The following is a 56,372-nucleotide window of genomic DNA, read 5'->3' as shown; positions in this document are numbered from 1 at the left end:
GGGCGCTGCTCGCTGCGCGACGAGGAGGACGGGTACGGACGGTACACCGACCGTGGATACCGACTGGATGGTATGCCACGATGGCGGTGCGCCGCATCGGCGCCCCGTCTCCGGGGCGGCCGTGCCGGCGGCACGCCCGACCACGACGAGGAGGCCACGATGGCAGTCGACCCCGCCGGCTCCGACCTCGCACGCTTCGTGCGGGAGGACCCCGACGGACCGGTGGTGATGCTCAACCTGCTGCGGTTCACCCCGCACGGCCGGGCCTCCTACGCGGAGTACACGCGCAAGGCGCGGCCCTTCCTGGAGCGGTACGGAGCCGAACTGCTCTACGCCGGCGACGGCGCGGCGCCCCTGGTGGCCGAGGCAGGCCAGGACTGGGACGCGGTGCTGCTGGTGCGCTACCCGAGCCGGGAGGCGTTCGGCCGGATGGTCGCCGACCCGGAGTACCAGGAGATCACCGGACTGCGGTCCGGAGCTTTGGCCGAGGCGGTGCTGCAGCCGACCGTGCCCTGGACCTCGCGCGGCGGCGCCTGAGCGGGGCGCTGCGGCAGGGCGCGTCCGGCAGCCGCGGTGCGGCCCGGCGCGGGCCGTCGTCACGCAGGCCGGCGAAGCCACCGTCGCCACCAGCCGGATCACCGCCGACGGCGGAGCTGCTGCACGCCTTCGACCCGCCACCCGCCCGACGGCGCCACTTGGACGCCCGGCGATGAGCCCGGCGAGCTGGTGCAGCTCGAAGGGCCGGCGGTCGACCGGCGCACCGGCACCCTCTTCGCCTCATACCGACCGGAGCCCAGGTCCGGGTGCGCTCCCCTCCGCGGGCGGAGGGGAGCGCACTGCTGTGTCGGGCGCGGGGCGGCCCGCGGAGCCGCTCGGTGCGAGATGGGCTGCGGAACATCCGGAAGTATATCGAAACTATCGGCTTCTTTGAGTGGTCGGATTGTCCGGCCAGTGCGGGTGTCCAGGAAGAACATGGTCGCAGTGCTGCACCGGGTCAACGCATGTCGCCCCGAAAACTCCGAAAGTATTCCGGAAATTATTGACAGCTCGTGCGACCACACGAACACTGGCCGTACTGGCAGACCCGCCGGGCCGCGCGCCCGGCCCCTCCGCCAGACCGCACGAGGAGGAAACCCGAACATGAACACATCCCCCACAAAGCGGCGCACCCCCAGCCGCGTCCGCACAAGATCGCTCGTCGGCCGCGTCTCGGCGGCAGCGGTAGCGGTGGTCACGGCCACGATGATGCTGCCCGCTCCGGCAAGCGCGGCCGTCACCACCAACCAGACCGGCACCCACGACGGCTACTTCTACTCGTTCTGGACCGACAGCCAGGGCACGGTCTCCATGGAGCTGGGGTCCGGCGGCAACTACAGCACGCAGTGGAGCAATACCGGCAACTTCGTCGCAGGGAAGGGCTGGAGCACCGGCGGCCGCAGGACCGTGCAGTACTCGGGCAGCTTCAACCCGTCCGGCAACTCCTACCTGACGCTCTACGGCTGGACGAGGAACCCGCTCGTCGAGTACTACGTCGTGGACAACTGGGGCAGCTACCGGCCCGAAGGCGAGTACCAGGGCACGGTGACCAGCGACGGCGGCACCTACGACATCTACCGCACGATGCGCTACGACAAGCCCTCCATCGAGGGCACCGCCACGTTCCCGCAGTACTGGAGCGTCCGCCAGCAGAGGCGGACCGGCGGGACCATCACCGCGGGCAACCACTTCGACGCGTGGGCAAGCCACGGCATGAACCTCGGCAACCACGACTACATGATCATGGCGACCGAGGGCTTCCAGAGCAGCGGCAACTCCAACATCACGCTCGGCACCTCCGGCGGCGGAGGCGGCGGTGGCGGTGGTGGCGGCGGAGGAGGTGGCGGCGGTGGCGGATGCACCGCCTCGCTCTCCGCCGGCGAGCAGTGGGACGACCGCTACAACCTCAACGTCTCGGTCAGCGGTGCCAGCAGCTGGGAAGTGCGGGTCAACGTGCCGTCCCCGGCGAAGGTACTGGCGACCTGGAACGTGAACGCCGACTACCCCGACGCCCAGACCCTGGTCGCCTCGTCCAACGGCAACGGGAACAACTGGGGCATGACGATCGACCACAACGGCAACTGGACCTGGCCGTCGGTCTCCTGCAGCGCGAACTGACCTGACGACAGGCAGCACGCCTCAACCCGTGGCGCGGCGGCACCGGCCGCCGCGCCACGCCCGCCGGTTCAGGGCACGAGCAGGGTCTTGCCGACGCTGGTCCGGGACGCGATCGCGGCATGGGCCTCGCGGGCCTCGTCCAGGCGGAAGGTCTGACCGACGGTCGGCCTGAACCGGCCGGCCGCGGCCTCCGCCAGCGCCTCCTCGGCCCGCCGCCTCCTGCCGTCCCCGTCGAGGGAGGGCAGGTCGAACAGGCCGGTGACGCGCACCCCCTTCTCCCGCGCCTCCGCCGCATCGGTCTCGGCGAAGTCGCCGCCGGAGGCGCCGTAGGCGAGCAGGTGGCCGCCGCGCGCCGTGATGCCGAAGGCCTCCCGTCCAAGGCGGCCGCCCGCTCCGTCCAGGACGACATCGGGCCCCTTCCCCGACGTGGCCTCGCGGACCCGCCGGGTCCAGTCGGGCTCGGAGTAGTCGACCACGGCCTCCGCGCCCAGCTCGCGGGCCAGCGCGAGCTTGCGCGGGCCCCGGGCGGCTCCGATGACGCGGGCGCCCGCGCGGGCCGCCATCTGCACCAGCAGGCTGCCGGCGCCCCCGGCCGCCGCGTTCACCAGGACCCGGTCGCCGGCGGTGAAGCGGGCGGCCTCGGCGAGCTGCAGCGCCGTGGGGCCGTCGTGCAGCAGCGCCAGCGCGGCCTGGCCGTCCAGTCCGCCGGGCAGGCGGACGAGGTAGCGGGCCGGTGCGGCGACCAGCTCCGCGTAGCCGTCGGTCGGGGTCAGCGGCACGTGGGTCCCGGGATCGCGCTGCCCCGTCTCGGCGAGCACCTCGGCGCCCACGAGCCCGGGGTCCGCACCCTCTCCGACGGAGACGACCCGGCCCACCACCCCGCTGCCGGGGACGTAGGGCGGCCGCATCCGGAAGTACTCCCGCCCCCATCCCGAACGGAGCTGGGCGTCGAGGAACATGACGTCCGACGCCGCCACCGCGACGAGCACCTCGCCCGGACCGGCCTGCGGATCCGGCCGGTGCGCCGGACGCAGAACCTCGGGGCCGCCGAACCGCTCCGCCTCTGCAACACGCATGATCTGGTCGCCTTCCCGCTGCTGGTGACTGAACGACGCGCACCAGTCTTGTTCCTCAACCAAAGTTGAGGTCAACCGCGGGCCTCCCGCGCCCCGCGGTCACGCGCCCCGGTAAAGCCCGGCGGCCACAGCCCGGCGGGGTGCGGGAGGGGCTCTGTGGGGCGGGGTGGGTGCGACTCGGCGTTGGACGAGGCGCTGACCTGGCCGACGGTCCTCGGCGGTGTCGGCGTCGTAGTCTGCGTGGGCGTCGCCGTGCGCCGGCTCGGTACAGGCGCGGCCAGGAGGAAGCCCACGAGAGAGAAGGGGTCCCCGTGTTCACCGGACTCAGTGCTTTCCCGCTCACGCCGACCACCGACGCCGGGATCGACGAAGCGGCCTACGAGCGCATGGTCGGCCGGATCGCCGCCTCCGGCGCCGACTCGGTCGGCGCCCTCGGATCCACCGGCGGCTACGCCTACCTCGGCCGGCGGGAGCGTGCCCGCGCCGCCCGGTTGGCGGTGCGCAGCGCTGGCACCGTGCCGGTGATGGTCGGTATCGGTGCCCTGCGCACACGCGACGTGCTGGAGAACGCCGAGGACGCGCAGCAGGCCGGGGCCTCTGCTGTGCTGCTGGCGCCCATGACCTATCAGCCCCTCACCGATGACGAGGTGTTCGGGCTGTACGAGGACGTCGCCGCACACCTCTCGGTGCCCCTCGTCGTCTACGACAACCCGGTCACCACACACGTATCCTTCAGCGACGAGCTGCACGGCCGGATCGCGCACCTCCCGGGCGTCGCCTCGGTCAAGATCCCGCCGGTGCCCGCCGACCCGGGCGAGGCGCGCGCCCGCGTCGCCGGGCTGCGGGCGGCCGTACCCGCCGACGTGACGATCGGCGTCAGCGGGGACGGGGCGGGCGCGGACGGCCTGCTGGCCGGCTGCGACGCCTGGTACAGCGCCGTCGCCGGCGTCCTGCCCGAGGCCTGCCTCGCCGTCGCGCGGGCGGCCGCCGCGGGGGAGGCCGAGCGGGCCCGCGCCCTGTCGGCGGAACTGGATCCGCTGTGGGAGCTGTTCGTCCGCTACGGCAGCTACCGGGTGATATCAGCGATCGCCGTGGAGCTCGCTCTTGCCTGTGAGCCGAACCTGCCCCGCCCGGTCCGCCCGCTCGACGCAGCCGGCCGCCGCGCGGTCGCCGCGGCGCTCGACACGATAGGCCGGACCTCCTGACCGCCCGCTGCGCCCCCGAACCGCAGGACGCGGCAGCCGGGCCACGCCGCACCGCGGGGCCCGAAAGGCCGGCCGTGTCATTCGGGAGCGGCCCGGCGGCCGAAGCGGTCGCGGTCGGCCGCCGGGCCGAGGCCGGTCCTGCGCCGCATCAGGGTCCGCAGGCCGGCCGCCGTTCCCGGGCCGCTCGCGGCCGCCACCGCCTCCACGCGCACCTCCCCGCGCTCGACGAGGAAGCCCCGTCCTGGCACCAGGCGCCTCGATCGTTCTCGTCGAGGCCGGCGGCACGGTCAGCACCGGCGGCCGCTACGAGAAGAGCCCCGAGGCGTCGACTCCGCGCGCCGTCGCGAACCGGGCCGATGTCCGCACGAGCGGTCCGGGCCGCTCGTGCGGCGGCGCGGTGCGTCCGGCGCGAGCCTGGGTGCAGCGCGGCCACCCTCGGCCCTCCCCAGCGTGCCGCCGCGCGCCTACCGTGGCTTGCATGGACACGGACAACCCAATGGGACGGTTCCTGCGAGCGCGCCGCGGACTCGTGCGGCCGGAGGACGCCGGAATCCCGGCTGGGCCCCGGCGCCGGGTGGCGGGCCTGCGCCGGGAGGAGGTCGCGATGCTCGCGGGTGTGAGCACCGACTACTACGTGCGCCTGGAACAGGGCCGGGAGCGGCACCCCTCCGCGCAGGTCGTCGACGCCCTCGCCCGGACCTTGGACCTGGGCGAGGACGAGACCTCCCACCTGCACCGGCTGGCGCTCCCGCTGCCGGGCCGGCGCCGCCGCGCCGCACGGCGGGAGCAGGTGAGCGCGAACCTGGCCCGGATGATGGCGGCCTGGCCGCAGACCCCGGCCCTCGTGCTCGGCCGCCGCCTCACCGTGCTGGCGCACAACGCGCTGGGCGGCGCCCTGTTCGACGGCCACGCCTACAGCAGGGACCTGGTCCGGCTGGTGTTCCTCGATCCGGACGCCCGTGAGTTCTACCCGGACTGGGAACAGGTCGCCGCCAACACGGTCGGCGGCCTGCGCGCGGCCGTCGGGACGGACCGCGACGACCCGGAGCTGGTCGAGACCGTGGGGGAGCTGTCACTGCACAGCGCGGAGTTCCGCCGGCTGTGGGCCCGCCACGACATCCGGCAGAAGAGCCATGACACCAAGCGGTTCCGGCACCCCCTCGTCGGTGAGCTGACGCTGGGCTACGAGGCGCTGAGCGTCAACAGCGCCCCCGGCCAGCAGCTCGTGGTCTACCACGCCGAGCCGGGGAGTCCGTCCGCGCAGGCGCTGTCCCTGCTGGGCAGCCTGACCGCCGGCACCGGGAGCCCCGCCGGCGAGCGCGACCGCGTCCGCGAGTAGAGCCGCCTACCGCTCCACCCGCTCCACCGCACTGCCCGGCCGCACGGCGCCGCAGGCCGTACGGCCGGTCGACAGCGCTCTGCGGCCGAGAAGTCCTCCGCCCCCGGGCCCCGGGCGCGAACGGGCGCGGGCCCTCACCCGCGCCGCCCGTGCGCGTCGGCGCATGCGAGGTACCGCGGGATCGGCGGCGGCCGCCGGGTGCTCGCCGTCCTTCCACGTCGACATCGCCGCGGCGGCCGTCCGCGAGGGCTGCACGACGACGTCGCACAACGTTCCGCCGCGCGATGAACCTCGACGATGCGGCGACCGCCGCGTTCGCGCTGCCCCGGGGGCGGCAGCACGACCGCGTCCTCCCAGGAGGCGCGGGAGGACCTGCACCGCGCCCGGCGCCGCCCCGCCCGGCCCGGGGGCGCTGTGCAGCGGTCGTGACCAGCGCGGGAGAATGGTGGGCACCGACGACGGCCGCGGGTCAGCCGCCCCGCCGGTCCGGGTCCCGTGCGACGGTGCAAGGAGTTCCGATGAGCGCAGACGTCCCCACTGAACAGACGCATGCCTGCTGCGCCCCCGCTCGGGGCGAGGAGCGGGCCGCCGAGGGGCCGGTGCCCGTCGCCGAGGCGGCGGCCGCCGCTCCACCGCACGGCGGGTGGCGGGAGCCGGCGGGCGGAACGTTCCTCATGGGTACCGCCGACGGCCCTTACCCCGAGGACGGCGAAGGGCCGGTCCGGGAGGTGGCGCTCAGCCCGTTCGAGATCGCCGCCACAGCGGTCACCAACGCCGAGTTCGCGGCGTTCGTCGAGGGCACGGGCTATGCGACCGACGCCGAACGGTACGGCTGGTCGTTCGTCTTCGCGGGCTTCCTGCCGCGCCGTTTCCCGCCGACCCGAGGCGCCGCCGGCGCGCCGTGGTGGCGCCAGGTGCACAGCGCCGACTGGCGCCACCCGGAGGGCCCCGGCTCCGGGCTGCGCGGACGCCGGGACCACCCGGTCGTGCACGTCTCGCACGACGACGCGCTCGCCTATTGCCGGTGGGCCGGCACCCGGCTGCCGACCGAGGCGGAGTGGGAGTACGCGGCGCGGGGCGGCCTCTCCGGCCGGCCCTACCCGTGGGGCGACGAGCGCGAGCCGGGCGGCGAGCACCGGATGAACGTCTGGCAGGGGGAGTTCCCCGAGCGCAACACCGCCGCCGACGGCTATACCGGCACCTGCCCGGTGGACGCCTTCCCGCCCAACGGCTACGGGCTGTACAACACGACGGGCAACGTGTGGGAGTGGTGCGCGGACTGGTTCAACCCGCGCTACCACCGCAAGGGCCCGTGGACCGACCCCACGGGACCCCGCTACGGGCAGTCCCGGGTGCTCAAGGGCGGCTCGCACATGTGCCACGAGTCCTACTGCTTCCGCTACCGGACGTCGGCGCGGATGGGCAACTCCCCGGACAGCTCCAGCGGCAACACCGGGTTCCGCGTGGCGCGCTGACGCAGGCCCGGCAGCGGGCCGGTCACCGGGCGCACGGTGGCGGCCCCCGCTCCGGTGCGGGCCGCGCCCGCACCGGACCGGAGGCCTTGGGCTCCCATCGCCCGGGCGCGTGCGCGCCCGGGCGGCGGAGGCGTCAGCCGCCGTCGGCGGCGCGGCCGCGGCGGCGCCGGACGTAGATGCGGTCGCCCTTGGGCCCGGTCCACTCCATGCGCACGACACCGGGCACGGCGGCGTCGCCGATGCGCGCGGGATCGGACCAGTAGCCGGCGGCGGGGTTGCGGAAGAACGTCGCCCACAGCTTGCCGCGGTGGTCCTCGAACATGTTGTTGTGGCCGATCCCCACCCCGGCGGTCCACCTCCGGGAGTAGGGCCCCTCGAAGTTGTCGGAGACCGCCATCACCGTGTCGTACTGGAACTGCTCGCGGCCGTCACCGCGCGGGTCGTAGGCGTAGCGCGTGCCGCCGTCGGCCCCGGTCGACCTCCGGCTCCAGACGCTCTGCAGGAGGTAGTACCTGCCGCCGTGCTTGTGCACGTAGGCGCCCTCGATGTAGGGCTCGGGGGAGTAGGGCCGCTGCTGGAACGCCGGGAGGCCGGTCGCCGGGACGATGTCCTCCATGTCGTCCCGGAACCTGGCGTAGAGGTCGTTGTGCAGCACCAGCCACGCGTCGTCGCCCTCGGTGTAGATGCCGCCGTCGATGTGGTGGTAGGCCCCGGGCTCGATGAACCCCGGCCCGCCGATGAACGACTCGCCCAGGGGCTTCTCCAGGCTCCCCTCGATGAGCCGGTAGGGGCCTTCGACCCCGCCCTCGCTGACGAGTACGAAGGAGCCGACCTTCCGGGAGTGGTCGCCCATGCAGGCCGCGATGTACCAGGTGCCCCGGAAGTGGTGCACCTCCGGGGCCCAGGCCTGGCCGCGCTTGCCGAACCGCTCGTCGTACCAGTACTCCTGCCACGGCGCGACGACGGTGCGCCCGGCCCGGTTCTCGTCCACGAACTCCGGCGACCACACCTTGCCCTTCTCGGCGCCGGGCCTGATCCCTGTGGTGTCGGCCAGCCTCCACGGCCCGTGCAGCGACGGCGCCACCCACACGAAGATGCCGTCGTTGTAGGGAGCGGCCTTGTCGAGCCCGGGCACCCGCGAGGTGCCGGTGGCGACGTACATCGGGCGGTTGCCCACCACGAAGCAGTTCACGTAGGTGTCGCGCATCCAGACCCGGCCGAGCTCCTCGTCGCGGGGGCGCAGCTCCAGCGGCAGGAGGAAGGAGTTGTCCTCGCGCGGCCACAGGTCCTTGCGGATGTCGGCGAGGCCGTAGGGCTCGAGCTCGGGCCAGTTCGCCGGGTACCGGCCCTTCGCGGTGGAGCCCGGAGCCGCGTGGGCGGCGGTCGCGGGCAGCGCCGCCGCGGCGCCCAGGCCGGCGGCCGCCGCCAGCACGGAACGGCGGTCGATGTGCAACCTGTTCTCGGAGTCGGTCATCGGTCACGTCCTCCTTCGGCCCGCGCAGCGCCGGTGCCCTTCCGGGGCAGCGGTTCCGGCGCGCGGGGCCATCTGCTGTGCGCCGCCCGTGACCGGGCGACGCGGGGGGAAACAACGGGGTGTGCCTGCAGCGGAACGGCGTGGCCACGGGCGCGCGCCCGGGCGGGCGGACGGTCGGGCCCCTCCGGCCGGGAGCTAGGGGGTGGTGCCGGCGGGTTCGAACGCGCTGAGGCTGGGGTCGTAGTCGGCTTCGCCGATGTCGTACATCGACGTCATCCAGTGGTAGAAGTTGTCGCCCCGGTCGCGGAGCAGGTCGTACAGCCGCCGCATGAGGCGGCGCCGCGTCCGGGACATCTCCGGGTGCGTGTACCTGTTGCTCAGCTCGTGGGGGTCGTCGTGCAGGTCGTAGAGCTCGTTGACGGACTCGGGGTTGACGATGAGCTTGTAGCGGTCGTCGCGGATCATCCGCTGCGGGTAGGGGAAGTGGTGGCCGTGGAACTCGGCGAGCAGCTCGTCGGGCCAGTCGGGGCGCTCGCCGCGGACGAGCGGGAGCAGACTGCGGCTGTCCACCGCCGCCGACGTGTCGCACCCGGCGAGCTGCAGGACCGTGGCGGTGCAGTCGGTGAGGGTGACGAACTCGTCGCGCACCTGGGGCGGGGCTCCGGGCACGCGCACGATTCCGGGGATCCGGTAGATGTCCTCGTACATCGCGGGGCCCTTGTCGTGCAGTCGGTGGGCGCCGGTGAACTCGCCGTGGTCGGCGGTGAAGAACACCGACGTGTCCTCCGACAGTCCGAGCTCGTCCATCCGGTCGAGGATGCGGCCGATCTGGCCGTCGATGAGCGTGACGTAGCCCCAGTAGACGGCGATCAGCTTGCGGGTGACCTCGATCGGCATGGTGTCGAAGGTCCAGTGGGCGCTGTAGTTGCGCTGGACGCCGGGCTTGCCGTCGAAGGTCTCGGCGATCGAGGGCGGCAGCTCGACCAGGCCGGGGTCGTAGAGGTCGTAGTACTCGTCGGGCAGCAGATAGGGCAGGTGCGGCCCGAAGAAGTGGGTGGCCAGGAAGAACGGCCTGCCGTCGGCGGCGTACTTGTCGAGCTGCTCGATGGCGCGCGTGGCGAGGTAGTGCTCGAAGGTCGCCTCGACCGGCTGCTGCAGGCGGGCGGCCAGCAGGTTTCCGGGGTTGCCGTTGGGCGTGGTGCCGCGTACCGGGTCGGTGATCCGGTACGGCGGCAGACCGCGCTCCTGCAGGTAGGCCAGGTAGTCGGGGTGGTCGACCGGGTTGTGCCAGCCCTGCATGTCGGGGCCGTCGAACCCGTAGGAGGCCGCGTTGCGGTGGGTGCCGCCGTGGAACTTGCCGATCAGGCCGAGCTGGTAGTCCTGCTCGCGCAGTGCCTCGGGGAAGGTGAAGACGTCCTCGTTCAAGTCCTCCAGGTAGCCCACGTTGCGTTCGTAGTTGGCCAGCAGGCGGTGCCGGAACGGCGCTTGTCCGGTGAGCAGGCTGGCCCGCGCGGGCGTGCAGATGGCGGTGGGGGTGTAGCACCGGTCGAACCGGGTGCCGGTGGACGCCAGCCTGTCGATGTTGGGCGTGGCCACGTGCGGGTTCCCGTAGCAGCCCAGGGTGTCGACGCGGTGCTGGTCGGTCATGAGGAAGAGCAGGTTCACTTCTGGTACGCCTTCGTGTAGAGATCGCCGGTGTAGTAGTCCTCCGGGGCCGGGACGGACTGGAGCTGGCCGGTGTCCACGAAGAACTCGCTCAGTCCGTTGAGCCACTGGTCGGTGGTGCCGTCCTCGGTCGCCTTCACGAGGTCGGCGGTCGGCATGGTCTCGACGTTGGCCGCGTCCCGCTCGACGTCCTTCTCGGAGATCTCGAGCATCTCGGCGGTCTGGGCGATGGTCTCGTCGGGGTGCTCGGCCCGCCAGTCGTTGGCCTTCTGGAGCACGCCGATCACCTTGGTGGTGGTCTCCTCGTCGACGCCGTTGCCGCCGACGAAGGCGGTGGGGAAGGACTTGTCGCCCATGTCGCGGGTGCTGGCGACCTCGTTCAGCTCCGGCACCTTCTCCTTGATCGTGTCGATGAGCGGGTACCAGATCCCCGCGCCGTCGATCTGGCCGGAGGCGAAGGCGGAGACCACGGTGGAGGGCTCCATGGGCACCTTCTGGACGTCGCCGGGGGACATTCCGGCGTCTTCGAGCGCGAGGTTGAGCGCCATCTCGCCGGAGGTCCCCTCGGGCACGCCGACCTTCTTGCCCTTCAGCCCCTCGATCGAGGAGATGCCCGGCTGCGCGATGACGCGGTCGGCGTAGGCGAGGGTGTTGATGGCCACGACCTTGCACTTGCCGGATGCGGGCAGCCACATCGCGCCGGGGCCGATGTAGCCGAAGTCGAGGTCGCCGGCGCCCAGGGCCTGGATCTGCACGGGCCCGTTGGTGAAGGACTTGACGTCGACGTTCAGGTCGGCGTCCTCCCACAGGCCCTGGTTCTCGGCGATGGCCAGGAGGCTGGCGCCGTTGTAGTCGCTGATGTAGCCGAACTTGACGTCCGTGGCGCCTCCTTGGCCGGTGTCGGAGCCGCACGCCGTCATCGACAGTGAGGATACGGACACGGCGAGTATCGCGGCGAGGGTAGGGCGGGAAAAGCGCATGGGGGGTCGGTCCTTCCGTGGGATGGCGATGGGTTCTGTACGGGGTGGGCGGGCCGGGCGGTCCGGGGGAGCGGCCCCGGTCGCGGCGGGTGCGGCCCGGTCGGAGGGGACCGGCACCGCGCGCCGGCGCAGCGGGTCAGGGCGCGGGCGCGGGGGCCTCCTGGTGGTAGACGGAGTGCCACACCTCGTTGCGGATCCGGCTGAAGTCGGCGGAGAGCCGCACCTCCTCCGTCCGCGGGTAGGGGAGGTCCACGTCGATGATCCGGTGGATGCGGCCCGGCCGGGCCGCCATCACGATCACGCGCCGGGCGAGGTAGACGGCCTCGTCCACGTCGTGGGTGATGAACATGACGGTGCGCTGCTCCTTGGTCCAGGTCTCCAAGAGCTGGTCCTGCAGCTGGACCCGGGTGAGCGCGTCCAGGGCGCCGAAGGGCTCGTCCATGAGCAGCACCTGCGGGCTCACGGCGTAGGCGCGGGCGATGGCGCAGCGCTGCTTCATGCCGCCCGACAGCGTTTTGGGCAGGGCGTCGGCGAACTCCGTGAGCCCCACGAGGTCGATCGCCCGCTGCGCCCGGCGGGCGCGCTCGTCGGCGGAGATGCCGGCGATGCGCAGGCCGAACTCGACGTTGCGGCGCACGGTGAGCCAGGGGAACAGGGCGTACTGCTGGAAGATCACGCCGCGGTCCGGTCCGGGGCCCTCCACGCGCAGGCCGTCGACGAGCACCTCGCCCGAAGTCGGCTCGTCCAGCCCCGCCGCCAGGTTGAGCAGTGTGCTCTTGCCGCAGCCGGACGGGCCGACGACGGTGACGAACTCCCGGTCGGCGATCTCCAGGGACACGCCGTCGAGCGCGGTGAAGACGGAGTCCTTCATCGGGTAGGACTTCGCGGTGTCGCGGAATTCGATCTTGTTCTCGGGCTTGTCGGTCATCGGCGCTCCTGCCAGCCGGTGAGGCGCTTCTCGGCGAGCAGCAGCAGCCGGTCCATGGCCATACCGAGAACGCCGATGGCGATGAGGCCCACGAAGATGGTGGGCAGGTCGTAGTAGAGCTGGGCCTGCTGCATCCGGTAGCCGAGCCCCGCCTGGGCGGCGATCAGCTCGGCGGCGACCAGGGTGGCCCAGGAGGCGCCCAGCCCGGTCCGCATGCCGACCAGGATGAACGGGGCCGAAGCCGGGATGATGACCTTCACGAAGATGGTCCGGTCCGGCGCGCCCAGCACGCGTGCCGCATTGATCAGCGTGCGGTCGACGTTGACCACACCCTGCAGGGTCGACACCACGCTGAACAGGAAGGCAGCGAGGAAGATCACGAAGATCTTGGGCACCTCGCCGATCCCCAGGAGCACGATCGCCAGCGGGATCAGGGCCAGCGGCGGGACCATGCGGAAGAACTGGACGTAGGGCTCCAGCAGCCCCCGCGCCGTGGGGTACCAGCCCATGAGGAACCCGATCGGCACGGCGAGCGCGGTGCCGAGCGCGAAGCCGATGAACACCCGCCGCAGGCTCGCGGCGAGGTCGCCGGCGAGGGTCCCGTCGACGGCCATCTCGAACGCGCGCGAGGCGACCGTGAGCGGTCCGGGCAGGTCGGCGATCCCGAACAGGGACACCAGGCCCCAGACCGCCAGGCCGATCACGAGCGAGGCGAGGTTGAGGACGAGCGAGCGCCTCGGACGCCGTCCGGTGCTGCGCGGCCGGGGGCGCGCCGGCGCCTCCTTCTGCGGTGGGGTGATCACGGCCATGGATGCTCCGGCCGGGTCGGGGGGTTGCTCATGAGTCCTCCTCGGACTTCGCGTTCATGGGGTAGCGGGAAAGCACGGGCGATTCGTGGAGCACCAGGGCGATGGCCCCCAGGGCGCCGCCGGTCTCGCCGAGCGTCGCCGGGCGCAGGTCCACCCACTGCCGCGAGAGCGGCATGACGCGCGCCCGCAGCGCCTCCTCCAGGGGCTCCAGCAGTGCCGGCCCGGTCGCGGCCAGTTCGCCCCCGATCACGACGAGGCCGGGGCCGACCGCGTTGCACAGCCCGGCGAGCACGTCGCCGACCCGGGCGCCCACGTCGGCGAGCAGGTCACGGGCGGTCGCGTCGCCCTCGCGCAGCGCCGAGGCCAGCGCCGGGACGTCCTCGGCCGTGCCGCCGGCGGCGCGGTAGGCGTCCAGCACCGCGCCGGCGGAGGCCACGGTCTCCAGGCAGCCGGTGCCGCCGCACTCGCAGGGCTTCCCGTCCTCGACGACCTTGATGTGGCCGAACTCGCCGGACAGGCCCTGCGGTCCGCGGTGCAGCGAGCCGCCGAAGACCAGCCCGCCGCCGACGCCGTAGGAGAGCCGGAGGTAGACCATCTCCCGGCTCCCGGCCGCCGCGCCCCACGTGGCCTCGGCCAGGGCGGCGAGCCGCGTGTTGTTGTCGGTGACGACCGGAACCTCGAAGCGCTCGTGCAGCAGGTCGGGGAGGCCGTCCACACCGCGGGCGGGCGTGGCCTCGTCGCCCGGGTTGAAGACGGGGCCGACGACGCCGACGCCGACGGCGGTGAGCGAACCCAGGTCCAGGCTTCCGTCGCCCAGGGAGTGGACCAGCCGCCCGGCGAGGTCCACCCGCTCGGGCCAGGTCAGCTCGGCCGCGTGCGCGGCGCTCGCCGTGCCGATGACGTCGTGCGCGACGTTGACGGCGGCCACGTGGACGGCGCGGCGGGCGAAGTCGATGCCGATCACCTGGCCGGCGCCGGGGTTGAGGGTCAGCTTCTCCACGGGGCGCCCGCGCTTGCGCTCGGCGGGCTCGGGCAGGGAGGCGACCACGGCGCCGTTGGCGACGAGCTCGGCGACGATCTCGTAGAGGGTCGTCCTGGACAGCCCGCTGAGGCTGCCGAGACTGCTCCGGCTCAGGGGGCCGTGCTTGCTCAGCAGTTCGAGGACGAGCTCTTTGTGGCCACGTCTGAGTCGCGTCAGCGGGCCGGCCTGGGACGACATGCCGACAGCATGCGACCGGGGTGTGATTTTCGTCAAGACCCCGAAAAAAATAGGTGCGACAGGGTCGCCGGAGCGTGCGGGCCGCCTCACCGCAGGTGAGGGCGGGGAGGGCGGATTCGCGCTGCCGCCGGGCGGCACGACAAGACCCCCACGGCCCGGGGGTCGCGGGGGTCGCCGTCTCGCGGGGCGGTGGGCTACAGCTCCGCGGACTTCACCGCGTGCAGGAACGCCGCCCACTCGGCCGAGGGCATCTCCAGGCGGCCGGCGTCGCGGCGCTTGCTGTCACGCACAGCGGCGCCGTGCTCGGACGTGGCGGCGACCTCTACGCAATTGCCCCCCTTTTGGTTGCTGTAGCTACTCTTCTTCCACGTTCCTTCAACGACACTCACGTCCGGCCTCCTTGATCAGTTGCAGCGATTCGGCTTCCGGCAGCGCTGCACCGCGCAGGTCTCCGAAGTGCCGCACGTAGTTGCGCCTTACGTCCGCATTCTCCACGGGGCCGCCCGCTTCCCGTGTCTCCATGTAGAGCACTTCGGTCCCGTCTGGCATGGCGAGGAGGGTGAACTCTTCTGAGAGCCCGGGGTGACACTCGGCTCGTAGAGGGATGACTTGGATGATTGCGCGCGAGCCGTGCGATACCTCGACAAGCCGTTCAATCTGGCGGCCCATGGTCTCATGTCCGCCCGTGCGGCGACGGAGCACGGCCTCATCGAGGATGTAGACGAGTAGCGGCGGGGCATCGGATCTAAGGACGTCCTGCCGTGCAACGCGAGTATCGGTGCGTTCCTCTATCTCCCCTTCTGTCGCCACCCGGTCTCCGTCCCGCAAGATCCGGTGTGCATACTCCTTAGTTTGAAGCAGGCCAGGCACAACCATCGGACTGTAGGCCCTGATCTCTACAGCGGCGCGTTCCAGTTGATCGATGGCCGAGAACTCGGAGGGGATACCGCTGGACCTACTCGACGTCTCCCAAAGTCGGACCAGTGATCCGCTCGTCTCCAACGCGTTGTCGAGTTTGATCACATAGTCGTCTCTTGGTTGTCGTGTTCCGCGCTCGAAAGCACTGATCAAGGCGTGCGAGACCTGTATCCGCGCACCAAGATCACCTTGTGACAGGCCCGCTTGGACTCGCAGGCGGCGTAGCTCATTGCCAAACCGCACCCACTGCGGACGCACCTTGTCGACCATGTACAACAGTCTTCTACGCATCCATGAACGCGTTCAACCGGTATGGCAAAGCTTCTCCACATCAGTTAAACGGTGCACCAGTGTCGTTGAACGCCTATCCCCGGTCGCAGTGATTCAGCAAGGTTGGAATGCCACTGGCAAATAGACGGCCCTGCCGGTGCTTAGCGGGCACCGGGCAGGGCCTTGATCCCCGACCTGAGGAACGCAGGTGGAGACCCATGGCCAACCTTAGCGGCCCCATTCGGCACTACACGCCCGATACGCACCCACCGGCGCACGGTCCCTTTCCGGACCACGCCACCCCGGAGCCGATATGGCGCCGGAGCGGGCACCGCCGCAGGCGGCAGGCGATACGCCCCTACCTCCGGCACCCGCCCGAGCCGGAACACCCTGGGATCGGCCCCGGAGCGGAGCGCCGCGAGCGCACCGCACCCTCCGACGACATGGCCGAACTCGGCGTCCTGGCCCGCCTCCTCGTCGCCCGGCGCCCCGACCTGGCTCACCCCGTCCTCCCGGCCCGCGCTTGCGCCGAGGACCGTCCGGTCGCGCCCCGTGTCCCGCGCCCGCGCGCACCGGTCGACGCGAACGCGAACCGGGCCGCCGCCGTGCTGGAGGCCGACTTCGCCGACTGGGACATTACGGCCGAGGGCGGGGCCTGGTCGCGCGCCACCGCCGCGAGGGCCACGACGCCCGCCGCGAGAAGTGGGGCATGATCCCACCACCGTGCACGCCGACACCGCGGCGCAGATGCGCTACCGGCTGGAGACCCAGCGCACCTGCGATCGGGCGAGGCCGCTCCGTGAGCGCGCCCTACCGCTACAGGGGCGGCGGGCATGGCGAGATCGAGTCCCCGGGCACTGTCGCCGCTGACTACGCCGACGAGTGGGACATCCGCTGCTTCCTCTGGTGCGGCGGCGAATGGTGGACGGCCGAGCGGCACCGGCAGGTTCCCCAGGCCCCCGAGGACCCGCCCGACGCCGGTGCCGACCGCCTGTGCACCCGCTTCGCAGGCTGGTCCAGCCACGCCCGGATCCGCCTGTGGGTGGAAGCCCAGGCCGAGGCCCTGAAGACGAGCGACGACACCCTGAACACGACCTGACACCCTCGCCCGCGCTCCGTACCGGAAGGCTGTGAGCCCTTCTTGCACGATCGAGCGGGCTGCCCGGCTCCGCGCGGCCGGCGGCTGCTTTTTACGGCGCGCATACACCCCCTGTTCCGAGGGCAGCAGAACCCCTAAGGAAGCAATGCCGTACAGCGCAGCGCCGGGTTGCAGGCGGATTCTGACACTGGCTCCGCCCGAGAGGCCGACGCGCCAGGCGGTGGACGGTTGCGGTCGGCGCGTGGTCTCAAACCACGGGTGCGTGCCGAGGCTTCCAACAATGCACGGGAGTCTTCCCCAGGTTCGCCCGCGCTTCGCGTGGGCGAACCGCCGCTGTCCATTTGCGACAACTACAAGATCAACAGTGATGTGCCGCGTGTAGCCGCGTGGCCGCCCGCCGGCCCGCCGGGTTCCGAGACGCCTTCCGCGCCATCCCCCGAAGGCTGCACCGGTCACCCCTGCGGCTTGGTGCGCCGTCCCGGCTCCGGCAGCTCCCCTGTCTCCACCACGTCCTCCGCAAGGTCCCGCAGCTGACGTTGAGCCGTCCTTGTGCATCAGGGAGATCCCCGCGAACTCCGCACCGCCGATCTCGCGCCGAGCGCTGGCCGTGATGCCTCGCAGCGTCTCCTCCATCGAGGGAAGCTCAACCAGTTGCCCGGCCAGCCGGACAAGGGGCTGGGCAATATTCAGCGCGTCGCCGTCCACAGGGCGGTCCCCTCCTCCGAACACCGCCCGGAGTTCTTCGGTGCCCAAGGTCGGCTCGTTGGTGCCATTACCCACCACCGCGTAGGTAATCCCGTTTGCACCGTGTTCGGTTACGCGACCGCTGCAGGGCCGGGCGGGCGGATCCGCCTGCGCTGCAACAGTCGTGCTTCCCCGGCGGCCGCGCCCCCGCTGAAGCCGAACGGCGGAGCGGCTTGCCGGGCTGAGCGCGGCGCCGCGACGAGCGGCATGTCGGCCCGCGGGGACGCCGTCCGCGAGGGCCGGGTCGGCGGAGTCGGAGGCGGGTCAGCGCCAGCCGAGTTCGGGGGCGACGTAGCGCAGCAGGCTGTCGAGCACGTGGGCGTTGTAGTCCACGCCCAGCTGATTGGGCACGGTGAGCAGGAGCGTGTCCGCGGCGGCGACGGCCTCGTCGCGGGCCAGGTCCTCGACGAGTTTGTCCGGCTCGGCCGCGTAGGTCTTGCCGAACCGCGCGAGGCCGTCGTCGAGGTGGCCGACCTGGTCGGTGCTCCCGGCCTGCCGGCCGAAGAGCTGGTGGTCGAGCTCGCTCACCAGCGGGAAGACGCTGCGGCTCACCGAGACGCGGGGCTCGTGGGCATGGCCCGCCTTCTGCCACGCCTCCTTGAAGAGGCGGATCTGCTCGGCCTGCAGCTGGTGGAACGGCACACCGGTGTCCTCGGTGAGCAGCGTCGAGCTCATCAGGTGCATCCCCTGCCGGCCGGCCCATTCGGCGGTGGCGCGGGTGCCGGCGCCCCACCAGATCCGCTCGCGCAGGCCCGGGGAGTGCGGCTCGATCCGCAGCAGTCCCGGCGGGTTGGGAAACATCGGCCGCGGGTTCGGCTCGGCGAACCCCTCGCCCCTGAGGACGTCGAGCAGCTTCGCGGTGTGCTCCCGGGCCATGTCGGCGTCGGAGACGCCTTCGGCCGGGCGGTGCCCGAAGTACTCGTAGCCCTTGACGACCTGCTCGGGGGAGCCGCGGCTGATCCCGAGCTGGAGCCGCCCCCCGGCGATCAGGTCCGCGGCGCCGGCGTCCTCGGCCATGTACAGCGGGTTCTCGTAGCGCATGTCGATCACGCCGGTGCCGATCTCGATCCGCTCGGTCCGCGCCCCGATCGCCGCCAAAAGGGGGAAGGGCGACGCCAGTTGCCGGGCGAAGTGGTGCACCCGGAAGTACGCCCCGTCGGCGCCGACCTCCTCGGCGGCGACGGCCAGGTCGATCGACTGCAGCAGTGCGTCGGAGGCCGACTGCACGCGGGAGTGCGGCGAGGGTGTCCAGTGCCCGAAAGACAGGAATCCGATGTTCTTCACAGTTTGGCCAACACCGCGCGCACGCTGGTATTCCGACGGCGAGGCGGGAGAGGGTGCCGACCGGGATGCCGGTGGCTCCGACCGGCGTTCAGCATGTGCGTCCGCTGCGGCACCGCAGCTCCCGCAGACGCGGGCAGACGGCGCTGGGCACGGCGTCGAAGGCGTCGCTCATCCCGTACCGACCCGCGGATTTTGCGGTTCTCGCAAAGGACTTTGCCCTCATGTCCCCGGCGGAGCAGTTTGGGGTTCGGGAGGTGGTCACGGTGAGTCGAGACAACCGACGTAGGACGTCGCCGACCCGGCGGCCGACGTCCGCGCGGCGGCCGCCTCCGGCGCCGCCGCGGGCGCGATCAAGTCCGGTCCCACCGCCGAGGAGACCGACCGCGCGGTGGCGGTCGACGACGCCCCCTTCTCATCGGAGCCGGAGGCCCGCCTGTGCGAGCACCTCTGGGCGACCGGCGCCACGGCATCCGACCGCAGCAGACCAACGAGAGGCGAGGACGATGGAAGCACAGTCCTGGGACGAGAAGTACGCCGGCCGCGAGCAGATGTTCAGCGGTGCCCCCAATGCGGTGCTCGTCGCCGAAGCGGCCGACCTGGCGCCGGGGCAGGCGCTCGACGTGGGCTGCGGCGAGGGCGCCGACGCCCTCTGGCTGGCCCGGCGCGGATGGCTGGTGACGGCGATCGACGTCTCCGGGGTCGCCCTGCAGCGCGCCGCCGCCGCGGGTGCCGACGTCGCCGACCGCGTGGCGTGGCGGCGCGGCGACCTGACCACCATGCCGCCACCCGTCGGCGCGTTCGACCTGGTGTCCGTCCAGTACGTCCCGCTCCCGCGCAGTCCGGACCACGCCGCGCTGCGCGGCCTGCTGGCGGCCGTCGCCCCCGGCGGCACGCTGCTCGTCGGCAGCCACGACCTCGCCGACCTGCCGGAGCGCCTCGAGCACGGGGCCGCACCGGGCGGCTACTACCAGCCCGCCGACATCGCCCGGCTCCTCGGCTCCGACTGGAGCGTCCTGGTCGACGAGGCCCGTCCGCGGAACGTGCCCGCGCCCGCGGGCACACACCACACCCGCGACACCGTCCTCCGAGCACAGCGCCTGCCGTGACGAGCTCGCGTCCGAGCACCGGCGGCCGCCACGCCGGGGGAGGCGGGACTCGTCCGCTCCTCCCGGTGGAAACCGCCGAAGCCGCGCGCGTCCTGCCAGAGGGTGTCAGGGACAGGGAGTAGAACGAGCAGGGGAGGGAGCGGGCGGCCGGAACGAGGGGGCGCGGACACGGTGGGCGAAATGGGCGAGACGGACGGCACGGACGAGACGGGGCGGGCGGGCGGAGCCGGCGGGGCGCCGCTGAAGGGCAGGGTGGCCCTCGTAGCGGGGGCCACACGCGGGGCGGGCCGCGCCATCGCGGTGGAACTGGGCCGCGCGGGCGCGGCCGTCTACGCGACCGGTCGCACCACCCGGACCGCCCGATCGGAGATGGACCGGCCCGAGACGATCGAGGAGACCGCCGAGCTGGTCCAGGCCGCGGGCGGCACCGCCACCGCGATCGCGGCCGATCACCTCGACCCCGACCAGGTGCGTGCGGTGACCGAGCGTATCGACGCCGAGCAGGGCCGGCTGGACATCCTGGTCAACGACGTCTGGGGCGGTGACGTCTACACCGTCTTCGACAAGCGGCTGTGGGAGCTGTCCCTGGAGCAGGGCCTGCGCCAGCTGCGGCTGGGCGTCGACACCCACATCATCACCAGCCACTTCGCGCTGCCCCTGCTCAACCGCGAGCCCGGAGGCCTGGTCGTGGAGATGACCGACGGCACCGCCGAGGCCAACGCCGAGTACCGCTCCTCCGTCGGCTGCTTCTACGACCTGGCGAAGGTGTCGGTGCAGCGCCTGGCGCTGGCCCAGGCCGAGGAGATGCGGGCCGCCGGCGGCACCGCCGTCGCGGTGACCCCCGGGTGGCTGCGTTCGGAGATGATGCTGGACGCCTTCGGCGTCACCGAGGCGAACTGGCGCGACGCGGTCCGGCACCAGCCGCACTTCTGCATCTCCGAGAGCCCCGCCTACACCGGGCGCGCGGTCGCGGCCCTGGCCGCCGACCCCGACCGGGCCCGCTGGGCGGGCCGGACGGTCTCCAGCGGCGGGATGGCCCGGGTCTACGGATTCACCGACACCGACGGATCCCGCCCCGACGCCTGGCGCTACCTCGCCGAGGTCCAATGGGCGGGCCGGCCCGCCGACTGCACCGGCTACCGCTGAGCCTCCCGGCCCCGCCGCGGCGCCCCCGTGCTGCTCCCGGGGCACGACGGGCCTGCCGCGCGGTCGCGTGCGCAGCCGCCGCCCGCCGGGCGGTGGAGTCCGAACGCAGGCGAGAGGATCGGGAAGGCCGGTGCCGAAGCGCCGCCCGCCGGGCGGCGCCGCGGGTCGAGCCCGCCGAGCCGGGCGATCGGCCCCCCGGCGCGTCGCGGCTGAGGGCGCCTGCGACACGACTGCGACGCGGCGCGGACGGCCCGCCGACACCGGCACAGCACACTCGGCGCCATGACACCAGTTCCACCTGCCGCGGCCGCCGGGCCCGCCCCGGGGCCCTCCATCGGACCGACCGCCGAACCGGGCACCGGGGGAAAGGCCCACCTGCACGCGTTGGACGGGCTGCGCGGTGCGGCGATCCTCGGAGTGCTGCTGTTCCACACCGGGCACCTGTCCGGCGGCTTCCTCGGGGTGGACCTGTTCTTCGCCCTGTCCGGCTACCTCATCACCGACCTGCTGCTGCGGGAGGTCGCAGCGACCGGCACCGTGTCCCTGGCGGCCTTCTGGGGCAGGCGGATCCGCCGGCTGATGCCCGCGCTGGTGACCATGCTCGCCGCCGTCACCGTCCTGGTCTGGGCGGCGGGACCGCCCGACATGGTGCGGACGACGCTCGCCGACGGCCCGTGGGTTCAGCTCAACCTGGTCAACTGGCACCTGATCGCGGAGTCGGCGGGCTACTGGGACCGGTTCGGGGCGGAGCGGGTGTTCGAGCACCTGTGGAGCATCGCCGTCGAGGAGCAGTTCTACCTGGTCTGGCCGGCGGTCCTGCTGGTCGCCGCCCGGTCCGGGCGGCGGGCGGACCGCCGGGTCGCGGCCGTGGCGGTGCTGGCCTCCGCCGCGTCGCTGGTCCTGATGGTCGCAGTCGTCAGTCCGGCGGACCCGAGCCGCGTCTACACCGGTACCGACACCCGGGCGTTCTCGCTGCTGCTGGGCGCCGCGGTCGCCACCCGGCCGGCGCGTGCCGTGCTCGCGCGTGCGGTCGGCCGGTGGGCGGGTGCCGCCGCGGCGGTGGCGGCGGCCGGGATCACCGCCACGTGGCTGCTCGCCTCCGGTGCGGATTCGCTGTGGCTGTTCACCGGCGGGCTCTTCGCGCACTCCGCGGCCTCCGCCCTGCTGATCGGGCTGTGCGCGCAGTCGCCGCGGACGCCGGTGGCCAGGGCCCTCGCCTGGCGTCCGCTGCGGTGGTTCGGACTGGTCTCCTACAGCCTGTACCTGTGGCACTGGCCCGTCATCGTGCTGCTCTCGCCGGAGCGCACGGGACTCGGCGGATGGCCGCTTACGGCGCTGGTGTGCGGCGTCGCGACCGGTCTGGCCGCGCTGTCGAAGTACCTGATCGAAGACCCGATCAGGTTCCGCGCCGCGTGGGCCCGAGGGCGGAGCGGACTGGTCGCCTTCGCCGCCGCCATGATCGGCCTGGCCGTGCTGTGGGCGGCCCTGCCCGCTCCCGCTCCCCCCGCGGTCGACGTCACCGCGCTGGACTGATCACTCCATCAGCGGGCAGGAACGCCGCCGGTCCGAATCCGGGGCGGGCTGGGTGAAGCGGACCTGCACCTTCGTGCTCTGGGAGCCGCCGCTCTGCACATGGACCCCCAGCGCCGTGCACACCAGCTGGTCGGTCCCCAGCGCGGTCACGTCGTCGGCCGTCAGCGGCACGTGCAGCCGGATCACGCCCCGCCCGTAGGCAACGCCCACCCGGGTCATCGATACCGGGGCGATCTCCGTCCGCAGGCCGGAAGCCGCGCCGGGACCCGTCAACAGCAGCGACATCGCCTCGGGGACCGTGCCCAGGCCGCCGGTCCGCCGCTGGTCCGGCCGGAGCCCGCCGTCGGGTCCGACGAAGTACAGCGTCGGACCCGCCGCCACGCCGGTCGGCGCCTCGCCCGCGCCGGTGACGGCGGAGGGCTGGATCCCGCAGCCCGCCAGCACCACGACCGCCAATACCGGCCAGATCCGTTTGACCGCTCCTGTCACAGGTCCTCCAGGTCTCGGGGGAGCCGCAGCACGAACCGCGCACCGCCGCCCTCGGCGGTGTCCGCGGTGAGGTCGCCACCGTGCAGGCGGGCGTTCTCCAGCGCGATCGCCAGCCCGAGCCCGCTGCCGGGGGTGCGGGTGCGCGCCGGGTCGGCCTTGTAGAAGCGGTCGAACACGTGCGGCAGCACGTCGCCGGGCAGGCCGGGACCGCTGTCGGCGACCTCGATCCGCACCTGCCGGCGAGACGCCCGCACGCGCACCCGCACCGGCGGTTCGCCGTGCCGCAGCGCGTTGCCGACCAGGTTGGCCACCATGACGTCCAACCGGCGCCGGTCCAGCCGCAGCACGGCCCCCTCCGGCGCCTCCAGCTCGACGCGGTCCAGCCACCCCCGCGCGCGCAGGCAGTCCCGCACGGCGCCGGCCGCATCGACCTCCTCCGCCCGCAGCCGGGCGGTGCCGGCGTCGAAGCGCGACACCTCCATCAGGTCCTCGACGAGCGTGACCAGTCGGCGGGTCTCGGTGATCGCCATCTGCGCGGACTCCCGGTCGTCGGGCTCCATCCGGTCGGCGGCCGTTGCCAGCACCTCCATCACCGCCGTCAGCGTGCTCAGCGGGGTGCGCAGCTCGTGGGAGACGTCGGCGGCGAAGCGCCGGGCGTCGGCCTGCATGCGCCGCATCGCGTCCATCGACGACTGCACCGACTCGGCCATCTCGTTGACGGTCGCCGTCAGCTCGCCCAGCTCGTCGGCGCCCGGGGCCGGCGACCGCGCGTCGAGGTCGCCGGCGGCCAGCCGGCGGGCGGTGTCGCGCAGCTCGCGTACCGGTCGCAGCACGCTGCGCGCGGCCAGTAGCGCCAGCAGCACCGCCGGCGGCAGCGCCAGCGCGGCCGTGGCGACCGCGGACCCGGCGAGGCCGTCGATCCGCCGCTCGACGCCGGAGAGGTCGCGCACCGAGTACACCTCGATACCGGAGGGGGTGCGCTCTCCGTCCGGCGCGGTGATCATGACGGGCATCCCGACCAGCAGCCAGGGCCGGCCGTGGGCGGTGATCCGCTGGGTGACCGGGCGGTTCCGGTCCCGCACGGCGCTGCGCAGGGAACCGGTGACCAGACCGGTCCTGGAACCGCCGGCGGAGCGCATGCCGCGATAGGTCACCAGCGTGTTCCCGCCGACGGCCGCGCGCAGCCGGTCGAGTGCGCCCTGGTCGGGCGGATAGACCAGTTCGGGCGCGACCGCGCCGACCCGGTCAGCCGCGGTCTCGGTGATCCGCTGCTCGGTCGTGGCGACCAGCGCCCGGCTCGCCGATCCGGCGCTCGACCAGGCCGCCGCGCCCGCACCGAGCACGGTCACCAGAACGAAGGCGACCAGCAGTCGGGCGCGCAGCCCGCGCAGCCACGACCGCCCGGTCACAGGGGGCCGAACCGGTAACCGAAACCGCGCACGGTCTGCACGTACGCCGGGGCCGCCGGATCGTCCTCGACCTTCGCCCTCAGCCGCTGCACGCAGTTGTCGACCAGGCGGGAGTCGCCGAGGTAGTCGTGCTCCCACACCTCCTCCAGCAGCTGCCGGCGGCTGAACACCCGCCCGGGCGCCCGGGACAGGGTCAGCAGCAGCCGCAGCTCGGTCGGCGTCAGCGCCACGGCTTCGCCGCGCAGCGACACCGTCAGCCCCCGGGTGTCGATGCGCAGGTCGCGGTGGACCCGCACGCCCTCGGAGACCCCTGTGCTGCGGCGCAGCACCGCGCGGATCCGCGCGTCGAGCACCGAGGGCCGGGCCGGCTTGACGACGTAGTCGTCGGCGCCCGCCTCCAGGCCGCCGACCACGTCGACGTCGTCGCCGCGTGCGGTCAGGATGATCACCGGTATCTCGCCCGCCGTCCGGATGCGGTGGCACACCTCGAAGCCGTGCATGCCCGGCAGCATCAGGTCGAGCACCACCAGATCCGGCGCCGCCGAGCGCAGCTCGCGCAGGCCGTCCTCCCCCGTCGCCGCCGTGCGGACCTCGTGGCCGTGCCGGCCGAGCGCGAGCTGGAGGCCGCGCCGGACCAGGGGATCGTCCTCGACGAGCAGAATCGACGTCATCGCACCCAGTATGGACACCGGGCGGCCCGCGCCGCGGCCGCGGCGCACTCTTGCGACACGACCGCGACACGGCGGGGGAGGCGCAGGGACGGGGCGGCGGCAGTGTCGGAGCCATGAACAGGAAACCGATTCCCGCTCTCCGGCTGATCAGTCTGATCGGTCTCGTCCTGGTGGCCGCGGGGTGCTCCGGCCACTCCACGGCGTCGGACACCTCCGGACCGACCGGTGCGGCCGACTCTCCCTCCGGACCGGAGCTGTCCACGGTGCTCTTCCTCGGCGACTCCGTCGCCGCGGGCGAGGCGCTGCCGTTGGCGGCCGCGTTCGAGGCGAGCGACGTCGGATTCGAGTCCATCGCCTCCGACGGCGGCGGAAACGTCGTCGGACCGTTCTCCGACAAGAACTGGGAGAAGCTGCCCGGGCAGATCACCTCCGCAGAGCCCGACGTGGTCGTCTACCAGATCACGACCTACGACTGGGGGAGCCGCACGGAGCAGCGGGACGCCTACGACAGGCTGCTGAGCACGGTGACCGACGCCGGCGCGAGGCTGGTCTTCGTCACCTCGCCGCCGATCAAGCCCGACGACTTCTACCGGCCGCACATGGGCGAGTTGGAACGGGCCCCCGAGGCGGCCCGGACGGTCGCCGACTCGTCGGAGAAGGCCGTCCTGCTCGACGCCGGCGCCGTCTGGGGCGACACCTACCAGCAGGTCACAGACGGCAAGGCCTACCGCAGCGCCGACGGCATCCACACCTGCCCGCAGGGGGCCGCCCGCTTCACCGAGTGGCTGCTCGGCGAACTGGCGAAGCGGTACTCCGGCTTCACCCCCGCCGACGCCCAGGAGTGGGCCAACACCGGCTGGTCCGCGGACGAGCACTTCACCAACTGCTGACCGGGGCCGGTCCCAGGCGGGCCTCCCGGGCGCGGCGGCGATCCGGGAGGCCCGGTCTCCTCAGCCGATCAGGTCGCGGCGGCGCAGGCCGGCCAGGCCCGCCGCGCACAGCCCGGCCGCGAGGGCCGTGAGGACGATCAGCGTGGCGGCGCCGGGCACGCCCAGGAACGGCAGCACGTGCGAGAACGGTGAGAACGCCAGGAACAGCCAGCTCGGCCAGCCCAGATGCTGGCCGAACTCCACAGTGAGCGCGACAACCAGCGCGCCGTAGGCCACCACGGGCGCGGCGCGGCCCGCCAGGCCGCAGGCGGCCATGGCGATGCCCACCATCACCCACACGGCCGGGATGAGGCGCACGGTGATCGCGAGCATGGCGGACGCGTCGTCGGCGCCCAGGGCGAACCCCAGGCCCACCACCACCAGCAGCACCGCGGGCACGGCCAGCGCCGCCGCGAGGTGCCCGGCGGCCCAGCGCAGCCGGCTGACCGGAGTGGACAGCAGCAGTGCGGCGTGCCCGTCGTCCTCCTCCGCCCGGATCCGCAGCACGGTCTGGAGCGAGTACAGCGTGATCGGGAAGACGGTGGTGAAGGCGATGTAGACGAACAGGACGTCGGCCGGGTCGGCCGACCCCGTCGCCGCCGCCCACTCGGCCATCCGGTCGCTGGTGGCGTACTGGTCCATGGCGGCCGACCCCACCAGGGCCGTGGGCACGCAGATGGCGGCCGTGCCCGCGACCCACGCCAGCGCCATCGCCCGGTGCTGCCGCCAGGCCAGCCCGAACGTGCCGCTCAGCCCGCGCGGTGCGGTGGTGGGGCCGGGGCGTGAGGCCAGCACCCCGGAACCGAGGTCGCGGCGCTCGGACAGGAGGAGCGCCACGCGCACGAGGACCACGACCAGGGCCGCGACCAGCAGGAACGGCCACCAGCGGTCCGCCGCGAACGGCTGGGTGCGCTGCAGCCAGCCGTTCGGCGTCAGCCACCCCAGCCAGGTCAGGCCGGGTCCGGCGAGATCGGAGACCCCGCGGACGAAGTGCAGCCCCATGAAGGCGGCGAAGGCGCCGACGATCGCCGCGCGCGGCCCGGACGTCAGCTGCGCCGCGACCACCGCCATGGCAGCCGAGATCCACACCGCGCTCCCGACCACGAGGCCGAAGATCAGCGATCCGGTGGCGGGCATGCGGGAGGCCAGCATCGCCGCGCTGGTGAGCACCGCCAGAAGCGCGCCCGCAGCGAACACGACGAGCAGCGCCGCGGCCAGCGGGGCGTGGCGTCCCACCGCTGTCGAGCCCACCAGCTCGCGCCGGCCGGCCTGCTCGTCGGTGCGGGTGTGCCGCACCGTGAAAACCACCGCGCCGAGCGCCGCGAGAATGGTCGCGGCGCCGAACGTCTCCTGCACCAGCAGCGCGTTGATGTCGGTGCCGTAGGCCGGCCCCTGGAACAGCTTGTACATCGGGACGTCGGTCATGACCTGGTCATAGCGCGCCTGGCGGGCCGCGGCGGTCGGATACAGCGACGCGTAGGTGCCGCCCGTCCGCCCGGCGGCCACGCCCCAGCTCAGCAGCAGCCACACGGCGAGCATGACGCGGTCGCGCCGCAGCAGCAGCCGGGCCAGCATGCCGGCTCCGGTGAACGTGCCGCCGGCGCCCGCCGGCGCCCGCCGGCGCACCCGGCGCGAGTGCGGCCGCGCTCATCGGGCCGCCGTTCCCAGTCCGCGGCCCCGGTCGGCGGGTGCGCCCGGTTCGGCCTGGTAGTGGCGCAGGAACAGCTCCTCCAGCGTGGGCGGTTGTACCGTGACGTCGACCAGTCCCAGTGAGTGGAGGTGGACCAGGACGTCGCCGACCCGGTCGGTGTCGACCTGGAGGCGCACGTGGCGGCCCTCGGTCCGCAGGCCGTCCACCCCGGCCAGTCCGCTCAGCCCGCTCGGTTCGGCGGCCAGCTCGGCCGAGACCGAGGAGCGGGTGAGGTGGCGCAGCTCGGACAGGGCGCCCGCCTCGACCGTCCGGCCGGCGCGGACGATCGTCACCCGGTCGCACACCGCCTCGACCTCGGAGAGGATGTGGCTGGAGAGCAGGACGGTGCGGCCCCGGGCGCGCTCCTCGGCGATGCACTCGCGAAAGACCGCCTCCATCAGCGGGTCCAGTCCCGAGGTCGGCTCGTCGAGCAGCAGAAGCTCGGCGTCTCCGGCCAGGGCCGCGATGAGCGCCACCTTCTGCCGGTTGCCGGTGGAGTAGGTGCGGCACCTCCTGCTCGGGTCGAGTGCGAAGCGCTGCACGAGGTCGTCGCGGCGCCGCCGGTCGGCACCGCCGCGCAGCCGCCCCAGCAGGTCGATGACCTCGCCGCCGGTGAGACCGGGCCACAGGGCGACGTCGCCGGGGACGTAGGCCAGGCGCCGGTGCAGCTCGACGGCCTTCTCCCAGGGGTCCCCGCCGAGCAGCCGCACCGTGCCCGAGTCCGGGCGGCTCAGGCCGAGCAGGATCCGCAGTGTGGTGGACTTGCCCGCCCCGTTCGGGCCGAGGAAGCCGTGCACCTCGCCCGGTCGGACGGCCATGTCCAGGCCGTCCAGGGCGCGTGTGGTGCCGAAGGTCTTCACCAGCCCGGTGATGTCAACGGTCTCGGTCATCGTCGGGTCCGTTCTGTGACGTGGAGGTGCCGCGCTGGTAGGTGTGCGCCGCGTCGCGGATGGCCGTTCCGGTGTCGGAGGCCGCGAACTCGGCCATGGAGGCGTAGACGTCGAACATCGCCAGGCCGATTCGTGCCGTGTTCTCGGCGGCCAGCACGTCGGCGCCCATGCGTCGGGAGAGGTGCCGGTGCAGCACGACCGTCGCCTGGTGCATCGCGGCCATGACCGCCGCGGCGTCGCGCACCCGGTCGGAGCCGGGCGGGAAGCGCTCGGGCCAGGTCCGGCTCAAGAACGCCTCGGCGGCCGAGGCGCCGCTGTCGAAGAACGACGCGGCCGAAGGGGAGCCGTCGACCATGGCGCGGGCGACGTAGCGCAGGATCAGCGGGCTGTGCTGGAACATCCGGGAGAGGAAGTCGGGGTCGGTGATCTCGCCGCCGGTGACGCCCAGGCCGTCGAGGCTGCCCAGGGTCTCGGCGGCGTAGGTGTCGCACGCCTGCCGCAGGGCGTCCTTCGCGCCGAAGTGGTGCTGGACGAGCCCGATCGAGACCCCCGCGGCCTCGGCCACGCCCTTGAGGGTCGCGCCGGCGAACCCGTGTTCGGCGAACTGCGCGAGTGCGGCGTCTCTGATGCGTGCCCGCGCGGTCAGATCCTCGGGCGGCCGGTCGCCTGGCCTGTTTGCTGTAACCACGTATTTGAGACTATATGAGTTTATTGCTTCTTGTCCATGACGTATTGCCGGCGCCGACGTTCGCTGACCGCATCCGCCGCGCCGGCGGCCGCCGGGCCCTGCCCGGCTGCGTCACCTCGGGGGCCGCCCCGGCGCCCGGACTTCTCCTCACCCCGCGGACGGCGACCCGCTGAGGGTTGAACGGTGTTCACGTCGGTGCCAGGCTGACCGCATGCAGTCGACCCGGGCGGACGAGGCGACCGAGGCGGCGGCGCACCCCGGGCGCAGCGGTTTTCGCCGGGTTCACAGCCCCGGGCGGCACCTTCGGCGCCTCGCGACACGGGGCGTCGTCTTCATCGGCTCCAGGCGGCACGGCCGCTCCAGCGTCGGCTGACCGGTAGGGGGAGTATGACGAGGGTGATCGGCACGGCCGCGGAACTGCGCGAACATGTGAAACCACCTGTGCGGGCGATCGCGGAGAAGGGCATCGACCACATCGACGCCGAGTCGCGCCGCTTCATCGAACTGAGCCCGTTCTTCCTGCTGGCGACCGCGGCCGAGGACGGATCGTGCGACGTCTCGCCCCGCGGCGACCTGCCCGGAAGCGTCCTGGTGCTCGACGACCGCACGCTGGCGTTCGCCGACCGCAAGGGCAACCGCCGCCTTGACAGCCTGGAGAACATCCTCCAGTGCCCGCACGTGGGCATGCTGTTCCTCGTGCCGGGCTCGGGGGACACCGTGCGGGTCAACGGCGGCGCCCGAATCGTCGCCGAAGCCCCTTACCTGGAGCGGATGGCCATGCGGGGCGTCACGCCCGGACTGGCGGTCGAGGTGACGGTCGAGGAACTGTTCCTGCACTGCAGCCGGGCTTTCGCCCGCTCGTCGCTGTGGGACGCAGACACCTGGCCCGAGCGCGCGGAGGTGCCCAGCGCGGGAAGGATCGCCCGCAGCCAGGCCGGTTCGAAACTCCCCGCCGCGGTGTTCGACGCCGTCCTCGACCGCGCCGCCCGCGACCCGTACTGATCCGCTCCCCGGCCTTCCGGGGGAAGGGACGACCGCCCCGCCGCCGGACCGGCCCGCGGGAAGGACTGGGACGGCCTCCGCGAGCGGCTCGACCTGCAGAACGAGCCCGACACCGCCTGACCGCGGGGCCCGCGCCGGGAGCGCAGGTGCTCCACGGTGTCGCGGCGGCACCCGCCGCCGCAGCGGCTCCCGGGCGCGGAGCGCTAGGCGCGGTCGCGGGAGGCGTCCGCGTGGGCGAGTGCGCTGGGCGTGAGGCGGCCGACGATCGCCGGCGCCTCCTGGACGAGCGCGTCGTCGGTGAGCGCCTCCACCATGAACAGCGCGAAGTCCACCCGGCGCGTCCGGTCGCTGGCCAGGACCGGGTCGCCGACATGCCGGCTCCACGCGGGCAGCCCCTGGCTCTCGCCCTCCTCCAGGGTGCTGCCGCGCACCACGGTCCACCGGGTGTCGCTGGCGAACACCCGGCGGCACGCCTCCACCTGGTCGTCGATCTCGACGTAGCGGAGGAGTCTGCCCAGCAGGGAGGCGATCCGCAGGGCCGCCTTGAACGCCCGCGAGTACGTGTCCCCGCCGTCGCGCGTGATGTGCCAGCCGCAGGAGAAGACCAGGCGCGCGTCCGGCCGCGCGTGGTCGAGCACCGCCTGCGCCGTGCCCGACGCGTACTGCTGCACGCCCCAAGGCACCAGAACGGTCAGTACACCGTCGCACCCGGCGACCGCGCGCCGGATCACGTCCGGATCGTTCGTGGGCCCCGCGACGACGGTCATCCGGCCCTCGAACTCCGCCAGCTTCGGCACGCTGCGCTCGCGGCAGACGCCGACCACCTCGTAGCCGCGTTCCAGCGCGTGCTGGACCATGTACCTCCCGAGCTTCCCGGAAGCCCCGACGATGCAAACCCTCTTCACCCGATCCGTGCCCATGGCGCAGTCCTTTCGCCGGTGTGTGTACCTTACGCTATAAGACACGTTAGCCTTATCCTGTAAGTCGAACAAGAGGCGCGAAGGGAGGAACGGATGCGCGAGGGAGGCGAAGGCCGCCGCAGGATGTCGGCGCGCACCCCGCTCAGTCGCGAGCGCGTGATCCGCACGGCGGTGGCGGTGGCGGACGAGAAGGGCTCGGCCGCGCTCACCATGCGGGCCATCGCCGAACCGCTGGGCGTCGAGGCGATGTCGCTCTACCATCACGTCGCAGGCCGGGAGGACGTCCTCGACGGCATGGTGGACGCGGTCTTCGGCGAGATCGACCTGCCGCCGGGCGGTACGGACTGGAAGAGCGCCATGCGCCACCGCGCAACCTCCGTCCGCGCCGTGCTCCGGAGCCATCCCTGGGCCGTCGGCCTGATGGACTCCCGCTCCCGGCCCGGTCCCGCGACCCTGCGCCACCACGACGCCGTCATCGGCGCCTTGCGCGCCGGCGGGTTCTCCGTCCGGATGGCCGCGCACGCCTTCTCCCTGATCGACAGCTACCTGTACGGCTTCGTGATCCAGGAGCTGAGCCTGCCGTTCAGCGGCTCGGCTGAGCTGGAGGAGGTCGCGGGCGCCATCCTGCAGGGGATGCCCGCCGACACCTACCCCCACCTCACCGAGCTCGCCGAGTACGCCCTCGGCCCCGGATACGACTACGCCGACGAGTTCACGTTCGGACTCGCCCGCATCCTCGACTCCCTGCACCCCGACGAAGGTGCGGGCGCTTAGTCTCCGCGGTCTCCGCGTCCGCGCCGGTCCCCGTGCTTGCGGGCTCCCTCCACCGCGAACGGCGCCGCCGCGCGGCAAAGCGGCGGCAAAGCGAACAACCGCCGCTCACCGGGGGCTTTTCCGCGGCGCGGCCGGCTGCGCAATAAACCGTTCCGGTGCGATCGGAGCCGGGCCGTGCGGCGCCGACATCGCCGCGTGCGCCGCCCGTCGCGCCCACCTCCGGAGAGTGCGCTGCGCATTCTCTGCGAAAACGACGCGACGGCGCGGGGAATTCGGAGTCCGCTGCGGCGTTCAAGTGCGGCCCGGTTCTCGGGATAACGCGACGCGACGCCACGCGGGGGTAAAAACCGCGAATGATTGGGAAAGGGGGTTGGTTCGCCCTCGGAGGGCGCGCAGACTGGGGCTAGAGGACTGCGAGTTGGGTGATCGGCCGGTTCGGTTTCCGGTTGGCGGTCGGCTGCTCGGGTCCCGAAGGTGATACGTCCGTAAAGCGCGGGCGGTTTTCGGTAAGGGGGCGAAAAATGACCACCGCGAACCGTGGCGAGGTCGAGGCCGACATCAAGAACACGCTGGGTATCGTGCCGCACTTCTTTTCCCAAATTCCCGACGAACTGATGGCGCCGGAATGGGAGATCTTCAAGCGGCTCGAACTGGGTGAGACGCTTATCCCGAACAAGTACAAGGAACTCATGGGCGTCGCACTGCATGCCGAGACCAAGTGCCAGTACTGCACCCTCTTCCACACCGAGGCGGCGAAACTGTTCGGCGCGTCGGACGAGGAGATCCAGGAGGCCGTCCACTACGCCAAGAACAGCCTGGGCTGGAGCGCCTACCTGAACGGCATGCAGGAGGACCACGAGACCTTCAGCAGCGAGCTCGCCCAGATCGGCGAGTACCTCGGCTCCCCGGGCTGACCGTGCGACTGGAACGAGAGCGGCTGACCGTGCTCCGGGCGACCCTGCACGCGCACGAGCTCGCGACCCTGATGGCCGCCGCGCGGTACGTGGTGCACAGCGCGCCGACCGGTATGCCCGAGGAGGCGCGCCTGCAGCTCGCGCGCGTGCTCGACGACTACGACGAGCAGGTTCGGCGCCTGCCTCCGCACGCCCCGAAGGGGCCCGGCACGAAGCACGGTCCGCCGCCCGGACAGGTGCCGTGACAGGCCGCACGGCCGGCCACGGCACCACCGCCCGCGGACGCGCTTTTCGAGCCCGCGTCCAGTCGGGTTACCAGGCCAGTTCGACGGAGCAGGCGTTGAGGCCGGAACCCGCACCCATCAGCAGGACCCGATCGCCGCGTTCGAGGCCGCCGGCGTGGGCGGCCAGGGTGAACGGGATGGTCGCGGGGCCCATGTTCCCGTAGGTCGGGAAGGTCAGCGGCACACGTCCGGGATCGATCCCCATCGCGGCGCACATCTCCCGGGTGTGGGCGGTGGAGACCTGGTGGGAGATGTAGCAGTCCATGTCCGACCAGCCGAACGACGCGGGCACGGCGGCCCAGGCGGCGGCGGCGATGGAGGCTCCCGCGTCGAGCAGTCCCTTCGCGTCGGTGCTCATGCCGTCGAGGTCGCCCACGCACAGCCGGTGGTGCTCGGTGTGGGCGCGGGTGGAGGCGGCCAGCAACGGGTGCCCCGCGGGGTGCTGGTCGCGCCGCCCCAGGACCATGGCGGCGGCGCCGGAGCCCAGGGTGAGGGTGGCGAACTGGGTGAGGACGTCCTCGCGGGTGGCGTCCTCGCGTGCCAGGCGTTCCAGCGTCCTGGTCTGCATGGGCCGCGCGCATTCGCCGTCGACGATCAGCGCGTGCCCGATGCGGCCGGCGTCGATCATCGTGGCCGCCAGCTCGACGGCGTTGAGGAAGCCGAGGCAGGCGTTGCCCAGGTCGAAGTTGAGGCAGCTGGTCGGCAGGCCGAGCGCGTGGTGCACCGCGACGGCCGACGCCGGTTCGAGGTGGGCGCGGCTGACCGAGGTGTCGATCAGCAGCCCGACCTCATCGGCGCTGATTCCGGCCTCGGCGAGTGCCTTGGCCCCGGCCATGGTGGCGGCGTCGGTGAAGCTGACGTCGCGGGGCCACCACCGGCGTTCGCGGACGCCTGCGACGCTCTCCAGCAGTCCCGGGCGAAGCCGCAGCCGTGCGTAGGTCGCGGCCAGCCGCTCGTCGAACTCGGCGGAGGAGACCACGTGCGGGGCCTCGAGACCGCAGGTGGTCACCACCGCGGTGTTCTCGTAGCGCTGGGTGTGGTTGCCGGCGGCCGAGCCGCTGTCGCGGCCGTGGGCGGGTTCCGTCGCCGGTGTCTGCGTCATGTGGTTCCCCTCCGAGGAGTTCGATATGGCGTCTGGGCGGCTGTGGCCGCGGTCGGGTCCGAACGGGGCGGCGTTCCGCACCGGCTCAACAGGGCGCGGCGCAACGGCCCGGTCGCCGGGGGCTGCCCCGCCGAACCGCGCGGATGCGCCGGCCGGGACGCGACTCTGCGCATCCGCATCGCGACGTTGCGCATCCGCCTGGTGCGGCAGCACCGGCTCAGGCTCCCCTCCTGTGCCCGAAGCCGGTGTACAGCGGAATCGTCGCGAACCGCCCGCGGCGGCCGCGGCGGCGACCGCCCCGGTCGGCATCACCGGCCCCGCAAGGGCCAGCAGCGGCAGTATGGCGGTTCGCCGACCCTGTGTGAGCGTGAACAGCGAAAACGGCCCCGAACGATCGTCGTCTCCGGGTTCGTGCGTCCAGCGGCGCCCGCCGCCGCGGGGGACGGGGAACGGCGCGGCGGGGTGTGCGGCCGGGGCGCGCGGGCGCTGCGAGTGCGCAGGAAAGTCCGGCGGCGGGGTGTGCGGCCGGGCGCGGAAGCCCCGCGCCGACACCGGGTCGCGCCTCGCGCGGTACGGCCGCCCGGGCCGCCCGGGGCGGCGCGGTCCTAGCCCTTTCCGCCCTCGTCGTCGGGGCGTTGCACCACCGCTTCGGGCCGGGGTCGTGGCGCATGGCGGAGACGCGCTCGTCCTGCCTGCGGGGCTGTCGGCGCGTCTCGCGCTGCGTTCGGCCCGTGACCGTTAGTGTCCTCGGATCCGCGGGTAGCGGCCGGCGAGCGCGGGAGGAGTAGTCAATGAGTCATGAGCCGACACCCAGCCGTGCGGCGATCAAGGGGCACCCCATCCATCCGATGCTGATCGCGCTGCCGATCGGGCTGGTCATCGCCGCGTTGGCCGCGGACATCGGGTATCTGGCCGAAGGGTCGCGGGCCTGGGCCCTGGCCGGCCTGTGGCTGGTCGGCGGCGGGTTCTTCAGCGGTCTGGTGGCGGCCGTACCCGGTTTCGTGGACTTCATCGGGAGCCGGAAGATCCGCAAGCACGCGAAGGCGCTGCGGCACGGAGCCGCCAACGGCGTCGTGCTGGTTCTGCTGCTGGTCTCCTTCCTGCTGAGGATTCCCGATCCGGAAGGCGCGGTCCTGCCGCCGGGGCTGATACTTTCGGCGCTCAGCACGGCGATTCTCGGCTATTCGGGATGGTTGGGCGGCGAGCTGTCCTACAGGCACATGTTCGGCGTCAACCCCTCGTAGCAGGGGCGCGGCGCGGCCGCCGTCCGGACCGGGGCGGCCTGCACCTGCCCGACCTCCCGTCCGCGAGGTGGCGGTCGGCGAACGGCCGCACAGCGGCCCGGGCACAGGTTCAGCCGTGCTCGGCTCGCGCGGGCTGCTCGGTCGGAACCAGCGCCTCGTCCGCGCCCTGGATTTCGGCCATCAGCCGCTGCGCCTCCAACAGAAGCCCGCCGCGGATGCGGTCGTCGAACAGGTCGACCTCGCCGGCCGCGTCCGAGGCCACCAGCTCCTCCAGCACCTCCCGTGCGCGGGAGCTCTCCTGTTCCAGCGCCGAGAGCGCCCGGTCCAGGTGGTCGGGATCGATGTCGGCCAACCGGTCCAGGCTGCGGTGCAGCTGCGCCAGGAACTGCCCGTAGCGCCGGAGGAACGCCGGCTCCGCGTCGTCGCCGTCCCGGCTGATGCGGCGCAGGATGGTCGCGATCGAGCGGATGCGCTCGCCGGTGGCCGCCAGGCGGTCGGCCAGTTCGAAGTAGCCGTCCAGCGACGGCCGGGTGCGCATGAGCAGCCGGCGCGGATTCCACCGCAGGCTGCGCCGCCCCTCGTCCAGCGCCTCGCGCACCCGCGTCCCCATCCCCTCCAGGCGCCGCGCCCGCTGCCACCATTCGTCGGCCTCGTCTTCGGCGGGCGGTCGCTGCTGGATGATGCCGGCGACCTCGCCGACCAGGTCGCCGGAGGAGCGGGCGAGGTTGGTGACGCCGTACTCGGCGCGGCGGTAGCGCAGCGGCGGCAGCACGAGGATGTTGACCACCAGGCCGATGGCGCACCCGACGAGCACGAGGCCCACCAGCTGCGCGAGCATGCCCATGCGGTCGGCGGCGCCGTCGTCGCTGATGAACACCGAGTAGGCGAAGAACGCCGCGGTGGTCACCAGCTGGCCTTGAGCGCCCAGCCTCGACCACCGGCCGATGACGAGGGCGACCGTGGCCACGACCGCGAACGTCCACAGCCGCGGCTCGAACACGAACCCCAGCAGCCCTTGCAGGCACACGCCCAGCACCGCGGCCCCGACGAACCGCAGCGACCGCGCCAACGACTCCCGCACGGTGGCGTGGACCATCACCACGGCGGCGAAGGGGGCGAAGGCCGGTGATGTGGCCTGCAGCAGCGTATGGGAGACCGCCCAGGCGGCGGTGGCGGCCAGCGCGGACTTGGCGACCGTCACGACGGCGGTCCGCTCGGGGCCGGCGTGGCGCCACGCGCGCAATGCGCTGCTGCTCAGACGGACCCGGGCCGTACGGCGCGGGACGTCGTCGGCGGATGTGGATCGGGGCATGGAACGCACCTCGCGGGGGTCGGGTAACCGGGGATGCGCGAGCGCCTACCCGGGAACGGGTAAAAGGCGACGCCCGTGCCGGGGAGGCGATTGCCACCCGATCGCCTCGGCCGCGGAATGCGAGTGGTGTAATCCAGGGCTGATCCGACGTCCTCGGGGTGACGATTCCCGCAGGTCACACGATGGCCGTCCGGCGACGCCCGTCCGGGCGGCTCACAGGATGCGGGAGAACAGCACCAGGATGTTGCTCGAGTAGACGCCGACGAACGCCGCCGCGGTGAGGGCGGTCGCGGCCGTGCCCAGCAGGATGGAACGCGGGTCGGGGAAGCGCCGCACACAGGCCCAGGCGAGCAGCGCCGTTCCCGCGGCGACGGAGCCGGACCAGTAGAGGGGCGAGGTGGTGTCGGCGATGTAGAGCAGCCCGTACACGCCCTCGCCGACCAGCACACCGCTCATGGCGCCTATCGCCGCGGGAGCGAGCCCGCTCCGGCGGCGCACGGTGGCGGCGCCCCAGCCCAGCACCGGGCCCACCACCACGGCCGCCGTCAGCCAGAAGGCCGTCGCGACCGGCGAGGCGGTATAGCCGCGCAGCACCGAGGCGAGGTCGTAGCCCAGGACCATGGCCGCCAGCGACAGCGACGCCGCGAGCATGCACAGCCACGGGCGCGGGCCGCGCATCGCCAGCAGGAACGCGATCAGGCTCCACGACCCGGCCGAGTTGGCCAGCGGCGCGAGCGCGGACGGCAGCAGGCCCTGCCCGTGGGAGGTCAGACAGCCGACGAGGAGTCCCCCGCCGACCGCCGTCGCCAGCGGCGGCAGCGCGGTCCCGGCGGAGGAAGCCGCCTCAGCGTCGGTGGTCATGGTCTCGGCTCCTTCATCCGTCGTCGGGTCACGGCACCGAGTGCGCCACGCTACAGCAGCGGGAAGGCCGGCGGATCCGGGGCCAGGACGTCGACCGGAGCGGCCGAGCACGGCTTTCGGCACCGCCGTATGTGCTTTCGGGAGAGGAGGGAAACCCGCGGCGGTGCGGCCTTCTGTACCCGGCGGTAATGGAGGAATTCACTGCGGAACGACCGCCCGGCCTTCACCTCCGGAATGCGCGCGAAACCGGTTCACCGCAGCCCCGTCGAGCGCGGCCGCCCCCTCCCGCTGTCGCGAACCGCGGGGCGGGGGCGGCCGTACGTCACTGCGCCTCGGTCGCCGACGCCTGCGGCTCGGGGGCCGTGACCGGGCGTACCAGGAGCAGGAGGGCCGCGGCCGCGACGAAGATCCCGCCGACCACCACGTAGAGCGCCTGCGGCGTCCAGCCGAGGTCGAGGAGCGCTCCGGCGGCGGTGGGAGAGACGATCGCGCCGATCCGGCCGATGCCGATGGCGGTGCCCACGCCGGTCGTACGCACGCCCGGTCCGTAGACGGCCGGGGCCAGCGCGTACAGGCCGGCGATGCAGCCGTTGGCGAACAGCCCGATGAACGCGCCCAGCAGGAACGCCGCGGCCAGTACCGACGTCGAGGCGATGAACACCCCCAGCAGGACCGCGGTGAGCACCATGTAGCCGATCAGCACCGACCGCAGCGCGAACCGCGCCGCAAGCAGGCCCAGGGCGGCCGCGCCCAGGATGCCGCCGACGTTGAGTAGGGTGCCGCCGGTGATGCCCTGGTCGGCCGAGAGCCCGGCCTCGGTCAGCAGCGTGGGCGTCCAGCTCGTGATGAAGTAGAACCCGGCCATGGCCAGGAAGAACAGCAGCCACAGCAGCAGCGTGGTGCGGCGGTGGTCGGCGGCCACCAGCCGCAGGAACCCGGCGCCCATGTTGTTCGGGGCGTGCTCGGGGGCCGGGAGAACCTCAAGCGGTTCGCGCCGCATCCGGCGGGCCAGGGTGTTGACGCGCTCTAATGCCCGGGCGGGGCGGCGGGTGGTGAGGAAGTCCAGCGACTCCGGCAGGAGCAGCAGGACCAGCGGGATCAGCGCCGCCGTGCATACACCGCCGAACAGGAACACCGAGCGCCAGCCGAACTGGTCGATGAGGACCACCGCGGCCACACCGCCGCCGGTGGCGCCGATGGCATAGCCCGTGGAGTTGAGGCTGACCGCGAGGCCGCGCCAGCGTTTCGAGGCGTACTCGCTGGCGATGACGTTGCTGCCGGCCAGGATGCCGCCGATGCCGATGCCGGTGAGCACCCGCAGTATCCCCAGGTGCAGCATCGACTGGCTGACTCCGGAGAGCAGCATGCCCGCGCTGGCCAGAACCAGGCACAGCACGATCATCGGGCGGCGGCCGATCCGGTCGGCCCACGGCGCCAGCAGCATCGAACCGGCGGCCATGCCGACCAGTCCCGCGCTGAGCAGGAGGCCGAGCTGGGCGCCGGACAGGCCCCACTCGGTCTGCACCGCCCGCCCCGTGAAGGCCATGACCAGGACGTCGAAGCCGTCGAGCACGTTGAGCAGCCAGCACACGGCGACCGCTGTCCACTGGAATCCCGACATCGTGCCGGTGTCGAGTTCGGTGCGCAGTGACCGGGCCATCAGGCGGCGTCCCGGCCGGTGAGCGGGCTGAGGGGGGATGGAACACGCATCGGAGCACTCCCTGTGTCGCGTGTCAGGGACGGGGGTCGCGACATCGATGGCTGCAGAACCGAGCGCCCCGCGGTTCGAGCGCACGGCGGCGCGTTCCATAGTGCGCCTGTCGACGGCGAAGGTAAACCGCCTTTTCGGAATGCGGAAGACCCGTATCGCCGGGGCTGCGGCGACGGCGCGCCCGCTCGGCCCCGCCGCCGTCCGGGCGCCGCCCCCGGAGAGCGAAGGTGCCTCGCAGGCTGCGGCCGGTGCGGTCGGCCGGACCGTCCACGTGCGGGCGGCGGCCGGGGCAGGGCGGACGCCGGCGGCGGTCCTCAGCCGGTGTAGGTGCCGCCGAACCGTGCGGGAACCAGGTCGGCGCGCTCGGCGCCGGTCCGGATCAGGTCGAGGATCACCTCGGCCACCCACTCGGGCGGGTGCGGCTGCGGCGCATGGCTGGACTCCAAGCGCGAAGCCGACGCCTGGCCCGCGCGGACGGAGTCGATGAACTGGAGGGCCGCGTTCCGTCGATGAGGACGTGGGCGTAGCGGCGCCACAGGTGGGGGTGGACCGCGGCGTCGTCGCGGAGCACCTTCGACGCGACATGGATGTGCGGATCGTCGCCGCCATGGGTTCTCCCTGCTCGCGCGGCCGGACCGAACCTGCTCAGGGAAGCACGCGGTAGGTCACGTGCGTGACGGAGGTCGCCGCACGCGACTCCGCCTGTTCGAGCCCCAGCGGCGGAACACCGTCGAACAGCCGCGTGCCGGCGCCGAGCGTGAACGGCACGATGTGCAGCCGCAGCTCGTCGATCAGGCCTGCCGCGAGGTACTGGTTGGCGGTGGTCGCGCCGCCCTGGACCGCGACGTCGCCGTCCCCGGCCGCTTCGCGCGCGCGTGCCAGCGCGGACTCGATTCCGTCGGTGACGAAGTGGAACGTGGTGCCGCCGTCCATCGGCTGCGGATCGCGCGGGTGGTGGGTGAGCACGAAGACCGGGCCGTGAAACGGCGGATCGTCGCCCCACCAGCCGTTCCACTCCCGGTCCCACTCGCCGCGCACGGGGCCGAACATGTTGCGGCCCATGATGAACGCCCGGGCGGCCGTCATCCGGTTGACCTCCGCCCGGTTCTCTTCGGAGGTTCCGGCGAACCAGGCGTGCAGCCTGCCGCCCCAGCCGTCGCCGCCGTCGTCGCCGAAGGGGCGCTCCTCGCTCTGGTTGAGCCCGGCCGAGTACCCGTCGACCGAGACCGACAAGTCGCAGGTCACTCTCGCCCTACGTGTGGTCATCGCCCTGCCCTCCCCGTGGCGGCCGGCCGTCGCCTTCGCGGCGAACCACCGCTCACGCATCAGCATGGTGCATGGACGGCCCCCGCCGGAAGGACATCCGCCGGACAATCGCAAGGGCCGAGTTCCCAGGACGGGCGGGCTACAGGCGCGGCGGCCGACGGGCCGCAGCACAGCCGACCTCGCACGCGGGGAGGGGCGGACCGGGCCGCATGGGGCCCGAAATAGCGACCGCAGCGGCCGCCTCGGGCAGTCCCATCACCGGCCGTGAACGCCGACCGGCGCGGTAGCCCGGCGGTCGGCGTTCACGGCCGGGGCACTAGTGCGCGGCGTCGTATTCGGCGACGATCGAGGCCGGGATGCGCCCGCGGTCGTTGACCTGCTTGCCCTGCTGCTTGGCCCACTCCCGGATCACGGCGGTGCGCTCCCGGTTGCTGGGCTGGTTCTTGCGCTTGGATCCGCCGCCCTTGGGCGCGCGGATCTTGCGGGCGGACTCGACGAACGGCGCGATCGCTGTTCTCAACTTGTCGGCGTTCTCCGAATTGAGATCGATCTCATAGGAGGTTCCATCGAGTCCGAAGGACACGGTTTCCTCGGCCTCGCCTCCCTCGACGTCGTCGTAAAGAAGTACCTGTACCTTCTGCGCCACTGTGCCTCCTCGAATGCCGGCATTGCCGGGCCGCGGAACGGCATCCGGCGCCGAGCGCGCCGGGCTGCTTACCGCTGCGCGACGGCGACCCGGGTGCCCTGGCTGGACGGTGGTTCCGGCCCGAGCGCGAGGGCTGCGGCCGCCCTCGCCGGCGCCTCTGCAAATGCTGCCCGTCGGCAACTCTTTCACGGTTCCTATTTCCTATTCCTACGGCAGGAACGCGTTTCACGTCAAGCCGGGCGCGCTGCCTTGGCGCATTCGAATCCCGGAAGGAGGGGAATGCGGGCCGGAAAGCCGCGCCGCGCGTCGGGGAAATGACGCGGCCTGGCAGGCGCCCCCGGGTTTTCCCGCGTTCGCGGCCGCCGCGGACTCGGGCGACAAGCGGCGCGTATTCGGCGGGTGCTGCACCCGCCGGACTTAGGCGGGCCCGGTCGGGTGGGTGCGGCACTCCCGGACACCGCACGGCCTGGCGCCGCACTCGCCGCTTCCCCAGAATCGGCAGCACGAGACCGCAAACAGGGAAGAGCAGGGATTGAGCAGGGATGAGGAGCAACACGTTGCGCGAAGCGGACCAGCCCGGCGCCGATGTCATCGGCATGTGGGTCACTGCGGACGGCTACATCCGGCAGGAGCTGCGCGCCGACGGGCGCTATGACGAGGCGCGCGGCGACCGGCGCAGCGCCTACACCGGCCGGTACACCGTGCGCGGAAACCACCTGGACTACGTGGACGACACCGGCTTCACCGCGACCGGGGACATTCGCGACGGCGTGCTCTACCACGAGCACCTCGTCCTCTACCGCGAAGACCGGGAGGTCACAAAGTAAGCACCGCGCGCCCCTGCGGCCCGTCGGCGCCCGGCCCTTGGCCCCACCGGCGGCGAGCCCGGTGCCGCCGGCTGGGTGTGCTGCCGCTTGGCCGGCCGCCCGCCCGGCTCCGGAGGACTCGCCGGGCCGGGCGGGCGGCTCGTGCCATCGGGGGTGCGGGCCCCGGCTCAGCCGGACGAGCCCTTCGGGCCGGCGGAGCCGCCGGGCTCGGACGCGCCCCCGTCGTCGTCGATCGTCGGGCTGATGTCGAACCGGAACTCCCCCTCGTGCTCGTCCACGCCCTGCTGGACCGCGGCTTCGACGACCTCCACCCGCTTGTTGTCCAGCAGCATCATCGGGTCGCTGCGCAGATCCTTCATGAGGGCGACGCAGAGCAGGACCATGACCAGCGCGAACGGCAGGGCCCCGAGGAACGTCAGGTTCTCGATGCCCGATAGTGCGTCCTTGCCGCCCGCGATCAGCATGATCGCGGCCACGGCGCCGGTGGCCGCACCCCAGAAGATGACCACGGTCCGCCGCGGCTCGATGGTTCCGCGCTGGGAGAGCGTCCCCATGACGATCGACGCGGCGTCGGCTCCGGAGACGAAGAAGATCGCCACCAGGACCATCACGATGACCGTGGTGATCCCGGTGAGGGGGAGGTGCTCCAGCACCGCGAAGGCCTGGGCTTCCGCCTCGCCCGCCCCGAACACGTCGGCGCCGCCGCGCTGGAGGTCGATCGAGGCGCCGCCGAAGATCGCGAACCACACCACACTGACCGTGCTGGGCACCAGGAGCACCCCGGTGATGAACTGCCTGATGGTGCGCCCGCGGCTGATCCGCGCGATGAACATCCCGACGAACGGGGTCCAGGAGATCCACCAGGCCCAGTAGAACACGGTCCAGGTGCCCAGCCACTTGTCCATTTCGCGGCCGCCGGTGGCTCCGGAGCGCGAGGCCATGTCGCCGAAGTCGGCGATGTAGCTCCCGATGCTCGTGGGCACCAGGTTGAGCATGAACACGGTCGGCCCCATCACGAAGACGAAGACCGCCAGGAGGCCGGCGAGCACCATGTTGGTGTTGGACAGCCACTGGATACCCCGGGAGACGCCGGAGACGGCCGAGATGACGAAGCAGATGGTCAGCACCACGATGATGACCACCAGGACCGTGTTGCTCGCACTGTCGATCCACCCGGACTCCTGCATGCCCGAGCGGATCTGCAGGGTGCCGATCCCCAGCGAGGCCGCGGAACCGAACAGCGTGGCGAACAGCGCCAGGATGTCGATCAGCTTGCCGACGGGCCCGGCGGCGCTGCTCCGCCCGAGCAGTGGGGCGAACACCGAACTGATCAGCTGCGTGCGGCCGCGGCGGAAACTGGCGTAGGCGATGGCCAGGCCGACGACGGCGTAGATCGACCAGGGGTGCAGTGTCCAGTGGAACAGGGTGGTGGCCATCGCCGTCTCGATGGCCGCCTCGCTGCCGCCGTCCACCGTTCCCGGCGGCGGTTTGACGAAATGGGTGAGGGGCTCGCTGACGCCGAAGAACATCAGGCCGATCCCCATGCCGGCGCTGAACATCATGGCGATCCACGAGACGGTGCGGAACTCCGGCTCCTCGCCGTCCTTGCCGAGGGGGATCCGCCCGTAGCGGCTCACCGCCAGCCAGACCACGAAGACGACGAACGCCGTGGTCGCCAGCACCAGGCCCCACCCGGTGTTCCGCAGGAGCCAGTCGAGCGCGGTCTGGGCCGACGAGGCGAGCGTATCCTTCGATACGACCCCCCACCCGACCAGGACGAACATGATGACCGCGTTCACCCCGAAGACGATCCAGTCGGTACGGATCCGCGGTGCCGGTTGCGCCGTCGCGCTGTCGGTGGTCGGTTCTCCCGCGGGATCTCGTCGGTCGGGTGACGGGGAATTCTTCATTCGCTGATACTCCGGTGCCGATAGATGGTGCCTCTCCTGTTTTTCGTTTCTGCGGGGTTCCGCGAAAGTCCGTGTCGGACGCCGGAGAGAAGAGCGCTCCTGTGCCTCGGTTCCTCGCCTGCGGTGGTCGGCAGGTTTCGGAGCGTGTCCGCCGCGGTGCGCGGAACGCGGCTGCGCCGACGCGTTCGCGCGCTCGGCCGCTGCCGTCCTCGGATGCCGTACATCGTGACCTGGGTGGAGTCGCCGCTGGGAACGCCGTACAGCCGCCCCGCGATCCTCGAAATGCGACGATCCGATCCGGCAGCGGCTGTCGACCCGCAATGGTAGACGCCGTCGGCTTCTTCCCGGTTCCGGGGGAGAGTCGGTGTGGTTCGGAAGCGGCAGGGCGGGCGGACGGCTGCAGGGAATCGCGGAACGGTGAAGAACGCACCGCCCCCGCGAATGCACGGGATCGCCGCCTCGCCGCCCGGGTCGAGCAGTGCCGCCTCGCCATCGCTACCGCGCCGGCAGTGCCCGGTGCCGCGTTCGGGTACAGGGCCTGCTGGACCGGGGCGGAAGCGACGCCGCTGTCTCGGCGGCGGGCGCAAGGGACGCGGCGCCGATTCCACACCCGCCTGCTGCGTGGGGCGCGCCGGTCGGGGAGGGGACGGAACGCCGCCGTGCTCGGAACCGGCGCGGATCGGCGGCCGGGGCTCCGGCATTCCGGCCGATGCGCGCGCCCAGCTTCCCCCGGCCGTCCGGAACCCGGTTGCGAAACGCTGGCAGTTCGACAGGGGCGGCGTCTGTGCGCCCACAGCGCACTCCGCGGCAACCTGGGCGCGCCCCGGACGCCGGTTACCGCGGGGCACGCGGCAACGGCGGGGCCCGCGCGTCCGGAAGTACTCCCCGTGCGCCGGCCCCCCGCATCCAGCCGGGCCGCGGAGGCGGGTGCGGTTGCGTTGCGCTGGGCCCCTCCTTCTCGCCGGAGCCGGATGAGGGATGTAACTTTCCTACTTGATATGTGACACTACGGGTGGAAATTTTACGTCGCAGGGAACTCCTGCGGCCGGGCGCACGCCTCGGAAGGGTGCTCCAGCTCATGGCCACTACTGACACCAGCGGGGCCGACAGTCCGGTGCAATCGGAGGGTCCGATCCGCGACCTGCGGGCCGACCTCACCTCGTTGGCGACCGAGGCCCGCCGGAGCGATCTGAGCGGTATCGACCGGATGGCCACCGAGGCCATCGTGCGCACCATGAACGCCGAGGACGCGACCGTGGCACCCGCGGTGGGAGCCGCGGCCGGAGCCATCGCCGCGGCCGTGGACGCCATCGCCGCCCGAATGGCCGCCGGCGGCCGGCTCGTGTACGTCGGCGCGGGAACCGCGGGCCGACTGGGAGTGCTGGACGCCTCGGAGTGCCCGCCCACGTTCAACACCGATCCGGAGCAGGTGATCGGGCTGATCGCCGGCGGGCCGGCGGCGATCGACAGCGCGGTCGAGGGAGCCGAGGACGACGAGCGGGCCGCCGTCGCCGATCTGGACGCGCTGGGCCTCGCCGCCGAGGACACCGTGGTGGGCGTCTCCGCCTCCGGGCGGACTCCCTACACCGTCGCGGCGGTCGCCTGCGCCGCCGAACGCGGCGCCCTCACTGTCGGCGTCTCCTCCAACCCGGGCTCACCCCTGGGCGCGGCCGCCGCCCACCCGATCGAGATCGACACCGGTCCCGAGCTGCTCGCCGGCTCGACCCGCCTGAAGGCGGGAACCGCGCAGAAGCTCGTGCTGAACACGCTCTCCACCGTCGCCATGATCCGCATGGGCAAGACCTACGGCAACCTCATGGTCGACGTCCGCAGCTCCAACGAGAAGCTGCGTGCCCGTGCGCACCGGATCGTGGAGATGGCCACCGGTGCGGGCGGCGACGAGGTGCACCGGGCCCTGTCCGCGAGCGGCGGCGACGTCAAGACCGCCATCCTCACCATCCTCGGCCGCGTCGACGCAGCGGAGGCGGCCCGCCTCCTCGGCGCCTGCGGCGGTCGGCTCCGCGAGGCGGTCGAAGCGGCCGCCCCCGGGGGCTGACGCCCCCGCACACCCCCCACCCCCGAGCCCGGAAGGAAGCTGGCAATGAGTGACTCGGGTGCCACCGGACACGCGGCGACAGCACGGGAGCTGCTCGCGCTGGTCGGCGGCGAGCACAACGTCACCTCCGTCACCAACTGCATCAGCCGGCTGCGGATCGGCGTCGCCGACCGCGCCCGCGTCCGTGAGCAGGACATCCGCGACCACCCCAAGGTCCTCGGCGTGGTCGACGACGAGACCTTTCAGATCGTGCTGGGCCCGGCCGCGGTGTCGAAGGTCGCCGAGGAGTTCGCCCGGCTCGTCGACTTCGAACGCGTCGGCGCGGGCGGCGGGAGCGGCGCGGACTCCGCGGCGGCGGAGGGGGCGGCGTCCGGCGCGGGTTCGGACGCCGACGCGCTGGCCGCCAAGGGCCAGGCGATCCGGGCCGAGAACAAGCGGCGCAACGCCACCCCGTTCAAGCTGTTCCTGCGGAGCATCGCCAACATCTTCGTACCGCTGATCCCCGCGCTGATCGCCTGCGGCATCCTGGCCGGGGTGACCGGCGTGTTCACCAACCTGGGCTGGCTGACGCCCGTCCTGCCCGCGCTGGACGCGATCGCCAAGGGGTTCATGTCCCTGATCATGGTCTTCGTGGGCGTGAACACCGCCAAGGAGTTCGGCGGCACCCCGATTCTGGGCGGCGCGGTCGCCGCGATCATCCCCTTCGCCGGTGTGGCCGACATCCAGGCCTTCGGCGCCGAACTGGCGCCCGGCCAGGGCGGTGTGCTGGGGGCCCTGGGCGCGGCGGCGCTGTGCGCCTACGTCGAACGCTGGACCCGCCGGTGGGTGCCCGGCACCCTGGACATCCTCATCACCCCTACCGTCGCGGTCCTGGTCTCGGGTCTGGTCACGGTGTACGGGCTGATGTTCGTGGCCGGAGAGGTGTCGGCGGCCATCGGAGTGGCGGCCGACTGGCTGCTGGGCCAGGCCGGGGCGCTGGCCGGGCTGATCCTGGGCGGCTTGTTCCTGCCCCTGGTCATGCTGGGCCTGCACCAGGCGCTCATCCCGATCCACACGACTCTGATCGGTGTGGACGGCTACACCGTGCTGCTTCCGGTGCTGGCGATGGCCGGCGCGGGGCAGGTCGGCGCGGCCGCGGCCCTGTATGTGCGGCTCAAGCACAACGAGGGGATCCGCAGCACCATCCGCTCGGCGCTTCCCGCCGGCCTGCTCGGTGTGGGCGAACCGCTGATCTACGGCGTGACTCTGCCGCTGGGCCGCCCGTTCCTGACCGCCTGCGCCGGCGGCGCGGCCGGCGGGAGCTTTCTGGGCCTGGCCAACCAGTTGGGGGTGAGCGCGGGCTCGACCGCGATCGGCCCCTCCGGGCTGGCCCTGTTCCCCCTGCTGCAGGGCAGCCGGGGCATCGGCGCCGCGGTCCTGGTCTACGGCCTGGGCCTTGTGGTCGGCTACATCGCCGGGTTCGTGCTCACCTACTTCTTCGGGCTGAGCCGCCAGGCCGCGGCCGAGCTGAACGCGGCCGAGCGCATCGCGCCGGACTCCTCGCCCGCCGACGCTCCCACGGCCCAGGCGCAGCCGGACGGGGACGGGTCCCGACGCGCGGACGCACCCGCCGCGTCGGGGAGCTGACGCCCCGGGCGGATCACCGGTCGGCGGGGCCGGGCACCGGCGGCCGACCGCGTCCGGCTGCGCCTGGGCCGGACGGCTGCGGAGGGCCGCGTGCCGGGCGCCGTCCCGCCGTGCCCGGTCCTGGCACAGGCGGAGGCCGTGCCCGCCTTCGGCGCCCGGGGCCAGACGGAAAGCGCCCCGGACGGGCGCCCTCCACCCGGTGCGGAACCGCTTGATGGCCGCGCCCGGCCGTGGCGTATGTTTGCCGTGTGCCGCACAGACCGACCAAGGGCGACCGCCCCCGGCGCCTGCGAGCCGAACAGGCGGGACCGCCTCTGGCCTACCACGGGGAAGGCCCGGTGTGGTGTCCCGCCGACGGCTGCCTGCGGTGGATGGACATGCTGGCCGGCGACATCCTGGCGCGCCGCCACACCGACGGGGCCATCGAGCGCACCGCCGTCGGCCGCGTCGCCGCCGCCGCCCGCCCCCGCCAAAACGGCGGTTTCGTCGTGGCGGTGGAGCGCGGCTTCGCGCTCATCGAACCCGGTTCCGCCGAGGTCCACCGCCTTCCGGAGCTGTGGAGCGATCCCCAGGTGCGGATGAACGAGGGCGGGTGCGATCTCCACGGCCGCTTCTACTGCGGATCCATGGACTACGGCGCCGCGCCGGGACGCGGAGCGCTGTACCGGCTCGACCCGGACCTCAGCGCGACCCGGATCCTCGACGGGGTCACCATCTCCAACGGGCTGGCGTGGACACCCTCCGGCGACCGTGCCTACTACGTCGACACGCCCACGCACCGCGTCGACGCCTTCGACGTCGCCCCGGACGGGGAGCTGGGCGAACGGCGCGCCTTCGTGGAGATCCCGCCCGAGCAGGGCAACCCCGACGGCATCTGCCTGGACACCGAGGGCGGTGTCTGGGTGGCGCTGTGGGACGGCGCCGCCGTCCACCGCTACACCTCCGGCGGGCGGCTGGACACCGTGGTGGAACTGCCCGTTCCGCGCCCGACCGCCTGCACCTTCGCGGGCCCCGACCTGTCCGAGCTGTACATCACCACCTCGGCGGAGAACCTCGACACAGAGCGGTGGCCGCAGGCGGGCGCCCTGTTCCGGGTCGTGCCGGGTGCGGTCGGCATGGCGCCCCTGGAGTTCGCCGGCTGAACCGGCGAGCCGGGCGGGGCCGCCGAAGGCGGCTACGCGATCCCCGCCCGATGGACACGCCGCCTCTCCGCATACGCCGGTGAGGGGGCAGGTGGGCGACCGGTCGCCCGAGCCGCGGTCCGCAGGCCGCCGCTTCCGCGTCCACCCGGGCCGACGCCGCCTTCACCTCCCTGCTCTGAGTAGATCGGGCTCGTCGTTCCGCAATGTTCCCTATCATTCCATAACATGGTCTACGATCGGGACGTAAAGGGAGTGATGGTGGATTCCATGCCAGGGGGTTCGACCTGCGCTCGACGGCGACCGTGAGGAGGAGGCCGTGTCTCAGCGGCTCTACTCGGTGGACCAGGTGGCGGACCTGCTGGGCCTGCACGTCAAGACGGTGCGCAGCTACGTGCGCGACGGGCGGCTACCGGCGGCGCGCATCGGCAAGCAGTACCGGATCACCCATGAGAGCCTTGAGGCGTTCACCGGAGGCACCGTCGCCGCCGCGCCCGGTGCCGCGGCCCGGCGGCGGCACGTCGACGTGTCGAGCATCGTCGAGATCGACGCGATCGGCCCCAAGGACGCCCACCGTGTCACCACCCTGCTGACGGGAGCCGCCGGCGGGAACACCGACGGTCGGCGGCTGCGCTTCGAGACCTCCTACGACGAAGAGCGGGCCCGGCTGAAGGTCGTCGTCCTCGGCGGCCTGAGCGAGACCACGCGCGTCCTGGAACTCGTCGGGACGGTGGTCGAACCGTGAACACACCCCAGGGGATCTACCGGAGCGAAGCCGGTGCACGGGCCGTCCACGACCATTACCGGGGCCTGCTGGAGCGGTGGCCGGTACCGAACACGCACGTCCGGGTGCCCACCCGGGAAGGCGAGACGTTCGCCGTGGCCTGCGGGCCCGAGACCGCGCCGCCCGTGGTCCTGCTGCACGGGTCGGGGACGAACACGGCGATGTGGATGGGCGACGCCGCCGTCTGGGCCGAGCACTTCCGCGTCTACGCCGTGGACGTGATCGGCGAGCCCGGCTTCAGCGCACCGTCCCGGCCGCCGCTGGGATCGGCGGCCTACGCCGGTTGGCTGGACGAGGTGCTGGACGGCCTCGGCGTCGCACGCGCGGCGGTCGTCGGCGCCTCCCTCGGCGGATGGCTGGCCCTGGACTACGCGACGCGGCGGCCCGAGCGCGTCACCCGCCTGGCGCTGCTGTGCCCGGGCGGTATCGGCAGGCAGAAGTCGGGATGGATGCTCAAGGCCCTGCTGCTGCGGCCGTTCGGACAGTGGGGACAGCGCAGGACGCTGGAGGCGGTCGCCGGTCTGCGGGGAGCCGGGACGAGGGAGTTCCTCGACTCGATGGCCCTGACGTTCGCCCACTTCAGGCCCCGCATGGAGAGGCTGCCCGCCTTCTCCGACGACGCCCTTCGCGGGCTGCCCATGCCCGTTCTCGCCGTCGTCGGGGCCCACGACGCGATGCTCGACTCGCACGAGACCGCCCGCCGGTTGCGACGGTGTGTTCCGCACGCGACCGTCCACGTCCTGCGCGACGCCGCGCACTCCATCGTGGGACAGGCGTCGACCGTCCACCACTTCCTGCGCGAACCGTCCGGGACGTAGCCGCGGACGGTCCGGCGGGCTTGGCGGGGTTGACGGGCTTGGCGGGGTTGACGGGTCGACGGACTCCTCCCGGTCCCGGCCGCCTTTCCCGCGACCGGGCTTGGCCGGGCACCCCGCGCGTTATAGCGTCGGTCCGAGTCGCGCCGCCGCCGCATCGCGCGAGGTTCGTTCGACGGGAACCGGGACGGAGACCATGTCGGGAGAAGTGCCGCCCACCGGGGAGGGAGCCGGTCCCGGCTCGTCGCCCGAGCTCCGGGTCTCCCATGCGGACCGCGACCGTGTGGCCGATGTGCTGCGTATCGCGGCCGGCGACGGCCTGCTGACGGCGGACGAGTTGGACGAGCGGCTGGAGGCCGCCCTGTCGGCGCGGACCGTGAGCGAACTGGCCGTTCTCACCGCTGACCTGCCGCCGGTGGCGGCGACGGTCGGAGAGGCCAAGGACGTCGTTCGAATCGAGCAGGTGCACAGCGCCGGGGTCGAGCGCGCGGGCCGCTGGGTGGTGCCGCGGAGGCTGGAGCTGGCGGTGCAGTGGTGCAGCGTGACACTCGACTTCACCGAGGCCGTGGTCACGCAGGGCACCGTGCGGATCGACGTGGACATGGCGGGCAAGACCCTGACGCTGGTCACCAGACCGGGCATCGTGGTCGATACCGACGGTCTGCGGCTGGCGCACAGCAAGGTCAAGCACCGTCGGGCGCCGACCGATCCCGATACGCCCGTCACTCTGCGGGTGGAGCTGGTCGGCCAGAAGGTTTTCGGGCGCGTGGTGGTACGACCCGCGCGGCGGACCTTCGCGCAATGGCTGCTGCGGAGGCCGGGGCCTCCGCGCTAGCGGCCGCTGAGCCCTCCTCACCCGCCACGGCGGGGCCGGCGCTTCCCGGGCAGGCGCTGGAGCGGAGGGCCTCGCCGCGCTGAAGGCGGCCGCGCCCGGCCACGCCCAGGAGGTCCGGCGCCTGTTCGTCGACCGGCTCACCGCCGACGAGCTCGACCGGTTCGCCGACATCGCCGCCAAGGTCCTCCACGGCCTGCGCGAGGACCCGCCGACCCGTTAGCCCGTGCCCGCCCGCTGAGGGCCGTGCGCTGCTGCGCAAGGGCCCGGACCCGCTCCGGATCCTCGGGTCGCACAAGCCCGGGCGGTCGAGCGGTTCACCCGTGAACGTGCGGGCGGGCATTGCGGCGCCGGGCGGCGTGCCGGGCCTGCTGCGCGCCCCGTTCGGCGATATTCTCGGGTTCTTCCTGGGAGAACCGGCCGCGCCGGCGGAGTACCGCTTCGCGCGTCCGACGGCGGCGGGCGCATTCTCCGGGGCCTTCGCGTGGCGGTCGGCGTTCTCTCAGCGGAGGTTTGCGCAAGTGCGGGGGCGGTAGGCGAGTCGGCGGTACACCAAGCGGTCGCTGACACGGGCGGCCGAAACGCCGGCTCTTCGCCCGCGCTCGGCGGCACCGTCCGGAATGCACGGTCCCGGACACGCCGACGCGGCGTGCCGACCGCAGCCGCCGATCGGTCCTCGAAACAGCCTCGGCAAGCGCGAAGGAAAAACAGGAGCTTCCCGTCTTCGGCGGAACCCGGCAGGAGCGACGCACGCGACTCGTGGTCGAGGAGGCCGACATTGACTGCATCCGGATCGAGGGTGCGCCCCCGGGGCGACCGGAAGCACCACGAAGCGTCCTGTCCGGCGGCATGCGGGGACGCGTGTCTGCGTGAGGCCGTCACCCGGCATCTCGAGGACTTCCTGGGTCGGCGGAGCCCCGCCGTCGCGGGCCTGGACGTGGACTTCGCCGACGAGGTCCTCGACCGGCTGGCCCGGTTCGTCGTCGAGGGAGGCAAGCGAGTCCGGCCGACCTTCGCCTGGTGGGGCTGGCGTGCCGCGGGCGGCGCCGACGACGGTCCCGAAGCCGCCTCTGCGCTGCGTGCCGCCTCCGCGCTGGAACTCGTCCAGGCGTTCGCGCTCTTCCAGGACGACGTCATGGACAGGTCCGAGGTACGCCGCGGCGAGCCCGCTGTCCACGTGCGGTTCGCGAACGACCACCGCTCGAAGCGGTGGCTCGGAGACCCCGACCACTATGGGCAGAGCGCGGCCCTGCTCGCCGGCGATCTGGCCCTGGTCTGGGCGGAGGACATGTTCACCGAAGCCCTGAGCCATATGCCCGACGCCCGGGAGCGGGCACGTGGACCCTGGCGCGCCATGCACACGGAGATGGTGGTCGGCCAGTTCCTCGACATGCGCTCCCAGGCGCGGGGCGATACGGCCGAGTCCACCCCGCTGCGGGTCAACCGGCTGAAGACGGCCGCCTACAGCGCCGAGCGCCCGCTGCACCTGGGCGCGGCCCTGGCCGACGCGAACGAGAAGGTCGTCCAGGCCCTGCGCAGGTACGGGGAGGCGGTCGGTTCCGCCTACCAGTTGCGCGACGACCTGCTCGACCTGTACGGCGAACCCGCGCAGACGGGTAAGGCGGTCGGCGCCGACCTGCGGGAGGGCAAACGTACTCTGCTCCTGGCCGTGGGCCTGCGGCGCGCGCGCGAACGCGGGGACCGCGAGGCGGTGCGGATGCTGGACTCGGCGATCGGCGACCCCGGGCTCCCCGACGCCGACGTGCGCGCGGTCGCCGACCTCTTGGCGGCCCTGGGGGCCAAGAAGGCCGTGGAACAGCGTCTCGCCGCGCTTCTGCGCGAGGGAACGCGTTCCCTCGCAGACGCGCCCATCACCCCGGTGGCCTACGAGGAGCTCCGGCGGCGGGCGGACGGGGCGATCACACGCGCGACCTGACCGAACCGGTGGCGCGTGCTGGTGACGGCCGGCAGCCGACAGCGGCGCGACTCTCGGTACAGGCCCGGATACGCGTTCCGGAATCGGTCCGACAGAGAAGAGAGCCATGAAGCCGAGCGCATCTCAGCTGCGTACCGTTCCTGGCCGCACCGACCACGTCGTCGTCGTGGGCGCCGGCCTGTCGGGACTCGCCGCCGCGCTGCACTTGCTGGGAGCCGGGCGGTCCGTGGCGGTCGTCGAACGCGACGGGCATCCGGGAGGGCGCGCCGGCCGCGACGATGCAGACGGTTTCCGCATGGACACAGGGCCGACGGTACTCACCATGCCGCACCTGATCGACGAGGCCCTCTCGGCCGTGGGCGACTCCCTCGACCGCCGCTTGGACCTCGTCCGGCTCGACCCCGCCTATCGTGCCCGATTCGCCGACGGCTCCACCATCGACGTGCACACGGACGCGGAGTCCATGGCCGAGGAGGTCGCCCGCAAGGCCGGCGGCCGGGAGGCCCGGGGTTACCTGCGCCTGCGCGGCTGGCTGGGCCGGCTGTACCGGCTCCAGATGCGGTCGTTCATCGACGCGAACTTCGACTCGCCGCTGCAGCTGCTCACCCCGGAGCTCGCCCACCTGGCCGCCATGGGCGGTTTCGGGCGCCTCGCACCGGCCATCGGGCGCTTCGTGTCCGACGAGCGACTGCGCCGCATCTTCTCGTTCCAGTCCCTCTACGCCGGAGTGGCCCCGCAGCAGGCGATGGCGGCCTATGCGGTCATCGCCTACATGGACACCGTCGCGGGCGTGTACTTCCCCATGGGCGGCATGAGGGCGCTGAGCGACGCGCTCGCCGACGCCGTCGTCGCCGCCGGAGGAACCCTCCACTTCGGCCAGGAGGTGCGGCGCCTGGTGCGCCGCGGCGACAGGGTTACGGCGGTCGAGACGGCCGAAGGCCTCCGACTCGACTGCGACGCCGTTGTACTCACCCCCGATCTGCCCATGGCCTACCGCCTGCTCGGGCGAACCCCGTGGCGCCCGGTCCCGTTGCGGTTCTCGCCCTCCGCCGTGGTCCTGCACGCCGGGGTCGACCGCGCGTGGGCCGAGACGCCGCACCACACCATCTCCTTCGGCGCCGCCTGGGAGCAGACCTTCGACGAGATCTGCCGACGCGGCACGACCATGAGCGACCCCTCTCTGCTCGTCACCCGCCCCACGGCCACGGATGCCGCACTGGCGCCCCCCGGGCGCGACCTGTACTACGTGCTGGCACCGTGCCCCAACCTGCGCACCGGCGGGATCGACTGGCGGCGCGCGGCGGACGGCTACCGCGACAGCCTCGTCCGCACGCTGGAGCGGCGCGGGCTGGAGGGGTTCGGAGCCGCGATCGTGACCGAGCGGCTGACCACTCCGCTGGAGTGGTCGCGCAGAGGCATGGCCTACGGCACCCCCTTCGCCACGGCGCACACGTTCGCCCAGACGGGCCCGTTCCGGCCGCGCAACCGCGTAGCGGGCACCGAAAACGCGGTCCTTGCCGGGTGCGGCACCACGCCCGGAGTCGGACTCCCCACAGCCCTGGTGTCCGGGAAGCTGGCGGCCGCCCGGATCGCGGGCGGGGCAGCCGTGGGGAAGGGGGCACGGTGATCGCGAGAGGAGCGGCCGCCGAGCTCGACGCGGCGGGCGTCACCGGGACCGCACTGCGCCGGGACTACGCGTGCAGCCGCGCTCTGCACGCCCGGCACGGGCGCACGTACTACCTGGCCACTCGGGTCCTTCCCGCCGGGCGGAGACCGGGGATCCACGCCTTGTACGGATTCGCCAGGTGGGTCGACGACCTGGTCGACGAACCCGAACCGGGGCGGACGGCGGAGCACAGTGCGGCGCTGCTCGAAGGCGTCGAGCGGGATCTGGACGCGGCCCTGTCCGGCGGGCGGGCGCAGGCTCCGCCGGTGCGGGCCCTGGCCGACACCGCCCGGCGCTACGAAATCCCCGCGGAGTACTTCGCCGCGTTCATGGGGTCCATGCGCGCGGACCTGACCGTCACCGACTACGCCGACTTCGCGGAACTCAATGCGTACATGTACGGCTCGGCCGCCGTGATCGGCCTGCAGGTGCTTCCCGTCCTGGGGACCGTGGTGCCCCGGGCCGAAGCGGCGCCGCACGCGGCGGCGCTGGGTACGGCCTTCCAGTTGACCAACTTCCTGCGCGACCTCGCCGAAGACCTCGACCGGGGGCGGGTCTACCTTCCGGCCGACGTGCTCGCCTGCCACGGTGTCGACCGAGACCTGCTGATGCGCTGCCGCCGTACGCGCGTCCAGGACACCCGTGTCCGCCGGGCCCTGGCGGAGGTGGTCGCCTTCAACCGCGCGGTCTACCGCGAAGCCGAGCCGGGGTGCGCGATGCTCTCTGCGGTCGCGCGGCCGTGTGTCGAAACGGCCCTGCGGTTGTACCGGGGCATCCTGGACGAGATCGAGGACGCCGGGTACGACGTATGGTCGCGGCGCCACCGCGTCGCGCGCTCCCGCCGCGTGCGCACCGCGGTGCCGGCGCTGGCCAGGGCCTGGGCGGCACGCGGGCTCAGCGCGTGACCCGCCCGCGCACCCGGCGCCGGTGATGTGGAGGAGGAACATGCCCGGTTTCGAGCCCAGACGGTTCCCCTTGCGTCGACTGCCCGCGACGCGGTGGAGCCGCCAGCGCCCCTCGTGGCGCGAGGCGTCCCCCGCGGTGATCGGCGACGCTGTCAAACGTGCGCTGGCGCGTCCTTCCGGGAACTGGTACGTGCTCGCCGCCAGCGCGGACGTTCGTCGGGACCGCCCCTTCGGGCGGATGGTCGCCGGCAGCGAGATCGTCGCCTGGCGGGACGGCGAGGGGCGCCTGCACGCGGCGCCCGGCGCCTGTCCGCACTTGGGAGCACCGCTGTGCCGGGGCGCCGTCGACGCGGGGAGACTGGTGTGCCGCTGGCACGGCCTGGACCTGGGGCCGGAGGGGTTCCCCGGGTGGCAGCCCTATCCCGCCTACGACGACGGGACGCTGGCATGGGTCCGCCTGGACCGGATCGGCGGCGAAGAACCGCTCGCCCGCCCCGTCCTCCCCGAGCGGCCCGCCTCCGCCACCACCCTCGCGGCGGTGGAGAGCCTGGCCGGACGGTGCGAACCCGAGGACCTGGTGGCCAACAGGCTCGACCCCTGGCACGGGTCGTGGTTCCACCCCTACTCCTTCGTGGGTCTGCGCGTCACCG

At 72.8% G+C, this 56,372-nt stretch carries 53 protein-coding genes (1 of these 53 only partly in view); 27 read left to right on the top strand and 26 right to left on the bottom strand.

Features of this window, described 5'->3' with window-relative positions; translation table 11 throughout:
• Nucleotides 1–159: 159 nt before the first annotated feature.
• Together ABD284_RS21005 and ABD284_RS21000 are read left to right on the top strand one after the other, a co-directional pair.
• On the top strand, nt 160–537 hold the full coding sequence (locus tag ABD284_RS21005) for a DUF1330 domain-containing protein (RefSeq protein ID WP_344146336.1): 378 nt from the start codon (nt 160–162) through the stop codon (nt 535–537).
• 603 nt (nt 538–1,140) lie between these two features.
• On the top strand, nt 1,141–2,154 hold the full coding sequence (locus ABD284_RS21000; RefSeq protein ID WP_344146333.1) for a glycoside hydrolase family 11 protein: 1,014 nt from the start codon (nt 1,141–1,143) through the stop codon (nt 2,152–2,154).
• A gap of 68 nt (nt 2,155–2,222) precedes the next feature.
• On the opposite strand, the gene ABD284_RS20995 is transcribed toward ABD284_RS21000, so the two are convergent.
• Nucleotides 2,223–3,230, bottom strand: coding sequence for a zinc-binding dehydrogenase (locus ABD284_RS20995; protein ID WP_344146330.1), 1,008 nt, complete (start codon nt 3,228–3,230; stop codon nt 2,223–2,225).
• Nucleotides 3,231–3,541: 311 nt separating this feature from the next.
• Here ABD284_RS20995 and ABD284_RS20990 point away from each other — a divergent pair, with 311 nt between their 5' ends.
• Nucleotides 3,542–4,435: a dihydrodipicolinate synthase family protein gene (locus ABD284_RS20990; RefSeq protein ID WP_344146327.1), complete on the top strand. Its 894-nt coding sequence runs from the start codon at nt 3,542–3,544 to the stop codon at nt 4,433–4,435.
• A gap of 77 nt (nt 4,436–4,512) precedes the next feature.
• Here the strand turns inward: ABD284_RS20990 and ABD284_RS20985 are convergent, their stop codons facing one another.
• The gene (locus tag ABD284_RS20985; protein WP_344146324.1) at nt 4,513–4,683 is read right to left on the bottom strand and encodes a hypothetical protein; all 171 of its coding nucleotides are present in this window, start codon (nt 4,681–4,683) and stop codon (nt 4,513–4,515) included.
• Nucleotides 4,684–4,913: 230 nt separating this feature from the next.
• Between ABD284_RS20985 and ABD284_RS20980 the strand changes: the two genes are divergently transcribed.
• Nucleotides 4,914–5,774 carry a helix-turn-helix transcriptional regulator gene (locus ABD284_RS20980; RefSeq protein WP_344146321.1) on the top strand — a complete coding sequence of 287 codons (861 nt, stop codon included), beginning with the start codon at nt 4,914–4,916 and terminating at the stop codon, nt 5,772–5,774.
• A 518-nt stretch (nt 5,775–6,292) separates the two neighbouring features.
• The gene (locus tag ABD284_RS20975) at nt 6,293–7,249 is read left to right on the top strand and encodes a formylglycine-generating enzyme family protein (protein WP_344146318.1); all 957 of its coding nucleotides are present in this window, start codon (nt 6,293–6,295) and stop codon (nt 7,247–7,249) included.
• Nucleotides 7,250–7,382: 133 nt separating this feature from the next.
• Here the strand turns inward: ABD284_RS20975 and ABD284_RS20970 are convergent, their stop codons facing one another.
• From ABD284_RS20970 to ABD284_RS20935, 8 genes are all read right to left on the bottom strand, one after another.
• A complete protein-coding gene (locus tag ABD284_RS20970) occupies nt 7,383–8,723 on the bottom strand; it encodes a family 43 glycosylhydrolase (RefSeq protein WP_344146315.1) in 1,341 nt (446 codons plus the stop codon).
• A 195-nt stretch (nt 8,724–8,918) separates the two neighbouring features.
• The gene (locus ABD284_RS20965) at nt 8,919–10,388 is read right to left on the bottom strand and encodes a sulfatase family protein (protein WP_344146312.1); all 1,470 of its coding nucleotides are present in this window, start codon (nt 10,386–10,388) and stop codon (nt 8,919–8,921) included.
• On the bottom strand, nt 10,385–11,329 hold the full coding sequence (locus tag ABD284_RS20960; protein ID WP_344146309.1) for an aliphatic sulfonate ABC transporter substrate-binding protein: 945 nt from the start codon (nt 11,327–11,329) through the stop codon (nt 10,385–10,387). Before ABD284_RS20960 ends, ABD284_RS20965 begins: the two co-directional genes overlap by 4 nt.
• Before the next feature lie 175 nt (nt 11,330–11,504).
• Nucleotides 11,505–12,296 carry an ABC transporter ATP-binding protein gene (locus ABD284_RS20955; RefSeq protein ID WP_344146306.1) on the bottom strand — a complete coding sequence of 264 codons (792 nt, stop codon included), beginning with the start codon at nt 12,294–12,296 and terminating at the stop codon, nt 11,505–11,507.
• Nucleotides 12,293–13,105, bottom strand: coding sequence for an ABC transporter permease (locus ABD284_RS20950; RefSeq protein ID WP_386699563.1), 813 nt, complete (start codon nt 13,103–13,105; stop codon nt 12,293–12,295). Before ABD284_RS20950 ends, ABD284_RS20955 begins: the two co-directional genes overlap by 4 nt.
• 28 nt (nt 13,106–13,133) lie before the next feature.
• Nucleotides 13,134–14,324, bottom strand: coding sequence for an ROK family protein (locus ABD284_RS20945; protein ID WP_344146300.1), 1,191 nt, complete (start codon nt 14,322–14,324; stop codon nt 13,134–13,136).
• Nucleotides 14,325–14,518: 194 nt separating this feature from the next.
• On the bottom strand, nt 14,519–14,713 hold the full coding sequence (locus tag ABD284_RS20940) for a DUF397 domain-containing protein (RefSeq protein ID WP_344146297.1): 195 nt from the start codon (nt 14,711–14,713) through the stop codon (nt 14,519–14,521).
• Entirely contained in the window at nt 14,700–15,512 is an 813-nt protein-coding gene (locus ABD284_RS20935; RefSeq protein WP_344146294.1) for a helix-turn-helix domain-containing protein, read from the bottom strand. Before ABD284_RS20935 ends, ABD284_RS20940 begins: the two co-directional genes overlap by 14 nt.
• A gap of 443 nt (nt 15,513–15,955) precedes the next feature.
• Here ABD284_RS20935 and ABD284_RS20930 point away from each other — a divergent pair, with 443 nt between their 5' ends.
• Both ABD284_RS20930 and ABD284_RS20925 read left to right on the top strand, forming a co-directional pair.
• Nucleotides 15,956–16,225, top strand: coding sequence for a hypothetical protein (locus tag ABD284_RS20930; RefSeq protein WP_344146291.1), 270 nt, complete (start codon nt 15,956–15,958; stop codon nt 16,223–16,225).
• A gap of 86 nt (nt 16,226–16,311) precedes the next feature.
• A complete protein-coding gene (locus ABD284_RS20925; RefSeq protein ID WP_344146288.1) occupies nt 16,312–16,611 on the top strand; it encodes a hypothetical protein in 300 nt (99 codons plus the stop codon).
• A 1,008-nt stretch (nt 16,612–17,619) separates the two neighbouring features.
• On the opposite strand, the gene ABD284_RS20920 is transcribed toward ABD284_RS20925, so the two are convergent.
• On the bottom strand, nt 17,620–18,639 hold the full coding sequence (locus ABD284_RS20920) for an LLM class flavin-dependent oxidoreductase (protein ID WP_344146285.1): 1,020 nt from the start codon (nt 18,637–18,639) through the stop codon (nt 17,620–17,622).
• A 503-nt stretch (nt 18,640–19,142) separates the two neighbouring features.
• Between ABD284_RS20920 and ABD284_RS20915 the strand changes: the two genes are divergently transcribed.
• The 3 genes from ABD284_RS20915 to ABD284_RS20905 all read left to right on the top strand — a co-directional run bounded on the left by ABD284_RS20915 (nt 19,143) and on the right by ABD284_RS20905 (nt 22,424).
• Nucleotides 19,143–19,745, top strand: a complete 603-nt coding sequence (locus tag ABD284_RS20915) for a class I SAM-dependent methyltransferase (RefSeq protein ID WP_344146282.1) — start codon at nt 19,143–19,145, stop codon at nt 19,743–19,745.
• A 180-nt stretch (nt 19,746–19,925) separates the two neighbouring features.
• On the top strand, nt 19,926–20,891 hold the full coding sequence (locus ABD284_RS20910; protein WP_344146280.1) for an SDR family oxidoreductase: 966 nt from the start codon (nt 19,926–19,928) through the stop codon (nt 20,889–20,891).
• A 282-nt stretch (nt 20,892–21,173) separates the two neighbouring features.
• Nucleotides 21,174–22,424: an acyltransferase family protein gene (locus ABD284_RS20905; protein ID WP_344146278.1), complete on the top strand. Its 1,251-nt coding sequence runs from the start codon at nt 21,174–21,176 to the stop codon at nt 22,422–22,424.
• On the opposite strand, the gene ABD284_RS20900 is transcribed toward ABD284_RS20905, so the two are convergent.
• From ABD284_RS20900 to ABD284_RS20890, 3 genes are read right to left on the bottom strand one after another with little or no spacing between them, the layout of a single operon-like run.
• The gene (locus ABD284_RS20900; protein ID WP_344146275.1) at nt 22,425–22,913 is read right to left on the bottom strand and encodes a hypothetical protein; all 489 of its coding nucleotides are present in this window, start codon (nt 22,911–22,913) and stop codon (nt 22,425–22,427) included.
• On the bottom strand, nt 22,910–24,322 hold the full coding sequence (locus tag ABD284_RS20895; protein WP_344146272.1) for an ATP-binding protein: 1,413 nt from the start codon (nt 24,320–24,322) through the stop codon (nt 22,910–22,912). The genes ABD284_RS20900 and ABD284_RS20895 overlap by 4 nt, the downstream gene beginning before the upstream one ends.
• Complete coding sequence (locus ABD284_RS20890) at nt 24,319–24,993, bottom strand: response regulator transcription factor (RefSeq protein ID WP_344146269.1); 675 nt, start codon at nt 24,991–24,993, stop codon at nt 24,319–24,321. The genes ABD284_RS20895 and ABD284_RS20890 overlap by 4 nt, the downstream gene beginning before the upstream one ends.
• A gap of 113 nt (nt 24,994–25,106) precedes the next feature.
• Here ABD284_RS20890 and ABD284_RS20885 point away from each other — a divergent pair, with 113 nt between their 5' ends.
• Nucleotides 25,107–25,883 (top strand): SGNH/GDSL hydrolase family protein, encoded by a 777-nt coding sequence (locus ABD284_RS20885; protein WP_344146266.1) that lies wholly within the window; start codon nt 25,107–25,109, stop codon nt 25,881–25,883.
• A 60-nt stretch (nt 25,884–25,943) separates the two neighbouring features.
• Here the strand turns inward: ABD284_RS20885 and ABD284_RS20880 are convergent, their stop codons facing one another.
• The 3 genes from ABD284_RS20880 to ABD284_RS20870 form a co-directional block, all read right to left on the bottom strand.
• Complete coding sequence (locus tag ABD284_RS20880) at nt 25,944–27,497, bottom strand: ABC transporter permease (RefSeq protein WP_344146263.1); 1,554 nt, start codon at nt 27,495–27,497, stop codon at nt 25,944–25,946.
• 72 nt (nt 27,498–27,569) lie between these two features.
• Nucleotides 27,570–28,502, bottom strand: a complete 933-nt coding sequence (locus ABD284_RS20875; RefSeq protein ID WP_344146260.1) for an ABC transporter ATP-binding protein — start codon at nt 28,500–28,502, stop codon at nt 27,570–27,572.
• Entirely contained in the window at nt 28,486–29,190 is a 705-nt protein-coding gene (locus ABD284_RS20870) for a TetR/AcrR family transcriptional regulator (protein ID WP_344146257.1), read from the bottom strand. Before ABD284_RS20870 ends, ABD284_RS20875 begins: the two co-directional genes overlap by 17 nt.
• 387 nt (nt 29,191–29,577) lie before the next feature.
• On the opposite strand from ABD284_RS20870, the gene ABD284_RS20865 reads away from it, so the two are divergent.
• Nucleotides 29,578–30,192 (top strand): MSMEG_1061 family FMN-dependent PPOX-type flavoprotein, encoded by a 615-nt coding sequence (locus ABD284_RS20865; protein ID WP_344146254.1) that lies wholly within the window; start codon nt 29,578–29,580, stop codon nt 30,190–30,192.
• A gap of 203 nt (nt 30,193–30,395) precedes the next feature.
• Here ABD284_RS20865 and ABD284_RS20860 read toward each other — a convergent pair whose 3' ends face one another.
• Nucleotides 30,396–31,112 carry an NAD(P)-dependent oxidoreductase gene (locus tag ABD284_RS20860; protein ID WP_344146251.1) on the bottom strand — a complete coding sequence of 239 codons (717 nt, stop codon included), beginning with the start codon at nt 31,110–31,112 and terminating at the stop codon, nt 30,396–30,398.
• Nucleotides 31,113–31,205: 93 nt separating this feature from the next.
• Here ABD284_RS20860 and ABD284_RS20855 point away from each other — a divergent pair, with 93 nt between their 5' ends.
• From ABD284_RS20855 to ABD284_RS20845, 3 genes are all read left to right on the top strand, one after another.
• Nucleotides 31,206–31,886 carry a TetR/AcrR family transcriptional regulator gene (locus ABD284_RS20855; RefSeq protein ID WP_344146248.1) on the top strand — a complete coding sequence of 227 codons (681 nt, stop codon included), beginning with the start codon at nt 31,206–31,208 and terminating at the stop codon, nt 31,884–31,886.
• Between the two features lie 578 nt (nt 31,887–32,464).
• A complete protein-coding gene (locus ABD284_RS20850; RefSeq protein ID WP_344146245.1) occupies nt 32,465–32,800 on the top strand; it encodes a carboxymuconolactone decarboxylase family protein in 336 nt (111 codons plus the stop codon).
• Nucleotides 32,801–32,802: 2 nt separating this feature from the next.
• Complete coding sequence (locus ABD284_RS20845) at nt 32,803–33,045, top strand: hypothetical protein (protein ID WP_344146242.1); 243 nt, start codon at nt 32,803–32,805, stop codon at nt 33,043–33,045.
• A gap of 67 nt (nt 33,046–33,112) precedes the next feature.
• On the opposite strand, the gene ABD284_RS20840 is transcribed toward ABD284_RS20845, so the two are convergent.
• Nucleotides 33,113–34,186, bottom strand: a complete 1,074-nt coding sequence (locus ABD284_RS20840) for a 3-oxoacyl-ACP synthase III (RefSeq protein ID WP_344146239.1) — start codon at nt 34,184–34,186, stop codon at nt 33,113–33,115.
• A 791-nt stretch (nt 34,187–34,977) separates the two neighbouring features.
• On the opposite strand from ABD284_RS20840, the gene ABD284_RS20835 reads away from it, so the two are divergent.
• Complete coding sequence (locus ABD284_RS20835; protein ID WP_344146237.1) at nt 34,978–35,430, top strand: DUF2231 domain-containing protein; 453 nt, start codon at nt 34,978–34,980, stop codon at nt 35,428–35,430.
• Between the two features lie 109 nt (nt 35,431–35,539).
• On the opposite strand, the gene ABD284_RS20830 is transcribed toward ABD284_RS20835, so the two are convergent.
• The 6 genes from ABD284_RS20830 to ABD284_RS20805 all read right to left on the bottom strand — a co-directional run bounded on the left by ABD284_RS20830 (nt 35,540) and on the right by ABD284_RS20805 (nt 41,226).
• Nucleotides 35,540–36,742 carry an FUSC family protein gene (locus tag ABD284_RS20830; RefSeq protein WP_344146235.1) on the bottom strand — a complete coding sequence of 401 codons (1,203 nt, stop codon included), beginning with the start codon at nt 36,740–36,742 and terminating at the stop codon, nt 35,540–35,542.
• A gap of 213 nt (nt 36,743–36,955) precedes the next feature.
• Nucleotides 36,956–37,603 (bottom strand): DUF6518 family protein, encoded by a 648-nt coding sequence (locus ABD284_RS20825; RefSeq protein ID WP_344146232.1) that lies wholly within the window; start codon nt 37,601–37,603, stop codon nt 36,956–36,958.
• A 322-nt stretch (nt 37,604–37,925) separates the two neighbouring features.
• Complete coding sequence (locus tag ABD284_RS20820; protein ID WP_344146229.1) at nt 37,926–39,263, bottom strand: MFS transporter; 1,338 nt, start codon at nt 39,261–39,263, stop codon at nt 37,926–37,928.
• 365 nt (nt 39,264–39,628) lie between these two features.
• The gene (locus tag ABD284_RS20815) at nt 39,629–39,760 is read right to left on the bottom strand and encodes a hypothetical protein (protein ID WP_344146226.1); all 132 of its coding nucleotides are present in this window, start codon (nt 39,758–39,760) and stop codon (nt 39,629–39,631) included.
• 199 nt (nt 39,761–39,959) lie between these two features.
• Nucleotides 39,960–40,580 (bottom strand): dihydrofolate reductase family protein, encoded by a 621-nt coding sequence (locus ABD284_RS20810; RefSeq protein ID WP_344146223.1) that lies wholly within the window; start codon nt 40,578–40,580, stop codon nt 39,960–39,962.
• Between the two features lie 316 nt (nt 40,581–40,896).
• Complete coding sequence (locus ABD284_RS20805) at nt 40,897–41,226, bottom strand: histone-like nucleoid-structuring protein Lsr2 (protein WP_344146220.1); 330 nt, start codon at nt 41,224–41,226, stop codon at nt 40,897–40,899.
• Nucleotides 41,227–41,768: 542 nt separating this feature from the next.
• Here ABD284_RS20805 and ABD284_RS20800 point away from each other — a divergent pair.
• Entirely contained in the window at nt 41,769–42,053 is a 285-nt protein-coding gene (locus tag ABD284_RS20800) for an Atu4866 domain-containing protein (protein ID WP_344146217.1), read from the top strand.
• A 167-nt stretch (nt 42,054–42,220) separates the two neighbouring features.
• Here ABD284_RS20800 and ABD284_RS20795 read toward each other — a convergent pair whose 3' ends face one another.
• Nucleotides 42,221–43,852 (bottom strand): BCCT family transporter, encoded by a 1,632-nt coding sequence (locus ABD284_RS20795; RefSeq protein ID WP_344146214.1) that lies wholly within the window; start codon nt 43,850–43,852, stop codon nt 42,221–42,223.
• 1,189 nt (nt 43,853–45,041) lie between these two features.
• On the opposite strand from ABD284_RS20795, the gene murQ reads away from it, so the two are divergent.
• The 10 genes from murQ to ABD284_RS20745 all read left to right on the top strand — a co-directional run.
• Nucleotides 45,042–46,019 carry an N-acetylmuramic acid 6-phosphate etherase gene (murQ, locus tag ABD284_RS20790; RefSeq protein WP_344146211.1) on the top strand — a complete coding sequence of 326 codons (978 nt, stop codon included), beginning with the start codon at nt 45,042–45,044 and terminating at the stop codon, nt 46,017–46,019.
• A 45-nt stretch (nt 46,020–46,064) separates the two neighbouring features.
• Entirely contained in the window at nt 46,065–47,645 is a 1,581-nt protein-coding gene (locus ABD284_RS20785) for a PTS transporter subunit EIIC (protein ID WP_344146208.1), read from the top strand.
• A gap of 248 nt (nt 47,646–47,893) precedes the next feature.
• The gene (locus ABD284_RS20780) at nt 47,894–48,787 is read left to right on the top strand and encodes an SMP-30/gluconolactonase/LRE family protein (RefSeq protein WP_344146205.1); all 894 of its coding nucleotides are present in this window, start codon (nt 47,894–47,896) and stop codon (nt 48,785–48,787) included.
• 316 nt (nt 48,788–49,103) lie between these two features.
• Nucleotides 49,104–49,529 (top strand): helix-turn-helix domain-containing protein, encoded by a 426-nt coding sequence (locus ABD284_RS20775; protein WP_344146202.1) that lies wholly within the window; start codon nt 49,104–49,106, stop codon nt 49,527–49,529.
• Nucleotides 49,526–50,386, top strand: coding sequence for an alpha/beta fold hydrolase (locus ABD284_RS20770; protein WP_344146199.1), 861 nt, complete (start codon nt 49,526–49,528; stop codon nt 50,384–50,386). Before ABD284_RS20775 ends, ABD284_RS20770 begins: the two co-directional genes overlap by 4 nt.
• A gap of 193 nt (nt 50,387–50,579) precedes the next feature.
• On the top strand, nt 50,580–51,218 hold the full coding sequence (locus tag ABD284_RS20765; RefSeq protein ID WP_344146196.1) for a DUF1707 SHOCT-like domain-containing protein: 639 nt from the start codon (nt 50,580–50,582) through the stop codon (nt 51,216–51,218).
• Nucleotides 51,219–52,152: 934 nt separating this feature from the next.
• Nucleotides 52,153–53,151 (top strand): polyprenyl synthetase family protein, encoded by a 999-nt coding sequence (locus ABD284_RS20760; protein WP_344146194.1) that lies wholly within the window; start codon nt 52,153–52,155, stop codon nt 53,149–53,151.
• Between the two features lie 106 nt (nt 53,152–53,257).
• Entirely contained in the window at nt 53,258–54,778 is a 1,521-nt protein-coding gene (crtI, locus tag ABD284_RS20755) for a phytoene desaturase family protein (protein ID WP_344146191.1), read from the top strand.
• The gene (locus ABD284_RS20750) at nt 54,775–55,722 is read left to right on the top strand and encodes a phytoene/squalene synthase family protein (protein WP_386699575.1); all 948 of its coding nucleotides are present in this window, start codon (nt 54,775–54,777) and stop codon (nt 55,720–55,722) included. Before crtI ends, ABD284_RS20750 begins: the two co-directional genes overlap by 4 nt.
• Nucleotides 55,723–55,762: 40 nt before the next feature.
• Nucleotides 55,763–56,372, top strand: partial view of a DUF5914 domain-containing protein gene (locus ABD284_RS20745; RefSeq protein ID WP_344146188.1) — the 5' portion only. The gene runs 389 nt beyond the window's last position; only the first 610 of its 999 coding nucleotides appear in the window; its start codon is at nt 55,763–55,765; the stop codon falls past the right edge of the window.

The sequence above is a fragment of the Streptomonospora arabica genome (assembly GCF_039531585.1).
GTDB lineage: Bacteria > Actinomycetota > Actinomycetes > Streptosporangiales > Streptosporangiaceae > Streptomonospora > Streptomonospora halophila.
This window is presented reverse-complemented; position numbering and strand designations above follow the sequence as displayed.

Coding starts and splice junctions, on each gene's coding strand:
- ABD284_RS21005 (WP_344146336.1), top strand. CDS start 160: ATGGCAGTCGACCCCGCCGGCTCCGACCTCGCACGCTTCGTGCGGGAG.
- ABD284_RS21000 (WP_344146333.1), top strand. CDS start 1,141: ATGAACACATCCCCCACAAAGCGGCGCACCCCCAGCCGCGTCCGCACA.
- ABD284_RS20995 (WP_344146330.1), bottom strand. CDS start 3,230: ATGCGTGTTGCAGAGGCGGAGCGGTTCGGCGGCCCCGAGGTTCTGCGT.
- ABD284_RS20980 (WP_344146321.1), top strand. CDS start 4,914: ATGGACACGGACAACCCAATGGGACGGTTCCTGCGAGCGCGCCGCGGA.
- ABD284_RS20975 (WP_344146318.1), top strand. CDS start 6,293: ATGAGCGCAGACGTCCCCACTGAACAGACGCATGCCTGCTGCGCCCCC.
- ABD284_RS20970 (WP_344146315.1), bottom strand. CDS start 8,723: ATGACCGACTCCGAGAACAGGTTGCACATCGACCGCCGTTCCGTGCTG.
- ABD284_RS20955 (WP_344146306.1), bottom strand. CDS start 12,296: ATGACCGACAAGCCCGAGAACAAGATCGAATTCCGCGACACCGCGAAG.
- ABD284_RS20950 (WP_386699563.1), bottom strand. CDS start 13,105: ATGGCCGTGATCACCCCACCGCAGAAGGAGGCGCCGGCGCGCCCCCGG.
- ABD284_RS20945 (WP_344146300.1), bottom strand. CDS start 14,324: ATGTCGTCCCAGGCCGGCCCGCTGACGCGACTCAGACGTGGCCACAAA.
- ABD284_RS20935 (WP_344146294.1), bottom strand. CDS start 15,512: ATGGTCGACAAGGTGCGTCCGCAGTGGGTGCGGTTTGGCAATGAGCTA.
- ABD284_RS20930 (WP_344146291.1), top strand. CDS start 15,956: ATGGCCGAACTCGGCGTCCTGGCCCGCCTCCTCGTCGCCCGGCGCCCC.
- ABD284_RS20915 (WP_344146282.1), top strand. CDS start 19,143: ATGGAAGCACAGTCCTGGGACGAGAAGTACGCCGGCCGCGAGCAGATG.
- ABD284_RS20910 (WP_344146280.1), top strand. CDS start 19,926: ATGGGCGAGACGGACGGCACGGACGAGACGGGGCGGGCGGGCGGAGCC.
- ABD284_RS20905 (WP_344146278.1), top strand. CDS start 21,174: ATGACACCAGTTCCACCTGCCGCGGCCGCCGGGCCCGCCCCGGGGCCC.
- ABD284_RS20890 (WP_344146269.1), bottom strand. CDS start 24,993: ATGACGTCGATTCTGCTCGTCGAGGACGATCCCCTGGTCCGGCGCGGC.
- ABD284_RS20885 (WP_344146266.1), top strand. CDS start 25,107: ATGAACAGGAAACCGATTCCCGCTCTCCGGCTGATCAGTCTGATCGGT.
- ABD284_RS20880 (WP_344146263.1), bottom strand. CDS start 27,497: ATGCTGGCCCGGCTGCTGCTGCGGCGCGACCGCGTCATGCTCGCCGTG.
- ABD284_RS20875 (WP_344146260.1), bottom strand. CDS start 28,502: ATGACCGAGACCGTTGACATCACCGGGCTGGTGAAGACCTTCGGCACC.
- ABD284_RS20865 (WP_344146254.1), top strand. CDS start 29,578: ATGACGAGGGTGATCGGCACGGCCGCGGAACTGCGCGAACATGTGAAA.
- ABD284_RS20860 (WP_344146251.1), bottom strand. CDS start 31,112: ATGGGCACGGATCGGGTGAAGAGGGTTTGCATCGTCGGGGCTTCCGGG.
- ABD284_RS20855 (WP_344146248.1), top strand. CDS start 31,206: ATGCGCGAGGGAGGCGAAGGCCGCCGCAGGATGTCGGCGCGCACCCCG.
- ABD284_RS20840 (WP_344146239.1), bottom strand. CDS start 34,186: ATGACGCAGACACCGGCGACGGAACCCGCCCACGGCCGCGACAGCGGC.
- ABD284_RS20835 (WP_344146237.1), top strand. CDS start 34,978: ATGAGTCATGAGCCGACACCCAGCCGTGCGGCGATCAAGGGGCACCCC.
- ABD284_RS20830 (WP_344146235.1), bottom strand. CDS start 36,742: ATGCCCCGATCCACATCCGCCGACGACGTCCCGCGCCGTACGGCCCGG.
- ABD284_RS20825 (WP_344146232.1), bottom strand. CDS start 37,603: ATGACCACCGACGCTGAGGCGGCTTCCTCCGCCGGGACCGCGCTGCCG.
- ABD284_RS20820 (WP_344146229.1), bottom strand. CDS start 39,263: ATGGCCCGGTCACTGCGCACCGAACTCGACACCGGCACGATGTCGGGA.
- ABD284_RS20810 (WP_344146223.1), bottom strand. CDS start 40,580: ATGACCACACGTAGGGCGAGAGTGACCTGCGACTTGTCGGTCTCGGTC.
- ABD284_RS20800 (WP_344146217.1), top strand. CDS start 41,769: ATGAGGAGCAACACGTTGCGCGAAGCGGACCAGCCCGGCGCCGATGTC.
- murQ (WP_344146211.1), top strand. CDS start 45,042: ATGGCCACTACTGACACCAGCGGGGCCGACAGTCCGGTGCAATCGGAG.
- ABD284_RS20785 (WP_344146208.1), top strand. CDS start 46,065: ATGAGTGACTCGGGTGCCACCGGACACGCGGCGACAGCACGGGAGCTG.
- ABD284_RS20765 (WP_344146196.1), top strand. CDS start 50,580: ATGTCGGGAGAAGTGCCGCCCACCGGGGAGGGAGCCGGTCCCGGCTCG.
- crtI (WP_344146191.1), top strand. CDS start 53,258: ATGAAGCCGAGCGCATCTCAGCTGCGTACCGTTCCTGGCCGCACCGAC.